This is a genomic window from Streptomyces sp. MZ04 (assembly GCF_004684775.1).
Taxonomy (GTDB): Bacteria; Actinomycetota; Actinomycetes; order Streptomycetales; family Streptomycetaceae; genus Streptomyces.
In genome coordinates this window covers 1-49,667 of the sequence record NZ_SRIC01000030.1, presented here as the reverse complement: position 1 = coordinate 49,667, position 49,667 = coordinate 1, and the positions used below count along the sequence as shown (strand labels likewise).

Below are 49,667 nucleotides of genomic sequence, written 5' to 3'. Positions count from 1 at the left end.
GAGGCGGGGGCGGTGTCCAGACGACGGCCAAGGCGTCGAGTCCCGTTCTGGAGGACATGGCCAACGCCGACGCCGCCGGTGGCGCGCTGGGCGCCGGCGTGGGTGCGGTCGTGGGTGGCGTAGGCGCCGTCCCCGGCGGTATCGCGGGCGCCGCAGGTGCGTCGACGGGAGCTGCGATCGGGCACCTCATCGACTGGCTGTTCTGAGTGCGGTGCGCTGCGACGAACTGGTCCACAGTCGGCAGCGAAGCCGTCCGTGGGTGATGGCGGCCTGAACACCCTCCGCCGCGGCCCGCCGTAGCCACATCGAGACGCTTCCGCAACATCCCGGAGCGATCCCGCCGCGCCGCCCGCCCCCGGCGTCACAGTCACGAGTGCTGATGACGCTAGGGGGATCACCATGCGGACCTGGAAGATATGGCGGGCGCTGCTCGCCGCCACCGTGGCCGGGGGGCTGCTGCTCGCCGGGTGCAGCGGGGGTGCCGGGGGCGAACGTGCCTCCGACAGCGCGGACAAGAGCCGCAGGGGCGGCGGGTCCGCCACGGGGCCGATGCCCGCGCCCGCCGTGCCCTCCGCGCCGGACGGCGACAAGCGGCAGGAGGACGGTGAGGGGCGGGACTTCGCGCCGCCACCTGACTATCTCTCCACCTTCGCCCTCGACGTGGATACCGCTTCGTACGGCTTCGCCCGCCGCACCCTCGCGGAGGGCAGGCTCCCGGATCCGTCGACCGTGCGGCCGGAAGAGTTCGTGAACAGCTTCCGGCAGGACTATCCCCGGCCCGAGGGCGACGGGTTCTCCGTGAATGTCGACGGGGCCCGTACCGACGCGGACGGCTGGTCCATGATGCGGGTCGGGCTCGCGACCGGCGCCGCGGACTCGCAGGGCGAACGCCCGCCCGCCGCCCTCACCTTCGTGATCGACGTGTCGGGATCCATGGCCGAGCCCGGCCGCCTCGACCTGGTCAAGGAGTCCCTCGGCATCATGACCGACCGGCTCCGCGACGACGACTCCGTCTCGCTCGTCACCTTCAGCGACAGCGCGGAGACCGTTCTGCCGATGACCCGTCTTGGGGGCCATCGCGGCAAGGTGCACTCGGCAGTCGATCAGTTGGAGCCCACTCAGTCCACGAACCTCGAGGCAGGCATCACCACCGGTTACGACACGGCGGTCAAGAGCCGCCGCGAAGGCGCCACCAACCGCGTCGTGCTCCTCTCCGACGCCCTCGCCAACACCGGTGAGACCAGCGCCGACGGCATCCTGGAGCGGATCGCGGAAGCCCGCCGCGAGCACGGCATCACCCTCTTCGGGGTGGGTGTCGGCAGTGACTATGGGGACGCCCTGATGGAGCGCCTCGCCGACAAGGGCGACGGGCACACCACCTACGTCTCGGACAGCGAGGAGGCCGAGAAGGTCTTCTGCGAGCAGCTGCCCGCCAACATCGAACTGCGCGCCCGCGACGCCAAGGCGCAGGTCGCCTTCGACCCGCAGACCGTCAAGCGGTTCCGGCTCATCGGGTACGAGAACCGCGACGTCGCCGACGACGACTTCCGCGACGACAGCGTGGACGGCGGCGAGGTCGGGCCCGGACACACCGTGACCGCGCTGTATGCCGTACAGATGAAACCCGGCGCGAGCGGGCACGTGGCGACTGCCGACGTCCGCTGGCTCGACCCCGACAGCCGTGCCCCGCACGAGGAGTCGAACCAGATCGAGTCCGGGGACTTGGAGGGTGAGTTGTGGGCCGCGGACGGTGGGCTGCGGACCGCCGCGGTCGCCGCCTACTTCGCGGACGCCCTGCGACGCGGGACGTCGGGGGTCACCGAGCCCGGCGACCCCGCCGTAAGGCCTGACACCAGCGCGACAACCGCTGCCCCCGAGCCCAGGTACACCACCGACGACTCCGGGACCTGGCAGCCCCTGCCCGGCGCGCCCGGCCTGTCCGAACTGGCCGGACGCGCCGATGAGTTGTCGTCGGGCGACGACGACAGCGCCCTGCGCGACCTCGCCACCGCCGTCCGGCAGGCGGACCGCCTCACGGGCGGCGTGAGCGGAAGCGAGCGCGAAGGCGAAGGCGAAGGCGAGATGCGGGAGTGAGCGGCGTGCGTCAGGACCGGGCCCGCGCCCGCAACCGGTACGCGTACGTGTAGGTGCGGCCCGAGTGCAGCAGGTACTCCTCCAGCGGCGGCGCGCCCCAGGAGTCGTTGCCGCCGACCCCCATCTGCCGGTGGTTGACCCCGAGGACCGTCTCGTCGCGCCGCTTCACCTCGTGCGGATGCTTCGGCCCGTCCAGGTCGGCGGGTGAGTGGTGCAGAGCGCTGGTCTCGAGCAGCGGTTCGCCTTCGGCCGGGTCGGCGAGCACGGTGAGGCCGTCGCCCGACCGGTCGGCGAGCGTCAGGCGTCGTACGTCCGTCATGTTGCCCGTCTGCTGCGGCCGGACGTACGGCGCGACCTGCTCGTCGACAGTGGAGCGGTAACGGCCCACGAACGCCGCCGACCTGCGGTCCTGGTAGTTCTCGTGCGGACCGCGCCCGTACCAGTCGAGCCGCTCGAACCCGGCGGGGACGGTCAGCAGTGCGCCCACCATGGGCAGATCGGGCAGCCCGGCCGCCGCCTTCAGGGTGTGCCTGACCCGCACCTCGCCGTCGCCGCGCACGGTGAACACGGTGTGCCAGGAGGACGGCAGCGGGGCGGTCGGCAGCGTGGCGGCCACCTCGATGGTGACCTCGCCCGGCGACGGCTGCGCGGCCTTGACCTCCGTGACCTTCGCCTTGGCGCCCGCATCGCGCCAAGTGGCCGCCTGCTCGGGGTACTTGCGGCCGATGTCGTTGTCGGTGGGCCCGCGCCAGAAGTTGGGCACGGGGCCGCCCGCGAGCAGCAGCTTTCCCTTGATCTTGTAGGAGGCAAGGGTGCCGGTCGACTTTGAAAGGACCACCTCGACCTCGCGCCCCGTGACCTTCACCTCGCCTCCGCTCTCGGTCAGTTCGAGGGCAGGCAGCGTGCCGGGTGCCGGGTCGGCGGGTGCGGGGGCGTGCCAGTCCAGGGGGAGCTGCTCGGCGGCGACGGTGTGTCCGGCCGGGGCCCAGCGGGTCTCGTCGCGCAGGGCGAAGGTCACGTCGAGCCAGTACTCGGCGCCGGGTTCGAGGTCACCCGGCTTCTTGTACGGGATGCGTACGGTGCCGGAGGTGCCCGGCGCCACATCGGGCGCGCGGAGGGTGCCGTGCTGGACCTCCTCGCCGTCCCGCGTCACGCTCCAGCGCAGCTCATAGGCGTCCAGGCCGCTGAAGAGGTGCTTGTTGCGGAGCTTGACGGTGCCCGCCGCGAGATCGTCGGCCGTGACGGACAGCGGCTGGTAGACCTTCTTGATCTCCATGAGGCCCGGGTGCGGCGAACGGGTCGACGCGACCAGGCCGTTGCAGCTGAAGTTGCCGTCCGTCGGATAGCCGGGCTTCCAGTCTCCGCCGTACGAGAGATAGCTGTGCCTCGCATCGCCAGGTATGGGGCGGCGGATGTTCTGGTCGACCCAGTCCCAGACGAAGCCGCCGTGCAGGTTCGGGTACTTCTCGAAGATCGCCCAGTATTCGGGGAGGTTGCCGTTGCTGTTGCCCATGGCGTGGGTGTACTCGCAGAGCATGTACGGCTTGGGGTTGCCGGACTTGCCGTACGCCTCGACGTCGGCGGGCTTCGTGTACATCTCGCTGTGCACGTCGGCGACGGAGTTCATGCCCTCGTAGTGCACGGGACGGGAGTCGTCGCGGGCGTGCACCCAGTCCGCCATCGCTTTGAAGTTGCCGCCCTCGCCGGCCTCGTTGCCCAGTGACCAGGCCACCACGCAGGCGTGGTTCTTGTCGCGTTCGACCATCGAGCGGAGCCGGTCCACGCAGGCGTCGGTCCACTCGGGCAGCGAGCCGGGCAGCCGGTCGCGCACCCCGTGCGTCTCCAGGTTCGTCTCGGCGATCGCGTACAGGCCGTATTCGTCGCACAGTTCGAGCCAGCGAGGGTGGTTGGGGTAGTGCGAGGTGCGGACGGCGTTGATGTTGTGCCGCTTCATCAGCAGGACGTCCTCGACCATGACCGACTCCGGTACGGCCTGTCCGTGCTCGGGGGTCGACTCGTGCCGGTTGGTGCCGTGGAACATGACGTGCTTGCCGTTGACCGTCCACTTGCCAGGGCCGAAGTCGACCTTGCGGAAGCCGATCCGGGTGCGCTGGATGTCGGTCGCTCGGCCCTTGCTGTCGGTGAGCGTGACGACGAGCGTGTAGAGGTTCGGGTCCTCGGCGGACCAGAGGGCGGGCGCCTTGACGTCGGTCTTCAGGGTGAGCGGCTCGTCGAAGACGGGCTCGCCGGTCAGCCGTACGCCCGGCACGGGGTGGCCGTCGGAGTCGTAGAGGCGGGCCTCGACGCGGTGTTCGCCCTTGGGCGCCTTGCCGGTCCTGTCGCGTACGACGGTGGTGACGGACAGCGTCGCGTCGCGGAACGCCGAGTCGAGACCGGTCCGTACGAAGACGTCGTGCACATGCACGAGGGGGATCGCGTACAGATACACGTCCCGGAAGATCCCGGACAGGTCGATCATGTCCTGGTCCTCCAGCCAGCTGCCGTCGGACCAGCGGTAGACCTCCACCGACAGGGAGTTGGCGCCGGGGCGGAGGAAGGGGCTGATGTCGAACTCGGCCGGGGTGTAGCTGTCCTCGCTGTAGCCGACCTTCTTGCCGTTGACCCAGACGAAGAAGGCCGACTTCACCCCCTGGAAGGAGATCAGGGTGCGGCGCCCGGACCAGTCGTCGGGGACGGTGAAGGTGCGGCGGTAGGAGCCGACGGGGTTGAAGTCCTTGGGTACGTCGGGGAAGTCGGGCTTCTCGTAGCCCTCCCACGGATATTTGATGTTGAGGTAGATCGGCTCCGGATAGCCCTCGATCTCCCAGTTGGAGGGCACGGCGATGTGGTCCCAGCCGCTCACGTCGTAGTCGTCGGCCTCGAAGCCCGTCGGCCGCTGCTCAGGGTTCTTCGACCAGCGGAAGCGCCAACTGCCGTTCAGGGACCGGTAGTACGGCGATTTGGTGAGCTCGCCGCGCAGGGCGTCGGCCGTGGAGGCGTACGGGACGAGTCTGGTTCTTGCCGGTTCTCTGTTGACCTGGAAGACGCGCGGGTCGGCATTCCACTCAGGGGTCTTCGGCCCTTTCGCCTCCGCCGCGAAGGCCTGCTTCTGCGCGGCGAAGGCGGCCCAGCCCGCGAGTGCGGTACCGGTGGCGAGGAAGGACCGGCGGCTCGGCAGGTGTGCGTCGCTCATGCTGCAACTCCGAACGTAAGGCAACAAGAAACGCCAGCATTGGACGTGATCGCTCAATATTCAAGACCCGTGCGACAAACGGCAGTTGGTGTTCGGCGGGCCGCACGGGACCGGCGCGATCCAGCCGCAGGGCGGGCTGCTCGCCCCCTCAGGGGCGCGGGGAACTGCGCGACCAGCCCCCACCGGCCCGCAGATCCATCTCCACACTTCCAGCGGAGCTCTCAGCCCTCGCAGAGTTCCCGCTCTGCCTTGACCGGGTCATTGGGAAAGCGAAACGAAGTGCGTTCCCAGGAACCGGTGATGTTGCGCCAGAACCTGTCGGGCGTCATCGGGTCCCGTGTCGCCGCCCGCAGCTCGGCGAGCTGCCCGCAGCCCAGTGCCCGGCGGGCGGCGGCGACGCCCGCCGGGTCGAGGCCGTCGGGCAGTGCGCCGTCGCCCCGGTCGGCGAAGATCCACGCTTCGGGCAGCCGCTTGTCGTGGCCCACCCGGCCGTTGATCCGCTCCGAGTGGGCCGCCAGGGGATAGGCGAGCCCGATCGGGTCGAGCGCGGCCCCGTCCAGCGGGACGACCGTGCCGCTGAAGCCGAGGGTGCTGTAGACGCCGGTGACGGCGGGGGAGTTGGCCGTCACGGGGGTCCTGGCGAGGAACAGCGTGGGCGTGCCGGCGCGGGCGGCGTCGCGGACGAGACGGGCGTAGTCGGCGTTGGCGCCGTAGCCCGCGAAGTCGTGGTGGAGGGGGTGCGGGGCCGCGTTCTGGCGTACGTACACACCGCGCTCGTCCGCCACTCCGCCGGGCCCGATCAGACCCACGTACGGAATGCGCAGCCAGCTCGCGCAGACCACGGCCCACAGCGCGACCCCGAACGTCGCGATCGCCCACGCGCGCGTGACCGGCACCAGGAAGACGGGCAGGAGCATGAGCAGCAGGCCCGGCAGGAACATCCGCCCGTGCATGAAGTCGCCGCCCACCTTGATGACGTAGACCCAGCAGAGCGCCCCGGCGACGACGGGCGCGAGCGCGGGGACCAGCGGCGGCATGACGGTCCGCCCGCGGCCCGACGGCAGCACCGCCACGACGATCAGCAGGGCGGGCATCCACAGGAGATAGGGCCCGACGAAGTCCGCGAGGTAGGCGATCCCGCGCGTCCACAGGCTCTGCGAGGCCTCCTTGGTCACGCCCGGCAGCGGCATCAACTGCCCGTAGTAGCCGACCCGGAAGATCTCGTACGCGACCGGCAGCGCGAGCGCCGCCCCGAGCCCGCCGAGCGCCGCCCACCGCGAGGGGCGCACCATCAGCCACTGCGCGCCGAGGAACACGGCGGAGACAAGACCCAGGTCCGGCCGCACGAGCGGGCCGAGGCCGATGACCGCGCTGGTGAGGATCGACCAGGGCCGCGCGACGAGCAGCAGCCAGGCCCCCGCGAGCCAGCAGGTGGCGAGGCCGGTCTCCAGGCCCGAGGTGGCGAAGTCCCAGACGGGCGGCAGGGCGAGGAGCACGAGGCAGCCGAGGGGGAGGACCGTCCGGTCCGTCGAGTACAGCCGCAGCGCGCCGAGCGAGGCGAACGCGAACCCGGCGGCGGTCAGCAGTAGCCCGCCGTACATCGCCGCCGTCGCGATGTCGATGCCGGGCAGGCCCGCGAGCGCGAGCAGCCACTGCCAGAGGGTGCCGGTGGAGGACTCGGCGCGTTCGCCCGCGTTGAAGACGGGTCCGTTGCCCGCCAGGATCTGGCGGACCGTGCGGACGTAGATGTGCCCGTCGTCGGACATCCAGCGCCGCCGGAACCCGGCGACCGCGATGAGCAGGGCGGGGAGCAGACAGAGGGCCACGCGTACGTAGGGTCGCGGGGAGGTCAGGGGGCCGCCGCGGTTGCTGTTGAGCAGCCCGAGGGCGGCGTCCGGCTCACGTGCGGAGGAGTGCGTCGGCGTCATGGTCTTACCGTCGAACACCGGCTTCGCCGAGTTCGTCCGCAAACGCCGGACGGGCTGGAATTAGTCCGGTTCAGCGAATCTGCCGCCCCGAGATGGCCCTGGCGATCACGAGCCGCTGGATCTCACTCGTCCCCTCGAAGATCGTGTAGATCTTCGCGTCGCGGTACATCCGCTCCACCGGATGCTCCCTGCTGTAGCCCGCACCCCCGAGCACCTGCACGGCCTTCTCGGTCGCCGAAACGGCCAGTTCGCCCGCGCGCAGTTTGGACATCGAGCCCTGGCCCGCGTCGAACTGCTTGTCATTGCGTGCCATCCACGCCGCCTGCCAGATCAGCAGCCGTACCGCCTCGATCTCGGTCCGCAGATCGGCGAGGGCGAAGGCGATGGACTGGTTCTCGATGATGGGGCGGCCGAAGGCGACCCGCGTGCCCGCGTAGTCGAGCGCGTACTCGTACGCGGCTCGCGCGATGCCGAGTGCCTGCGCGCCCACGGTCGGCCTGCTCACCTCGAACGTCGCCATGGCCGCCTGGCCCTTGCCGCCGCCACCCCCACGGACGCGGGCGAGCCGCGCGTCGAGGCGCTCCTTGCCGCCGAGCAGGCAGTGCCCCGGCACGCGTACGTCGTCCAGGAACACATCGGCCGTGTGCGAGGCCCGCAGCCCCAGCTTCTTGATCTTCCGGGCGCCTTCGAGCCCCCGCGTGCCCGGCGGCACGATGAACGCCGCCTGCCCGCGCGACCCGAGGGCGGGGTCGACGGACGCGACCACGACGTGCACGTTCGCTATGCCGCCGTTGGTGATCCAGGCCTTCTGGCCGCTCAGGGTCCACTCGTCGCGCGCCTCGTCGTACGTCGCGCGCGTCCGCATCGCCGAGACGTCCGAGCCCGCTTCGGGCTCGGAGACGCAGAACGCCGCGACCTTGGGGTCGTCCTCGTCGCCGAAGCACTGCGGAACCCACTCGGCGAGCTGGTCGGGTGTGCCCGCCGAGAAGATCCCGGCCACCGCGAGGGACGTACCGAAGAGGGCCATGCCGATCCCGGCGTCGCCCCAGAAGAGCTCCTCGTTGGCGATCTGGAGGGAGAGGCCCGAGGGGTCGCCGAAGAGGTCGGCCAGGGACTCGAATCCGTAGAGGCCGATCTTCGCGGCCTCCTGGATGACGGGCCAGGGCGTCTCCTCGCGCTCGTCCCACTCGGCGGCCGCCGGGCGCACGACCCCGGCGGCGAAGCCGTGCACCCAGTCGCGCAAGTCCCGTTGCTCTTCGGTCAGTTCGAAGGAGAAGGGCATCGCGGGGTCACCTCACGCCTTGGGGATGTCGAAGTAGCGGGTGAGGCCGGAGGCGAGCGCCACATCACCGGCGATCTTGACCTTGCGCATCATGAACATCGTCACGGGGCTCGCGTTGCCGGAGACCAGCTTGAGGAACTCGGCGTCGGACATGATGAGCGTGACGCGCGGCTCGGCGTCCGAGCGGCCTTCGCGGACGGTGCAGGTGCCCTCCGCGATCTCCGTCTCGTACACGACCTCCTCGACGCCCGTGATCTTCCAGCGGATCAGCGCCTTGAGCGAGCCCGCCACGTCCGGCTTGAACTGCCGTTCCATGCGCGCGAAGACCTCCGCGAGGATGCGGGCGCGCAGCTCGCCGTCCTGGGCGATCTCGGTGATCTCCTTGCCGGACAGGCCCTTCACGATCTTCGCGAACTCCTCGGGGGTGACGCTCGCGAAGTCCAGACCGGCGATGCCCTCCGCGCCGCTTGCGCCGCCGATACCGCCGGTGCCGCTGTCCGCCATGGCAATCTCCTTACTCTTTAGTAAACTTACTGTTGGGTAAGATAGGCCCGACCTGAGAGGCTGGCAAGGGTGACGGTGAAGAGGAGTTCCGAGGGGCGTCGGCGGCGCGTTCCGCGCAAGGAGCGCGAGCAGCAGATCATCGATGTGGCGGTGCGGGTCTTCGCCAAGCGTGGCTATCACGCCGCGTCCGTGGACGAGATCGCCGAACTTGCCGGAATCTCCAAGCCGATGGTGTATCTCTACCTCGACTCCAAGGAAGGGCTCTTCCTCGCCTGCCTGCGCCGTGAGGCCGACCGCCTCGTCGCCGCCTTCCAGGGGGCCGCGCGGGCCGGGGGCGCGGCGCCCGAACTGCGGCTGCACGCGGGCCTTTCGGCGTTCTTCGGCTTCGTCGCCGAGCACCGCGACAGCTGGGTCGTGCTGCACCGTCAGGCATCGGAGCTGAGCGAGGCGATCGCGGCCGCCGTCGCCGACGCCCGCAGGGCGGTGATGACGCAGGTCGCGGGCCTGGTCTGGGACGGCATCACGGAGAGCGGCGGCGGCGCGCCGGGGGCCCAGCTCTCCGACGAGGACGCGGACTTCGTCGCCCACGCGCTGGTCGGTGCGGCGGACTCGCTGACCGACTGGATGGGCAGCCACCCGGACCAGTCCCCGGAGGGGGTCACGCTGCGGCTGATGAACATGGTGTGGGTGCCGGCGGGGGAATGAGCCCCCGGCGGACGCACCTCGCCGATTTCTTTCGCTGTCCGTACCAGTTCTTCGCTGTCCGCACCATTGAACTTTCCCTACGCTTGAGTAAGTTGACCTCCCGGTAAGTACGCATGCACCGCATCACCTCTGCACGTCAGCTGGTAGCCGGAGCCGGGAGCCGTCATGGGCGTACGCAAGGATCTGAAACGGGCACAACGCCACAGTGAGCTGGCGGAGCGCATCACCGTCGACATCGTCCGGGACGAGCACGGAACCGTGCGCGAGGCGAGCGTCGCCCCGCTAGCGGCCGGGGCCACCGCGGGCAGCACCGCCGACATCCCCTTCACCAACGCCGCCGAGGCGCCCGACGCCGTCGTCCTGCGCCGCAAGCAGGGCGACCAGTGGCGGCCGGTCACCGCGGCGGCCTTCGCGCGTGAAGTCACCGCCGTCGCCAAGGGGTTGATCGCCGCGGGGCTCGAGCCGGGCGGGCGGGTCGCGCTGATGTCACGTACCCGGTACGAGTGGGCCGTCCTCGACTTCGCGATCTGGGCGGCGGGCGGCCAGAGCGTGCCCGTGTACGCGACATCGGCGGCCGAGCAGATCGAGTGGATCGTACGGGACTCGGGCGCGCGGTTCCTGATCGCGGAGACCCCGGAGAACGTGGCGACGGCCGAGGCGGCGGTCGCGGACCTCGCCGACCTCGACAACCTCGCCGACCCTGCCGACCTCGACAACCTCGCCGACCCTGCCGACCTCGGCGACCTTGTCGAACCGCCGCGCGTCCTGTGCATCGACGACGGAGCGGTGCTCCAACTCGCGCAGGACGGCCGTGAGTTGTCCGACGAGGAGGTGACCAAGCGGCGGTCCGCCCTCACCCCGGACTCCATCGCCACCATCTGCTACACCTCGGGCACCACGGGCAAGCCCAAGGGCTGCGTCCTCACCCACGGCAATCTGCACGCCGAGGCCGCGAACACCGTCGACCTCCTGCACCCCGTCTTCAAGGCGATCACCGGCCAGGTCGCCTCGACGCTCCTCTTCCTGCCGCTCGCCCACATCCTGGGCCGCACCATCCAGATCGCCTGCATGCTCGCCCGCATCGAACTCGGCCACTGCCCGAGCATCAAGCCGGACGAACTCCGCCCCGAACTCCGGTCCTTCAGGCCCACGTTCATCGTCGGCGTCCCGTATCTCTTCGAGAAGATCCACGACACGGGGCGCGCGACCGCCGAGAAGATCGGGCGCGCCGCGTCCTTCGACCGGGCCGAGGGAATCGCGGTGCGGTTCGGCGAGGCGTATCTGAACAAGTTCCTCGACAAGGGCAGGTTCCTCGACAAGGGCAGGTTCCTCGACAAGGGCAGGTTCCTCGACAAGAAGGGGCCTCCCGGTCCTTCCGCCGGGCTCTACCTGGGCTGGGCGCTGTACGAGTTGCTCGTCTACCGGCGCATCCGCAAGGAGGTCGGCGGCAGGCTGCGCTACGCGATCAGCGGCGGCTCCCCGCTCGACCGCCGCCTCAACCTCTTCTTCTACGCCGCCGGGATCGTCATCTACGAGGGGTACGGCCTGACGGAGACCACCGCCGCCGCGACCATCACGCCGCCGCTGAAGCCCCGCCCCGGCACGGTGGGTCTGCCGGTGCCCGGCACCGCGATACGCATCGCGGACGACGGGGAGGTGCTCATCAAGGGCGGCATCGTCTTCGGCTCGTACTGGAACAACCCGGCCGCCACGGACGCCGTGCTGCGGGACGAGTGGTTCGCGACCGGTGACCTCGGGGCGCTCGACGGCGACGGCTACCTCACGATCACGGGGCGCAAGAAGGACCTCATCGTCACCTCCGGCGGCAAGAACGTCTCCCCGGCGATCCTGGAGGACCGGTTGCGCAGCCGGGCGCCGGTCGGCCAGTGCATCGTCGTCGGCGACAACCGTTCGTACGTCGCCGCGGTCATCACGCTGGACCCGGAGGCCGTCGAGCACTGGCTCGCCGTCCGCAAACGCCCCAAGGACACCCCGCTCGCCGAACTGTGCCGCGACCCGAAGATGATCGCGGAGGTCCAGAAGGCCGTGGACTACGCCAACTCGGCGGTCTCACGGGCCGAGTCCGTCCGGAAGTTCGTCATCGTCGAGGGCGAGTTCACCGAGGACAACGGGCTGCTGACACCCTCCCTGAAGATCAAACGGCACGCGGTGGCGAGGGCGTACGCGGGCGAGATCGAGGCGCTTTACGGTGCGTGAGGCGGCAGGGGATTCTCGGGCAGGGGATTCTCAGGAGGCGTACGACTTCGATGTGCTGGTGGTGGGGTCGGGGTTCGGCGGATCGGTCGCCGCACTGCGGCTGACCGAGAAGGGCTACCGGGTCGGTGTCCTGGAGGCGGGGCGCCGCTTCGCCCGCGCATCACTGCCCCGGAACTCCTGGGACCTGCGGAACTACCTGTGGGCGCCGGCCCTCGGTCTCTACGGCATCCAGCGCATCCATCTCCTCCGTAACGTCATGGTCCTCGCGGGCGCGGGTGTGGGCGGCGGTTCGCTGAACTACGCGAACACGCTCTACGTGCCGCCGCCCGCCTTCTTCGAGGACAAGCAGTGGGCGGGCATCACGGACTGGCGGGCGGAACTCGCCCCGCACTACGACCAGGCCCGGCGCATGCTCGGCGTACGCCAGAACCCGACCACGACCGAGGCGGACGAGCATCTGCGGGCGGCGGCGGAGCGGATGGGTGTGGCGGACACCTTCCGGCTGACGCCTGTGGGGGTGTTCTTCGGTGATGGGGCGGACGCGGGCGGCGACGACCGCGACATCGGGGGTGCTGATGGCGGCAGCGGGGGTGCTGGCGGCGGCTATGGCGATGGCGGTGCCGGTGGCGCCACCGGCACCAGTCGTTCAACGGGCGGACCGGGTGCGGAAGTTCCCGATCCGTACTTCGGTGGCGCGGGGCCCGCGCGGACGCCCTGCACGGAGTGCGGCTCGTGCATGACCGGCTGCAGGGTGGGCGCGAAGAACACCCTGACCGAGAACTATCTCCACCTGGCCGAGCGGGCGGGCGCGGAGGTCCGCGCGATGACGACGGTGGTCTCCGTACGCGAGACCGCCGGGGGCCACGAGGTGGCGACCGTCCCCACCGACCGGCGGCGCAGAGGCCCCCGCACCGTCCTGCGCGCCCGCCACATCGTCCTCGCCGCGGGGACGTACGGCACCCAGACCCTGCTGCACCGCATGAAGGACGAGGGCACGCTGCCCCGCCTCTCCCCACGGCTCGGCGGCCTGACCCGCACCAACTCCGAGGCCCTGGTGGGCGCGGTGACGTTCCCGCGCCGCTACCGCAAGAAGCACGGCGCGGGCCGCCCCCTGGACTTCACCCGGGGCGTCGCGATCACGTCCTCCATCCACCCGAGCCCCACCACGCACATCGAGAACGTCCGTTACGGCAAAGGCTCCAACCTGATGGCGCTGATCTGCGTCCCGCAGTACCGCCAGAACCTCCCCAAACCGCTGGCCGCCGTCCTCGCCTTCCTCTCCCACCCGGTGCTCGTGGCCCGCGTCGCCTCCACACACCGCTGGTCGGAGCGGACCATCATCGGCCTGGTCATGCAGACCCACGACAACTCCCTGACCACCCGCCTGGGACGCCGCCGCCTCCTCACGGCCGAGCAGGGCCACGGGGCGCCCAACCCGGTGCACATCCCGGAGGGCTGGGAGGCGGCGGGCCTGGTCGCCGAGCGCATCAACGGCTTTGCCGGGACCAACCTCGGCGAACTGCTCAACAAGCCCCTGACCGCGCACTTCCTGGGCGGCTGCCCGATCGGCGACTCGGCGGAAACGGGCGTCATCGACCCCTACCACCGCCTCTACGGCCACCCCGGCATCTCCGTCGTCGACGGCGCCGCGGTCTCCGCGAACCTCGGCGTGAACCCGTCCCTCACGATCACGGCGCAGGCCGAGCGCGCGATGTCCCTCTGGCCCAACAAGGGCGAGGCGGACGGGCGTCCGGCGCAGGGCGCGGGGTACGCGCGCGTGCCGGCGATCCCGCCCGACGCGCCCGCCGTCCCGGCGGGGGCGTACGGAGAACTGCGGCTACCGGAGTGAGGGCCTGCTGGGTAGTGGCCGGGTGGGCGGATCAGCGCAGTCCGGCGAAGAGATCGTTCTCGGGTGCGGCCGCGCCGGTGGCGTCCTTGACGCGTACGAAGGTCTCCACGCCCATCAACGCGCCGAACCTCTCCTTGCCCATCTTGAGGAAGAAGATGTTCTCGCCCTGACTGGCGTGCGCGGCCAGCGCGTCGAACTTCTGGCCACTGAACGCGGTGGTGTCCACCCACGTGGTGATCTCGTCGTCGGGGAGGCCGATCTCGGCCATCGCGGCGGCCTCGGCCGGATCCGGCTCCGGCATGTCCGGATGAAACTCGCGCATGAGCTCCCCGAACCGTTGCATCCCCGAGCGGGGCATCGTCGTCCAGTACACCTTCGGTGTCAGGTCGGTCATCTCCAGCGCCGCCATCGTGATGCGGTGGGCCTGGATGTGGTCGGGGTGGCCGTAGAAGCCGTTCTCGTCGTAGGTGACGACCACATCGGGCCGGTAGTGCCGCATGAGTTCCGCGAGCCGGGCGGCGCCTTCCTCCACGGGGGTCTGCCAGAAGGACCCGGGGGCGTCGTTGCTCGGCCAGCCCATCATCCCGGAGTCGGCATAGTCCAGCAGCTCCAGATCGCTGACCTGCAAGACGTCACAGCTCTCCTGGAGTTCTTGACGGCGCATCAAGGCGACGGCCGCCGGATCGTGCCCGGGATCGCCCGGCTTGACACCCTCCGGTCCGTCACCGCAACCGCCGTCGGTACACGTCACGAGAACCGTACGGATGCCTTCCGCCGCGTACCGCGCGAGGATCCCTCCGGTTCCGGTGGCCTCGTCGTCGGGGTGGGCGTGTACGGCCATGAGCGTCAAGGGCCGGTCAGTCATGAATCATTCCTCCTGCAGAAATATGTCTTGGTCTGTGCAACCGTGCCGACCGGACCGGCTGTTCCCGGCACGACCGCTTGCCCGTTCTTGGCGCACACGCGCTCAGTGGATACCACGTTGGAGTGCACCCACGGGTGAGGTCTGTGGTGACGGGAAGGATCTTGCCGTTCAGGCGGAGTTGCACAGCTTCAAGGCCGTGAATCCCGCGTTGCTCGCCGCGCGTTCCTACCCCACCGCAAGGGCGGAGGGACTCCAACTCGGCGCCGACACGGCCGCTTGGCTCTTCCTCTTCGACGACCAGGGCGATGAGGGCCCCTATGGGCGTGATCCTGAACTGTGGCTGGCACGAGCCGCGCACGTGGAGGCGTTGATCGAGGGCAAGCTGCCTCCTGAGGCAGTGGTGAGCCCCGCTGCACGGGCCCTCGACGATCTTCTGAGGCGTGCCTGCGTGGGCATGTCGGATGCCTGGAGCGCCCGGTTCCGGCACAACTTCCTTCAGTACGCGCGTACTTCGGTGAGTGAGGCATCGCGGCGGGCGGCCGCCGTCCCCCTCGACGTGCTCGGCTTCATCGCGCACCGGCGCGAGTCGGGTGCCATGAACATCGTCTTCGACCTCGCCGAGCCCATCGAAGGCACCGAAATCCCTTCCGAGTGGTACCGGCTGCGCGAGTTCCAGCATCCGCGGCTCGCGGCGAACGATGTCGTCTGCTGGCACAACGACATCGTCTCGCTGCGCAAGGAGCTCGCCCATGCCGACGTACACAACCTTCCCCTGGTCCTGCAACGCGCCATCGGATGCGATCTGCAGGAAGCGGTCGACCGTGCCGCGGTCATGACGCAGGCACGCATCGGCGACTTCATCACGGGTCGCGACCTGATGCTCCAGCTGTTGGACGCAACGGACCTGGACGCCGGCACACGCCTCGGAATCAGGCGCTGCCTGGAGGTCTACGGCGCCTGGATGAACGCCAATGCGGTGTGGTCGTTCGAGACCCGCCGCTACACAGACGTCTCCTCCGGCCGTCCGGGTGTCACCGTCCCTGCCTATATCGAACCGCTGCTGCGACCCGACTGACACGGCAGAGCTCAGGGCTCAGGGCTCAGGGCTCAGGGCTCAGGGCTCACGAGCCGCGGCTGTCGTGTGCCACAGGCGGTGTGATGGGCGCCCGGGATGTGCCAGGCAATCGCGCTTCTCTACGGAAGGAACCACCAACCCCATGCGACCAGGGAAGGCTGCAACGAGCCTCCAGCATTCAACTCCCGTAGCGCCGGGTGGACTTCCCCTGCTGGGGCATGTCGTGCCGCTGCTGCGCGATCCGTTCCGCTTTCTCACCTCGCTACCGGCGCACGGAGACGTCGTACGCATCCGGATCGGTCCCTTCCCCGCCTACGTGCTGTGCGAGCCGGAACTGACCCGGCAGGTGCTCGTCGACGACCGCACCTTCGACAAGGGCGGCATGCTCTTCGACCGTGTGCGTGATCTGCTGTTGGGCCATGGCATGGCCACGTGTCCCCACAGCGCGCACCGGCCGCTGCGACGACTGGCCCAGCCCGCCTTCCACTCGAACCGCCTACCCGGCTATGCGCAGGCGATGGCCGAGGAGATCGCTACGACCACCGGGCGCTGGCACGACGGCAAGGCCATCGACGTGCTGGCCGAGATGCACGAGCTCGCTGCCCGCGTCGTCGTCAGGACGATGTTCGCCGGACTTCCTCTGAGAGTCCCGGTCACCGCGGTCCTCAGCGACCTCATGGCCGTCTTCCCGGGCATCTACCAACGGATGATGGTGCCCCCGGCGCTGGAGAAGCTTCCCCTGCCCGGCAGCCGTGGATGGAACCGTGCGCGGCAACGGCTGCGCGGGGCCTTCGCCCAGCTCATCGACGACCACCGCACCCGTGGCACCGTCGAGGACGATCTGCTGTCCATGCTCCTGTCCGGAGCGAACAGTCCCGACACCGCGCATGACGTCCCGCACCTGTCCGGCGACGAGGTCGTCGACCAGATGCTGACCTTCTTCATCGGCGCGGTGGAGACGACCGCCGCCACGCTGGCGTGGGCGCTGCATCTGCTCGCAGGACACCCTGATATCGAGGAAGAACTGCATGCGGAGGTCGACGCGGTCCTGTGCGGAAGGGCTGCCGCTTTCGAGGACCTGGACAGGCTGTCGCTGACCGGGCGTGTCATCACCGAGACGCTGCGGCTGTATCCCCCGGGCTGGTTCTTCACCCGTACCGCCACCGCGGAGAGCACGGTCGGCGGCCACGTGATTCCCGTGGGGGCCACGGTCGTCTACAGCCCTTACGTCATCCACCACCTGCCCCATCTGTATCCCGAGCCGGACAGCTTCCTCCCCGGCAGGTGGGACGGTCAGAGCGACGCGGCCCACCCCAACCCGGCCCTCATCCCCTTCGGGGGCGGCGCCCGCAAATGGGCCAGCGACGACCCTTCCACCCCGGGCAACGTGCTCTTCGGACCGCTGCCTCGATGAGCGACACGCTACTGGTCGTACGGCGATGGGCGGATCGGCGCGTCACTGCTCATCGAGGGACGCCTGCCGGGCAAGGAACTCCTCGAACGCCGCCTTCTGCTTCGGATCCATGAAGCCTTGGCGGACATTGCGGGCCTTCTCCTCGAGCCAGTGCGCCTCGTCGGGGTCCAGTAGCTCGGCGACGACCACGCCCTTGCGGGCAACCGCCGTGCGCCCTCCTGCGCGACGACGAAAGAGCGTGAACGTGCCGAATTCCGCTGGGTGGGCCAGTTCCGGCTCCTCCGCCACAGCCCGGTTCTCGTCCCCAGCGCCGCTCATCGGGTAGGCGGTGGGGGCCCAATGCTCCCAGAGCGCCAGCGTGGCCGCGGGCACCAGCACCGCGCGTTCCGCCTCTTCACGCCCCTCCCACAGGAACGTGACAGTGACGGGCTCGCCGACCGCCTCGGCCAGCCCGAGCACCCTCTCCACCTCATCGTTGACCGGGTAACCCACCACGACATCTATCTGAATCCCCATGCGCCCGAGGCTACTGTCCGCCTCCGACATGCCGGCCCAAAGGTCCCGTACCTATGTTGTCCTGGCGGATCAGCAGAGTCCGAATGACAGCTGGGTCATCCCGCAGATTGTGATCTACAACGGGTCTAACCAGCCGGTCCGGAACATGCGCTGGTGGAGTGAGCCGTTTCGCCGAACACGATGCGGTAGATGTTCCAGCCGCCGCTGATCAGACTTCCGCCCCCTGGCCGGCGGTCCATCGCGCGATGCCGTCCGTTCATCCGTCGTGGCGGTATCAGCGCAGTTCGCCGTCCGGTGTGATGGCGTAGATGGCGCCCGTAATGTCGTCCGCCATGACTCCTCCCGCTTCTTGTGTCGAGCGGCCATCCGCTGCACGCCACGCACGGCAGAGCGCTTGCGCGAAATCTCTCTGCCTACTCTTCTTCGAGTTCGGGCCCGCCGAAGGAGGCCAGGGCCTCTTCCGCTTCTGGCGCGTCACTACTGAGCGCATAGGTGCCCGTCTTGGCTTGGCCTTGGAGAGGCGTAGCGGTCGTCAGGACTACTTTGTACATACCTGGACTTAGGTTGGACCAGATATGGTCATGCGATGCTCCGTCCGCTGGCAGGCTTACGGGGCCACCTACGGTGCCGCCCAGGCGGTGCAGCTGCGCTGTGATGTCACCTCCCGGATCATGGGGCGACATCAGTGTGATCTGCAGGTTCAACGCCGGAAGGCCTCGAATTTCCACACCTCTCGTCGAGCCTTCCCTCGTGAACCGAAACTTGATGTGCCCCACGATGATCCTGAACCCGCTCATTTCGCCTCCTTAGTTGATGGCGCATCAAAAGCCTCCGAAATGGCTGGAATGGGAGGCGGTCAATGGGAGCCCTGCAGTGCAGTCCATGGGCAGCTCAGCTAAGAGTGCGCTAGTCACCGGAAGAGGGGATGTCATTCAACGGCTGGTGGACTGTCGGAAATACCTTCAACTACACGGTAGCTCTGATGTGGAGGGCCCGCGAGATGAATTGATCATCACCGGGGACGCCACTGCCTCACGGACGGAGGTTCCGCTGACCCTTGCGAGGCTGGGCGGGCGCGTCTACGGGTCGGCTGAAGCCCCTATCGCGGGGCGTCCTGCGGTTCGGGTCGGAACCACCGACCTTGACGCGCAGACGACCAAGATCTCGTGGCAGGTCACGGACGTACAGAACTCGGACCAAGCTCAGTTCGAAGCGCGGCCCATGCACTTCCCGGGGCCCCGCGGCCTCCTCCCGTCGCCGATCCCCAAGCCTTCAGTTGATGAGCCACCTTCATCGGCGAATGGTGAGAGGTCGTACGACTCCCGTGCAGGAGGGCCGAACAAGGATGGACTGTGCGCCCCCGGCAGGACTCGAACCTGCGGCCAAGCGCTTAGAAGAAGCCCGATCCATCACCGGTCGACGGGTCCTGACCTGCGCGCTTCTTGGATGCTGACGGGTCGTCATGAGTTTTGTGGGATGTATGTGGGATGACCTTGGTGCCGCAACTGTGGCACCTTGCCCCGCATGGTGAACGCGGCGCGAGTCAGGCCCAAGCGTCAAGCAGCTCTTCCGGGGTGAGGGTGTGGATGCCGTCGGCGGTGCAGCCGCTGCGGGTGACGGCGATGAGAGGGGTGTCGTCGTCGGCGCCGGGGAGTTGGCTGCGGTGGGTGATGAGGCGGGCCAGGTCTCGGTGGTCGAAGGGTTTGCTCTCCAGCCACTTGATGGACCCGGCGAAGGTGATCTTCTTGGCGATGGGGGACCGGTCCGCGCCGATGAGGTCGATTTCAGGGTCGTTGGTGCGGGTCCAGTAGCCGCCGATGGTGTGGGTGCCTTCGGGGAGGTGGTCGTCGGCCAGACGCCAGAGGGCTTCTCGGATGACGGGTTCGATGGCGCGGCCGCGCCAGGATGTCCAGCTGGTACGGATGGCATCCAGGACGCGGTCGCCGCGGCCGCGTTCGACGGTGGGGATGCCAGGGCCGATGAAGGAGAGCCAGAAGCGCAGGTAGGGGTCGTCGATGCGGTAGCGGGTCTCTCGGCTGGGCCGGGTGGACAGGGGAAGGTCGGCGGCGACCATGCGGCGGTTGGTGAGGAGTTCGAGGGAGCGTTTGACGGAGCCGGGGTTGAGGTCGCCGGCGGCGCGTCCGATGAGGGTGAAGGTGCGTTCGCCGTGGCCGATGGAGCCCAGGACGGTACGGGCTTGGGCCTCGGTGGGGAACTCGGCGGCCAGGCTTCGCTCACCGCTGACGAGCAGGGCTGAGGTGGGTCGGCTCAGGGACTGCCGCAGGTAGTCCCAGAGGTCGGCACCGTGGGGCCATTCCTCCAGGAGGAGGGGCAGCCCGCCCGTGACGAGGTAGGCGTCGAAGGCGTCGGCGGGCGACAGGTCGAGCATGGTGGCGACGTCGTACGGGGTAAGTGGGGGGACGACCATCTCGGTGCCGCGTTGGTAGAAGGGGCGTCCGTAGGTGTTGAGCTTTTCCATCATGGCGATGTCGGAGCCGATGAGGATCAGCAGTACGGGGAGCTTGGACAGGGTCCGGTCGAAGGCTTTCTGGAGGGCGCCTTCGAAGGTGGGGTCCTCGCGTACGAGGTAGGGCATCTCGTCCAGGACTACGACGCTGGGTGTACCCGTGGGCAGGGCGGAGGCAAGCAGGCTCAGGGCCGCGTCCCAGGTCTTGGGGGCGGTGAAGTCTGCGAAGCGGGACACGTCAGGCAGGCTGGAGGCGGCTACCTCGGTGGTGAAGCCCGCCAGATCTTCCTCTCTCGAGCCGCCGACGGCGGTGAAGAAGACGTGGGGGAGTTCGGCTTGTTCCAGGAACTCCTCCACCAGGCGGGACTTGCCGACCCGGCGACGCCCGCGGATCAGTACCGCTCGCCCCGGTCGTCCGCCGCGCCCGCCCGTGGCGACCGGCTGTAGAAGGTCTTCCAGGAGTCCGAGCTCGGTGCGGCGTCCGATGAATCCGTTCATGGGGGTGTTGCCTTCCGTGTCCGACCCAGCGATGAGCCAGAAGCTTGCCTCAATGATACTTTCTCTGATGCAAGTATCATTGCTGTAGGTGTTTGATGCAAGACCATCGGCGGTGGATCATGGACCTAGGGAGGTCGCCGATGGAGTCCGTCGGTGCCCAGGTCCGGTGGTGGATCTCGGCAGCGAGGGACGCTGGATCGAGATATCGGTCATGGACACCACGTTTGGCGTCCGTATCTGGCAGATCGAGACGTCCTCTGGGCGGCGGCGCGCGTCGTATCGGGTGTGCTGGTCGGTCGCCGGCCGGAAATTCCACAAGAGCTTCCAGGCTTTCGGGCTCGCCGACGGCTTCCGTGCGGAGCTGCTCACCGCGACGCATCACGGGACACCCTTCGGTAAGTCCACCGGTCTTCCCGAACGACATGAACCCACCGGGGAGACGGTGTCCTGGTACGACTTCGCCTGCGAGTTCGTCGACGCACGATGGCCGAACGCCGCGGGCAATCAGCGCAAGAACGTGGCCAAGACCTTCATGGCCACCACCGTCGCGCTCCTCCCACGCTGGTCTGCGGGCGCTAGGCCGGTCGAGGTGCGGACCGCGCTGCGGGAGTGGGCGTTCAACACCGAGCGGAGCCCCCGCGCCCCGGCGGACGTTGTGGTCGTTCTGGACTGGGTGGCCCTCCATGCGCCCGCCATGAGCATCTGGGAGGGTCCGGCCGCCGTGGACAAGGTGCTGAACGCACTGGCCACGCTTCTCGACGGCCGTACTGCTGCAGTGATCGCGAGCGGTACTCGAGTGACGCTCCCGACGGGCAGTGGGGTCTGGTCGGTGCGGCCTGAAAGGTCCTGGCCGCCAGTGAGCTCGAAAGGAGGAATCGAGTTCCCCGCCAAGTGGTCAATATGGCCGGTCCCTTAGCGGGCGTGCAGGACTTTCAACGGGTCTGTGTGAAGCCCCGCGACAAGAAGCCCCAAGGCGGACCGAGGGCGAAGAGGGGCAACGGTAGCCATCGTTGCGGTTATGTGGGTGAATGTGTCATTCGGTGGCATGAGGGTGAAGACTGGTGTGTCCGCTTCGGTCAAGTCGGTGCTGGGAAACCCGAGGGCAAGGTAGCCGTCGCCCGAAACGGTCTGGGGATCTGGATACTCAACCTTTCCCAAGATTTCGGCGTCCGCGGGGTTCAGTGAGTTGCACTTCACAGTCGAGCTGTCTGTCGCAGCCAGAGTGCATAGGGCAGTCGGACTCAGCGAGTCGTATGCGAGGAGTTTCACGCCCACCTCTTCGGCTGTCAGTAGTCGCCCCGTATAGCTGTTGGGGAGCATCTTCGCCCACAGTTGCTTGCCCGTATCCATGTTCACGGCCACCACGCCGGTGGCCAGTTTTGAGTCCATGGGCACCATAAAGTACAGGGTGTTTTTAAACATGCGAATTTCGCTGTTCAAGCTGTCGGCTGTGAGCATGTTCGAAGTGCCGGTCGATATGACTGGGACGAGCTTGGCCGAGTCGGCGCGCAAGGTGTAGAGGGTGTCGCCATTAAGATCCGCACTGCAGCCGATCAGCAAGTGGTTGGCGCCCGTGACCAGGAAGTCCATGGTCTGCGCGGTTGAACTGACGTTGACAGGACTCGGTTCATCACCCGTCGGGTCGCAGCCCGAGAGGTTCGCCACCGTAGAAGCCGAAGAAGGGGATCTTCCCTTGAATGCGAGCAGTTTGATACGGGTGTAGTCATCGCACAGTCCGAGCGTGTAAACAGTGCCGCGAAATTCTTGTACTTTTCCGGCGAGGAGGACGCACTCGTTGGGCATGGGGTCGCCGTCATAGTCTGTCGACCAGTTGACGGTACCGGTGTGGAGCGCAACATTGATGAGATCGGTTCCGCTGTCGAATGTGGATGCTAGCGATGCGGTTACGGTGCCGTTGCCGATGGAGAGGGAAGTGTTGGTTGTCCCGCCGAAGGTGCCAGTTTCCCCGCTGATAACACCTGTGACAGCCTTGGCCCAATTCAGGGTGCCGGAGGAGAGTGAGATCGTTTGCAGATGGTCGCATTCCGGGCCGTAGTCCGGGTCGTCTGTGCCGTAGGTCAAGGCGCCTATACCTTCGGAACTGTGACGGCTCATCGCGCACAGTGCGCTGCCTCTGGGGGGCAGCCAGGACCAGACCTTCGCCCGGGTGGCAGGGTCGTACGCCGTCAGTCCGGTCGTGGTCCCGAGCACCACGCTCGAGGGTGTGGTCCACAGACCTACGTAGTCACCTGCCGCGCCCTTCGTCAACGACCAGAAGGCTCCCGGCGACGATGAGGCGCCCGGTTGGTTTCTTCGCGTGCCGGAGTCTGCCGGCTCGTGGGCAATGCCGATGCAGATCGCTGCCAACAGGGCGAGCGCGCCGACCCCGCGGTGGACGGCCGAGGCAGGTCGGCGGAGGCGGAGGCGGAGACGGGGCCATGGGCGAATCCAGGTAGGTGGCCCTCCGAGGTCAGGGTCGGGGTCGGGGTCGGGTCCGGGGGCTTTGGGCGGTCGGGCCAAGGTCTCGTGCAGACGCACCAACAGGCTCTCGGCGGTGGGCCGTCGCGCTGGATCCGTCGCCAGGCACGCGGAGATCGAATCCCGTAGGAGGTCGTCGTCGAGCCGGCTCAGGTCGGGTTCGGGGTGCGCCGTGGGGCGGTCCAGTGCGCTCGCCCCGCCCCGGCCGCGCGGAGCCCTGCCCGTCGCCATGAAGTAGAGGACCGCGCCGAGTGCGTAGATGTCCGATGCCTCGGACGGGGCCGCGCCCAGCAGCCGTTCCGGTGCGGTGTACGGGGGTTCGGCCGTCAGCCGGACCGTGTCCGGGGCCAGTGCGCGCGGCACCGCGAAGTCGATCAACCGCGGGCCGTCCTTGCGGACCAGGATGGTGGACGGTCTGAGGTCGCCGTGGAGCACCCCGGCGCGGTGCAAGGCGCCGAGCGCCTCGGCCAGTGCTGCCGCGAGCCGCTGCGCAGAGTCGGCCGACGGTGGTCCCTCCGCGGCGATCAACTCTTTCAATGAGCGCCCGGCGAGGTGGCCGGCCGCCACCCAAGGGGTTGTCGCGTCGGTGTCCGCGCCGACGACGGGTACGGCGAAACCCCCGCTCACCAGCTGAGCAGCCGCGACCTCACGCCGGAGCCTGGCGCGGAATGCGGGATCGCGCGCCACCTCGGCATCAACCACCTTGACGGCGACTCGGCGGCCGCCCGGAGACTGTGCCAGGTACAACCGGCCTGCCGCGTCCGCTCCGAGCCTGTTGAGCAGGAGATAAGGCCCTACCCGTACCGGATCGCCCTCGGCAAGCGGCTCTTCTTCGCCGAACCCGCTCTCGCTCATCGCCCCGCCTCAATATCCCGCCCGTCGGCCCGATGAGTCGTTGCCGCTGTGCGATGATGATTCAACTGTGGCTGATCACACGGTAGTTGATAGGGAGAGGGGCGATGTGCGGGAGCTCGTCTACTTGTCGGAGCAGAAGCTTCAGCGCATGTTCGTGGCTTCGGGCCGGGGCGTTGGGGCGCCGAGCGCTGAGGCGGCCGTTGGCCTACCTGGACTCTCCGTCACACTGACCACCGCGTCGTCGACGCCGGCGCCGGACGGCCTGGCGGATGCGACCCGCAAGCTTGACAAGGTGATTCGGTTCCTCAAGCGGAACCACCGTCCTGTCGACTTCGCCGCACAGGGAGTCCGGACGGGCCACTGGGTTTCGTTCGACTTGCCGATGGGGTGGGGCATGGGTCCGGAAGCCGCCGAAGCTTCGGACGGCATCGCGTTGTTCGTCGGGACGGCGTCGGCCGTTGCCGAGAGGCCGGGCAGCGCCACGGGACTTCTGCTGTGCGGTTCCGCCGGCCACTTCCGCCACCGCACCGTGACCGCCTCGCGTCCCGGGTCCGACCGGGACGCCATGTATCAGTACCTGGCCGACCTTGAGGCCGCCGGGGACGACGAGGCCGGACCTGAGGCCGCGTCCCGGGCCGATCGGGCACCGGACAGGACCGACCTGGACGTGCGTGTCGTGTGCAGTGCCTTCGACGCCCTGTCCGGACACTGGCCACCCCCGGAACGCGGCCGAATGCGAGGCCACGCACGGGTGTTGCTCACTGCCGATCATCCGGGCCGTTCGACACGCCTCGTCGTCGCGACGCCTCTGTATGTCGAGAATCCGCCTCCGCGCCTTCCGTCCCGATGGTCCCGTCTTTGGCGTCGCGGCCAGGCCCGTACGGGTTCGTGAGGCGGGCGCGCTGTGATTCCCCTGTCGCGTGACGATCCGACGGTGATCGGGCCCTACCAACTCCTGCAGGTGCTGGGCGAGGGCGGCATGGGCAGGGTGTACCTGGCCAGATCGCCCGGCTTCCGGCTGGTCGCCCTGAAGGTCATTCACCGGGAATACGCGAAGGACCCCGGCTTCCGAGAGAGATTCCGGCGAGAGGTCACGGCTGCCGAGAGCGTCAGCGAGTTCTGCACCACGCCAGTGATCGATGCCGATTTCGGAGCCGAGCAGCCATGGCTGGCCACCGGCTATTTTCCCGCTCCTTCCTTGGAAGAATTCGTCGACCGGTCCGGCCGCATGACGGAACCCGAGCTGCGAGCACTGGGCGCCGGCCTCGCCGAGGCGCTCGCGGCGATTCACCAGGCCGGACTCATCCACCGCGATCTGCACCCTGCCAACGTGCTACTGACACGAGAGGGACCGCAGATCATCGACTTCGGGATCAGCAAGGCGCAGGACACGACGCGCGTTACCCGCACGGGCGCGATGATCGGCACGCCGGGCTACATGTCGCCCGAGCAGATCGTCCGGGAGCCTTCACCCGCGCCGGTCGCTGCCACCCGGGAATCCCGGGTCGGGCAGCCCAGCGATCTGTTCGCGCTGGGCTGTGTACTCGCTTTCGCTGCTACGGGATCGGACCCGTTCGGCCCCGGAAATGCCAGGGCTCGCTTGCGTCGTACGGTGCACGAGGAGCCGAGTCTGGAATGCCTGCCGGGCTCACTCCGTCCGGTCGTCGCAGCTTGTCTCGACAAAGAGCCCGCGCGCCGTCCGGGTGTGGCCGCCCTCCTCGAGAAGCTCTCGCCCATCGATCCGCAGGCCCTTCAGACCCCCCGGCTGCGGGGCGAACTCGACGAGCGTGAACGACGCGCGGACTTGATCAGCAGAGGCCCTGTCCACCAGCTGCCGGAGGAGAACCAAGAAGACCAAGGGGAGAGTCCTGCCGGAAAGGGCGCCGCGGGCAACGGCGTTCGTCCGCCGGATTCCGCGTCGAGGCCCCGCGGGCGCACCCGCCTGGCCTGGATCCTGGCGGGAGCGGTATCCCTGCTGACCGTCGGCGGCATTCTTCTTGCCTATGCGTTGTCCGGCTCGGGGTCCGGTTCGGGCACGTCGGACACCCCCAGCGCCAAGCCGAACTCCCCTTGGTCTCTGACCGTGCGCCAGGCCGACGCGCTCACGAGCATGTGGAGCACCTCCTCGCGCGTGGTATTCGGGTCCCCTTCCGGTCTGACGGCGTACAACCCGGATACCGGAGCGAAGTTGTGGTCCTGGAAGCCGCCCGGGAACAACGGAATTCTGTGCAACATGAGCCACACGACGTCCGACGGGATCGGCGCCATCACCTTTGGAACGTTCAACAACACCGTCGGCATGGAGGAGTGCGACCGGCTGCAGACGATCTCCGCGTCCTCGGGGGAGCTCAACTGGACCAAAGAGATCAGTCTGAAAGGCCACGGCTCGACGGAACTCCCGAACCTGGCCGGCGGCGAATCCCTTTCCATCGGCGATGGAGTGGTGAGCGCGCCCTTCGCCGGCGGCACTGATCTGATCAGCGTGGCCGTCGACACCGGCAAGGTGCGTTGGTCCACGGGGCCCGCGGAACCCGGAATCAACGCAACGGTCGACGGATGCTCATTGAGCGGCCTGGCGCAGGTGCTCAAGGGCGTCGTCTACGCTCTCGGCCAGTGCGTAGACGGTCAAGGGGAACTCCTCGCATTCCGTGAGGGTTCGACGCCCTCGGTCACGCGAGTCGCGGCACTGGACGGCTGTACGGGCGTGTCCAGTGCCACAATCTCGGGGTTCCTGACGGCGAATGAGGATTACCTCTTGATCGGCTGCGGCGGCGGCTCTCCAGCGTCCAGCGTCTACACCTTGGCTGCTGGGTCGGGAACCCCGAGCGCAGTGGATCTGTCCGGTGTTGCCGTCAGCAGCATCGGAGCTCTCTACAAAGGCGGTCTGCCGCCGGTGAACGTCCTTATGGCCGACAGCACGTTGTACTTGCTGAAAGGCCAGAACACTCCCCTCGGAGGGAAGCGGGACGGCGTCGTCGCGGTCGACATGGCAACGGGCAAACAACGGTGGGCGAGGACCGTGGCCGGAGCCTCCTCGGTGCGCCTGCTGGCGGCGGCCGGATCGGCTGTCTCGATCCTGGCACGGGGGGCGGGGTCGCCCGCGCTGTACAGCCTGGCTGCGGCGAACGGCGATGCTGCCAAGAAATACGAACTGAACACGTCGCAGGCCGACACCTTCAACAGCCCTTACGCGTCGCAGACGCCGTATGCCGTGGCCACGCGCTCGCATCTGGCCATCGGCATTCCCTGGGCGCTCAAACCGGATCAGACGGTCCTCGTCGTCCTGCCGGCGGCACCGTCGGTCGATGTCCTGTGATGCGCGTCTGCCCGGCCGTGTCCGCGGGTCCCGCAAGAGCCGTGCGTGCCCGTCACGCCGGTCACGCTGGTCAACGCAGGGATGTGAGTACGTCGCGGGCGAGTGCCGACAAAGCGGCTTCCGCCTCCCGCCGGGAGACCGGCGCTCCTGTGCCTTCGCGAGTTGCGGAGTAGCTGACCGTGAACTCGGCGGTGCCGGAGAGGACGACGACTTCGGCCTCCGCGCTTTCCGGAACGGTCGAGATGCCGTAGTAGAAGTGGGCTTCGTCCCCAATTTCCGCGAGCGGGTGCGAAGCTTTGAGGGTGATGTGATCGCCGTCGAATTTACTCGCGATGGCGTCCTTTTCCGTTCTGTAGCTGTCCCGCACGAGCGCAAAGGTGTGCGCGGCACTGTCCTTTTCTGAGCTGTACGTGTCCAGTACGCCGGAACCGATGCGGAGATTGAGATCGATACTCACCTCTCTGCTCGTCCCGGTGCTCCAGGAGGGCATCCGGATGGTCAGTCCAGGTGTGATCGGCCTGTCGAACGGTGACGGGGTGCAGGTGGCCCCGGGTGCGTATGCGTCGATGGTCGTCGGCTTTATCAGCGAGCATCCATCGGGAGCGTCGGTGAAGAACCGCCCGGAGTTCGCCTGAGGCTTCTTGGCCGATTCGCTCCCGCCTGAGCCGTTGAGGGCGAGGACAACGACAATCCCGCACGTCACTGTCGCCGCACCGCCGCCGATCAGCCACAGCAGCTTCTTGCGGCGGGCCGAGACGAGCCTGCCGGGCGGCCGCACCCCCGGCCGGCTTTCGCCCTGCGACGGTTGCGACAGCCCCGGCCACCACAAGGGTGAGCCTGGCGAGGAGCCCGCGGACCGCGACGACAACTCGGGAGTCGTCGGCCGCTCTGCCTCATCCTGCGGGACCCTTGGCGATGTGTCGTCCATCGCGAACTCTTCCTGTGTAGGCGGGATGCCCACAATACTGAGGCTTTGCCAACTCCCTGGTCGCGATTGCCGAGTGGGCCTGCCGCTGTGATCAGGCGGTACTGGCCCGGCTGGGGTGTCCCTTCAATCCGTTCGTCGGCCGCTTCCGGGTGCCGGGAGAGCGGACCTTGCGGGACGTCTTCGCCCGGGTCGACCCCGGCGCCCGGGTTCGCCCGGCTCACCGCGCTGACACCGCCCATGGCCGGGCCGCTGGGCCCGGACGGCATTGCGGAGCGCGAGCAGCGCCGCGCCCACCGGGCCGCCACACGCGGGCAGGGCCAGCGCCGTCGTCGCCACGCGGTCGCGGTGGACGGCAAGTGCCTGCGCGGAGCCGTCCGCGCCGACGGCAGCCGGGTGTTCGTACGCACCGCCGTCCGTCACGATGACGCGCTGACCGCGACCCTGCGTGAGATCGGCGCGAAGGCGAACGAGATCCCCGAGTTCGCCCCGCTGCTGCAGGTGCCGCTTTGGCGCCTACTCTGTCTGTACCTGACGAACCGCCAGAATGGCTCTGACCAGGCGTGACGCCCACACGGACGGCGCCCGTCTGTGGGATGGCTCCGCAGATGTGGGACGTATGTGGGATTTAGACTCGAGAAGCAGGGTGTAAAGCGGGGCAAAATGTGCGCTGAGGCAAAGAAGAGGCCCTCCGCAAGTGATCTCGCGAAGGGCTCAAAACTGCCTCTGACCTGCATAAATGCGCGCCCCCGGCAGGACTCGAACCTGCGGCCAAGCGCTTAGAAGGCGCCTGCTCTATCCACTGAGCTACGGGGGCCGGGTGGTGGCCGGTGGCCTGGAGCCCGGGTGGGGCGAGCTGCGACCTTGCCGGGGACAAGGATAGGGCTCCGGGGTCCTTGTCCCTGGTGCTTCGCCTCCGCGGCACTATGTGGAGGTTCGGTGAAGCGGTCCTGATAATCGCAGGCAGGTACGAATCCTGCATCGCTTTTGGCGTCTCGCGCCCCGGGTGTTGTGCACTCGTTATGCCTGCGCCCCAGTCGCCCCTTCCGTCCCGTGTGTCCGATCGGCGCGCAGGGACCCTCATATGCTTCAGAAAGCCGCCAAAATTGGGCATTCTTCGCATGTGGTGACCTTGGACGTACCGCCTCAACTGCTCGACGCACTCTCCGCCCTGCGCGAGCGTGTCGCCGCCGCACGCTTTCCGCTCCCCCTCGCGGGGGCGCCACGCGCGCGTGCCAACCGCGACGAGCTACTCGCACAGCTCGACGACTACTTGGTGCCCCGGTTGCGGGCCCCCGAAGCACCGCTGCTCGCGGTGATCGGTGGGTCCACCGGGGCGGGGAAATCGACCCTCCTGAACTCTCTGGTCGGGCGCCGGGTCAGTGAGGCGGGGGTGCTGCGGCCGACCACCCGCACGCCCGTCCTCGTATGCCATCCGGAGGACCACCACTGGTTCGCCGGGATGCGCGTACTGCCCGACCTCACGCGCGTGTGGGTGCCCCGGCCGGAAGCCGCCGACGGAGAGGAGGAGGCGGACGGTGACGCCGACGATCTCCTCGCGCCGCTCGGAGAGGACGGCGAGCGCGCGCTGCGCATCGAGACCGTGGAGACCCTGCCCAAGGGGCTCGCGCTCCTCGACGCGCCCGACATCGACTCGCTCATCTCCGAGAACCGGATCCTGGCCGCCGAGCTGATCTCCGCGGCCGATGTGTGGGTCATGGTGACGACCGCGTCCCGGTACGCCGACGCAGTGCCCTGGCATCTGCTGCGTACCGCCAAGGAGCACGACGCCACCCTCGTCACCGTCCTCGACCGGGTGCCTCACCAGTTGGTGACCGAGGTGTCGCGGCAGTACGCGGCGCTGCTCACCAAAGCCGGCCTGGGCGACGTGCCGCGGTTCACCGTGCCCGAGCTGCCCGAGTCCGCGGGCGGCGGCGGGCTGCTCCCCGTCACCGCAGTCGCGTCCCTGCGGGCCTGGCTCACCCACCGGGCGCAGGAGCCCACGGCCCGTACGCAGGCGATCGCACGGACCGCGCGCGGCGTCATCCAGTCCCTCGACGTACGGCTGCCGGAGCTCGCCGCAGCCGTCGCCGCGCAGTACGCGGCCGCCCTGCGGCTCACCTCCGCCGTCGACGAGGCGTACGAGAGCGAGCACGCGCGCGTGCGGGGGCGGTTGCAGGACGGCGCCGTGCTCGCCGGGGGCGCCCTGAAGCGGTGGCGCAGCTACCCCCTGGACTGCGGTGCCGGCGAGCTCCTCGACTCCGTCGGCGAGAGCCTGGAGGCGCTGCTGCTGTGCGCGGTGACCGCCGCCGACGAGCGGATCGACGACGCGTGGCGGCGCGAGCCGGCCGCCGCGGCCCCCGGGCTCATGGACCGCGACCGGGACGCCGAGAGCGCCGAGCACCGCATCGGCATGGCGGTGCGGCGCTGGCGGCGCGTCCTGGAGGAGTACGCCGAGGACGAGGTCCGCGGGCTCGACAGGCTCGAGAGGAACCTCGTCCCCGACCCCGAGTCGGTCGCCGCCCTGCTCGCCACGGCCCTGCTCGGCGGGCGCCGCGCGCGGTCGGCGGGCGAGACGCTCGCCGAGCGGATCGGCGCCCATGGCGCGCTCCGGCTGCGGGACCGGGGCGGGCGCCTGCTCACCGGCTACCTCGACACCGTCCTCGGCGCGGAACGGGAGCGACGCCTCGCCCCCCTCGACGCCCTGGACGTGAACCCCGAACCCCAGGCCGACCTGATCGCCGCGCTGTCCGTACTGCAGAAGGAGAGGTGACCGCGGTGACCGCCGTCACGGATCACACCGAACACGATGAGCGTTCCGAAGAAGGGCCGGAGGATTCGGGGACTTCGGGGACTTCGGGGACTTCGGAGGGTTCGGGGGCTTCGGGGGACGCGGGTCGCGGCTCCGAAGGTGTGTGGGATGACGGGCTCATCGCCCGTCGTGGCCCCGGCCCGGGGGCGGACAGTGCCGCCGAGGGGTACGTCCCGGCTGACACGGCTTCCGGAACTAGCTCCTCCGCGGCTCAGGCCTCCGTGACCTCGACCGCGTACGAAGGACCCCTGCGCGCCCGTCTCGACGCCCTGCGGGAACTCGTCGGGCTCTCCCGCACCCGCCTCGACAGCGCCACCCTCGCCGAGGCGGGCAGGGTGCTCGACGAGGCGGCGGCCCGGCGCAGGCTCTCCGACCGGCACACCGTCGTCGCCATCGCGGGTGCCACCGGCAGCGGCAAGTCGACGCTGTTCAACGCCCTTGCCGGGGTGACGATCTCGGAGGCCGGGGTGCGCAGGCCGACCACCGCGGCGCCCATCGGCTGCAGCTGGACCGACGGAGCCGCGGCGCTCCTCGACCGGCTCGGCATCCCGGGGCGGCTGCGCAGGCGCCCGCTCCAGGGGCCCGACACGAAGACGCTGCAGGGGCTCGTGCTGATCGACCTGCCGGACCACGACTCGGCGGTCGCCGAGCACCGCGAGCACGTGGACCGGATCCTCGGGCTCGTCGACGCGGTCATCTGGGTCGTCGACCCCGAGAAGTACGCCGACGCGATGCTGCACGAGCGCTATCTGCGGCCCATGGCGGGCCACGCGGAGGTCACCTTCGTCGTGCTCAACCAGGTGGACCGGCTGCCGGGCGAGGCCGCCGACCAGGTGCTCGACGATCTGCGGCGGCTGCTCGACGAGGACGGCATCGCACTCGGCGAGCACGGCGAACCCGGCGCCACCGTGCTCGCGCTGTCCGCCCTGACCGGCGACGGGATCGGCGAACTACGCGAGTCCCTCGGCCAGTTCACCCAGGAGCGCAGGGCCGCGGCCCGGCGGATCGAGGCCGACCTGGACGCCGCGGCCGACCGGCTGTGGCCGGTGTACGCGGGCGGTCCTTCCGGCGGGCGGGGCGCACAGCGCATCGGGCTCAGCGAGGAGGCGCGCGACGAGTTCGCCGACCGGCTCGCGGACGCGGTGGGCGCGGCGGCGGCCGGGCAGGCGGCGGAACGGGCCTGGCGGCGCAACGCGGGCAAGGCGTGCGGCACGCCGTGGCTGCGCCTTTGGCGTTGGTACGAGGCCCAGCGCTCGCCGCAGTACGTCGGCTGGCCGGTGCCTGACCCCCCGGCGGACGAGCAGGCCACGGCTCGCCAGCGCGTCGAGCACGCCGTGCGCACGGTGGCCGACGAGGCGGCGTCGGGGCTGCCCACGCCCTGGGGGCAGGCCGTGCGGGAGGCGGCCGTGCGCGGGGCGGAGGGGCTGCCGGAGGCGCTTGACGAGCTGACGGCGAAGGCCGGGGTGCCGAGGGGGCGGCCGCCGCGGCCCGGGTGGTGGCCGGTCGCGGTGTTCGCGCAGGCGGCGATGACGATGCTCCAAGTCCTGGGCGGGCTCTGGCTGGTGGCGCAGATCATCGGGGTCGCCTCGCCGAACCTGGGGGTGCCGGTGCTGCTGATGCTGGTCGGCATCGTGGGCGGCCCGTGCGTGGAGTGGGCGAGCCGGATGGCGGCGCGGGGACCGGCGCGGCGCTACGGCCTGGACGCGGAACGAAGACTGCGGGAGGCGGCCGCCGGGTGCGGGCGGGCGCGGGTGCTCGATCCGGTGGCGGCGGAGCTGTTGCGGTACCTGGAGGTGCGGGAGCAGTACGTGCGGGTGATGGGGGCGTCGGTGGGGTGAACGGAGGGCGGCTGGGCCCTGGTCTGGGTTGTGGTCCTGGTCCTGGTCCGGGTCCTGGTCCGGGTCCTGGTCCGGGCCCTGGTCCGGGCCCTGGTCGGGACCCTGGTGGGGCCTCGATCGGGTGAGGGAGTTTTCCACAACCGGCGGGTAGACCACAGGGCTCAGCGGGCCGTTGCCGACGCGTGCACTCTGAGATCAAAGCCGTGCAGGCGGAGTGGACGAGGGAGGGGTTCGGATCATGAACGAGACCTTGGTGACGGTGGTCACACTAGGATTCCTGCTACAAACCCACAAGGGGTGCGGCAAGGGGGAATCCGATGCAGAGCAACCCCAAGATCGACATATACGCCCGGATCTCGAAGGCGCCTGACGGCAGCCTTGAGAAGACTGATCGACAGATAGCGGACTGTCGAGCGGAGTTGGAGCGCCGCGGGCTGACCCTGGGTGAGGTCTTCCAGGACCCGAACCTGAGCGCATGGAAGCGAGGCGTACGGCGCCCCGGCTGGGACGCCCTCCTGAAGCGCATCGGCGGCGACGAGCCGCCCGTAGGGGTCATGGTCTGGCGACTCGACCGGTTCATGCGGCACTTGAACGATCTCGTGACGTTGCGGAATCTTGCCGGGGAAGGGTTCACGATCGCCACGTGCTTCGGTGAGCAGTACGACTTCGAACACAACTGGGGTTGGACGGTCATGCGCGTGACCATGGCCGAAGAGGAATCGAAGTCGAACTCTGTACGGACCAAACGGGGGATCAGGGCAGTACGGGCCAAGGGCAAGCCGAGTACGGGTCTGCGCGCCTTCGGCTGGGCAGCCGCACCCAAGGAGGGGCAGGAGCCGACCAGCCCCGATCTGGTCGCAATGGAGCGGGAGGCCATCGCGGAGGCTGCGCGTCGCTACCTCCAGAACGACGAGTTGAACGTCATCGCCCGCGACTGGAACGAGCGCGGGGTGCGCACCTCCATGGGAGGCACCTGGACGGGTGTCACCTTGCGGCAGATGCTCGGTCGTCCCAGGAACGCCGGGCTGGTCGAGCACAACGGGCAGATCATCGGCACTTTCGAGGATGAGCCCCCCATCGGTCGTCGGACCTATGACCGCGTGATGGCGAAAATGGCGGGGGCAAAGCGGGGGCGCCCGGTGTCGGCCAAGCGACTGCTGACGGGGATCGCGCAATGCGGGAACTGTGATCGCCCCATCAATAGCCGTAACCGGAGCGGCAAATACTATGCCGACGGCTTCGAGCGGATCATGTACTACTGCCCCTCTGCGCGCGGGTGCGGAAAGGTCTCTATCGCGCAGCCTGACGCGGATCTCGCAATCAAGGCATTTGTGATTCGCCGTCTAGCGGACCCGCGCCACGCAGGGCAGCTTGCCGCTCAGGCGGAAGAGGTCCGTAAGGTCGACGAGGAGATCGCCCAAGTCGAAAGCATTCAGCGCGTCCTCAATCGGAAGTTCTTCGACCTCCGACAGATCACCGAAGCCGAGTACAACGAGCACGACGCAAAGCTGATGGGGGACCTCAAGGCGCTTCAGGCCCGCGTCCAGACGGCCGCGGCGCCCGACCCGAACCTGACGGCGCCGGGCGCTCAAGCGGCCGTACGGGAGCGCTGGTTGCGCGCCGAGACCCCGGAGCGCCGGACGCTGCTCAAGGCCGCGTTGGGTACGCAGAAGCTGTACATCGACCCGGTGGCAACGCACTGGCGCCAGATCAAGATCACGGATCGCCTGCGTATCGAGTGACCTGCAACTGTTTCACCGGAATCGGACGACCCCCGGCTTTCGGTCGGGGGCTCTTTCTTGTCACGGGAGATAACATCAGCAACAGGATTCAAAGCTAGTTGACCTTGTCTGTCGACATCGCCTTTACCAAATCTCCACAAATGGAGCTTGCTTCTGCCGTGAGGGTGCTTGACGATACAAGCACTGGTGTGGCGAGGTCATCGGGCTGCACCCCCGGGAAAGCAACGGTCGGATAGACCTTGTTGGCTCCACCTGCGAAACCTGCGCAGGGCACGCGGACGCTTTTCGGGCAATGGTGACCACAGCTACCGAAGATAGCTATATCTTCGGTTGTTCGCCGGAGCCCTTTTATGGCAAAGAATGCCATTTCCAAGACTGTTGCTAACAGTCGTGCCCGCCTCGCCGCTGAAAAGCGATGGAATCCCAATTCCGACACCACGGGTATTAGGCGCGAGCTTAAGGCCGCGCTCGTAGCCGACCGCCTCTATAAGGTCGTCGAAGACCTCGCGGAGGAGAACCCTTACGAGGAGTGGGCGGACGCTGTATGCGCCTCTCTGCCCACCATGAGCGCTCAGCAGATAGCCGCTGCGGCTCACGTGTTCTCTTGCATCGACAACCGCTCTGAAGCGGGGGCGTGATGTCGAGCAACGACGCGGCCCCCAAGTCGAGGACCTGGGGACCGGTAATCAGCGGCCGGGGCACGGCGCCGACGTATGCCACGGTACCCGCGACCGCCGACACCGGCCATGACTGGCTGGTGCTCGCCTCCGTCTGTTCTTGTGACGGCGTCGCCGTCACCGTCATGGGCAGGTGGGAGTCCGGCACCGAGGAGCCGGGAGGCGAGGACGAGGTCACTGCGGTAGGCCCCGACTGGAAGCCCCTCGCCGCCCTGGTCGCAAGGGAGCTGCACGACTACACCGGTCTGCCCGTCTTCGCCCGCTGCACGGTGGCGTACGCCCGCTGCCGCGAGGGGGATGCGGCGCTCACCACCGAAGCGGTCGAGTTCATGTACGCCCTCGCCGACGAGATCGGCGGTGCCCAGTGAGCCGCCGCCGAGCGAACGGAAAGCACCGCGCCAAAAGGCCCGCTACGGCCGCCGAGCGGCTCGCCAAGGCGTACGTCTGCGGCGACTGCGGGGCGACCAGCGACCGCGTCACGGTCGATGAATACGGCCTCAATCACGTGCACGTCATCCACGCCGACAGCTGCCCGGTATTGAGCGGCGCCGTCGCGGATATCGGAGACGTTTTCCGCGCGGCGACTCGCGCCGGTGTCGCGATGCTGGCCGTAAAGGTCGCGGACGGGGGTGCGTCCGATGAGTGAAGCGGAATCCATCGGCATGACGAGGGCGCGGCTTTACTGCGCGCTGCCCAAGATGATGCCGGGTGAGCCCAACCTTCGCGACGATTTCCTTAGACTCCTGGGTTACCCTCAGCCGGCCGGATTCTGGGATTGCGTGAAGGAGGTCGATGCGGAGGAGTCTGACACCGGACGCGTCGTCTCTACAGTCTCGCTATCAGACATCAAGCCCCGTCGGGTCAAGTGGCTTTGGGAGGGTCGAATCCCCATGGGCGAGGCGACACTCATCGTCGGCAGGGGAGGCACCGGAAAGTCCACCCTGCTTGCCAACATGGCCGGACAGATCACCATGGGCGTGATGCCGGGTGAGTTCCTGGGAACGCCGCGCGATCTCCTTTACGTTGCCAATGAGGACAGCTACGAATACACAATCGTGCCGCGCCTCATGGCAGCCGGGGCCGACAGATCCCGCATCCACCCCATTGCCGTAAAGACTGCCGGGCGATCGGGCAGCGTCATACTGCCGCTCGACTGCGAGCGGCTGGCAGCGATAGCAGCCGAACACGACGCGGTGGCCATCATGCTGGACCCTCTGTCATCCAACCTGGACGTACGGAAGAACAACGGCGACGAGATGCGTCCAGCGATGGAGCGGATTCGCCGGACGGCGGAAGCTGCGGGCCTCTCCTTCATCGGGCTCGGGCACACGCGTAAGGCCATCTCGATGAACCTGATGGACGCCATCCTGGGCAGCTCGGAACTCGGCAACGTCGTGCGATCGGCGATCGGCGTCATGGCCGACCCGGATGAGAAGGGCGCCTACGTGCTGTCGCAGGAGAAGAACAACCTTGGCCGACTGGACGTGACGTCGCTGATGTACCGCATCACGGGTCACATGTTCCAGAGCGACGGAGAGCTGATCCAGACGTCCAGGATCGAGTGGACGGGCGAAACCGATAAGACCGTCTCGGACATGCTCGCTGACGCCCAGACGGGCAACGGTGGCGCCCTCAAGGAAGCCATGGAGTTCGTCCGCAGCTACCTGGAATCCCGCGGAGGCGAGGCGCCCAGGAAGGACGTCCAGGCGGCGGCGCGCGGCGAAGGCATCTCTGCGTCCAGCATCGGCCGGGCACGCGACAAGCTGAACCTGACCGTGCTGCGACAGGGGTTCGGCTCGGGTTCCGTCTGGCAACTTCCCGCTGTTCCGCCCAGCGGTTGAGTCGTGAGTCGGATGGAGCTGAATGGAGTCGAACGAGGGCTGCTCTGTCCATTCAGTTCCATCTGACTCCATCCAACTCAGAGTTCAGTCTCAGGGCTGCTGAGTCGGATGCGCAGCCGCTGGACGGATAGCAACTCCGCTGCGCCGCCCTGCTGGTCGACCAGAGAAGCAGCCCCGCCCTCGCTGGACGGCTCCTCACGCGTCGCCCGCCCCCGCCCCGGCACCGGGGCGGCGCCGCCCACGCCGCAGCGCCGCACAGAGGCGCCTGGCCAACATCACCAGGAAGGGACAGACCATGACCGACACTCACGACGACCCGTTCGGCACCGCGCTCGCGACCTTGACCGCCGAGGAGCGGCAGCACTTCCGCGAGATCGCCGATGCCCTCGTTGAGGCTGCCGACGCTGCGGCCGTGGCGCCCGGCTGGACGCTGCGCGCCCCGGCTGACTCGTGGCGGATGCTGGCCGTGCACTTCCGCGAGCGGCGTGACCCGGTGTGGTGCGCCCTGTCGGCCGCCGCCGCGCGCGCCGACGAGATCGGGGGGCGGTGACATGGACGAGATCAACCCGCTGATCCGGGACGCCGTCGAACGCATCACCATAGGCATGGCCGAAGCCTTCGACATCATCTGGTCACGCCCTGACGCCGCGCAGATCATCGAGAACTTCCTTGACGGCTCGGGCGCCTTTCTCGTTGAGCGCGACGGCATCACGGTGATGAGCACGGACGAATCCGAATGACGCCCCGTCAGTGCCGTATCGTGGAATGTGCTAGCTCGGCATCGCAGGGACGCCGGACCTCACAGGGTGAGGCACTCCGGACACCTGGTCACCATGCAGCGGATTCCCTCCGCACGCCTTCGCATAGGTGGACCCCTTGAGCAGCACTCTCTATCGTCAAACTTCCTTCCGAGCCGATGGCACGGGCCGCACCATTTACGGCGTCGCCATGCCGTACGGCCAGACCGTTGACATCGAAGAGTTCGGCCGCAGCTACAAAGAGCGGTTCGCGCCCGGCGCTTTCGCCCGGTCGATCCGTGAGCGCAGCGACAAGATCCGGCTGTTCGTCGGGCACGAGTCGCGCAAGCTGCCGATCGGCAAGGCGACCGAACTCCGTGAGGCGGCAGACGGCTTGCACGCGGCCTTTCACGTGTCCGCGACCCGTGACGGTGACGAAGCGCTGCAACTCGTGCGAGACGGCGTTGTGACTGCTTTCAGCGTGGGTTTCCGGCCCGTTCGGGACCGACAGGAAAGCGGCGTCACGGTTCGCACTGAGTGCGCGCTGTATGAGGTGTCGCTCGTCGGCATTCCCGCCTATGAGGGAGCGGCGGTTGCGGGAGTCCGCACCGCGCGTCCGGCTATTTCCGTCGACATCGCCCGAAGGCGACTCGACCTCATCCTGAAGACCTGGTGACCCCGATGCCCCTTTCATTCCCTGCCCTTGAAGCGGTCCACGCCGAGCGCGACCAGCTGGCCACCGAAGCGCGGACGCTGCTCACCCGTTCGTCCGAGACCCTTTCCGATGAAGACACGGCGCGTTTCACCGAAATCGAGACGCGGCTCACCGAATTGAAGACCCAGGAAGACAAGCTGCTTCCGCTCGCCCGGCTCATCGAATCCGGGAACTACGCCACCGAGAACGGCACTCCCCGTTCGGATGGCGGCGACCGCGGCGGCAGCTTGAAGGACTCCGTCATGCGAGCCATGGACGCCGACATCAAGCGCCGGATTCTCCCGGAGTACGCGGCCGAACGCGTCGAGAAGCTGATGACCATCGGCACCGAGCAGAGCCAGACGCTTTCCCAGCGCTGGGCGGCTGCGGCCGGTGACCCTGAATACCTCAATGCCTTCGCCAAGCAGATGGCCGACCCCGTCAGGGGACACCTGCTCTGGACGGAGCGCGAGGCGCACGCTTACCGGAACGTCGCCGAAGTGCGGACGGCGCTCGGTCTCGGCTCGGGGGGCGGGGCAACAATGGTCCCCCTCACGCTGGACCCGGCAATCATGCTCACCAACGACGGCTCGATCAATCCGCTGCGCCGTATCTCGCGCGTCGTCCAGACGGCGAGTAATACATGGCAGGGGGTGACCTCCGCAGGCGCCACGGCCGAATGGAAAGCCGAGCACGCGCAGGCTGCGGACGGTACTCCCGCTCTCGCCGGCCCGGAAATCCCGGTGCACCTGGGGGACGTGGATGTCATCTACTCCTACGAAGTGGGGATGGATGCCCTGAATTTCGCCCAGGAAATGCAGGGGGTCATGATGGATGCGGCGGACAATCTCGCCGTGGCGGCCTATACGACGGGCACCGGTTCCGGTCAGCCGAAGGGTATTGTCACCGCCCTTGCCGGTACGGCCAGTGAGCTGAACAGTGGCGGCAGTGAGGCCCTGATAGCGGCTGACGCATTCACCGTGCAGAACGCCCTGCCTGCCCGGTTCTCAGCAAACGCTCAATGGTGCGCACACATTGCCACTATCAACGCGCTGCGACAGTTCGAGACAACCAATGGCGCACTCAAGTTCCCTGAGCTGGCAGGCAATCCGCCCTACCTGCTGACCAAGGCCATGAATGAGCTGAGCAATATGGATGGCTCGGTCAATGCAGCAGCAACAGCTAACAACTACCTGTTGCTCTATGGTGACTTCAATCAATTCGTTATCGTCGATCGCATCGGTGCGACCGTCGAGATCTTGCCCGGTTACGGCGCCAATCAGCGTCCGACTGCCCAGCGCCACGCGTTCCTGACCTTCCGAACTGGATCAGACGTGGTGGTGCCGCAGGGCTTCCGACTCCTGGACGTGCCGACGACCGCATGATCCCCGGCGCCGCTGCTCCACGGCGCCGGACCGCCGCGCCCACGGTCTCGGGGATGACCATGGGCGCGGCACTTTGCCCAAGTGAATGATCCCCTCGACTGCTAACGGTCGCGCCGTGATCCACGGTTGGTGCGGCGGCTCGCGAACGTCACGGTCGGGGGCGCATCGATCAAGCGCTGACCTGCATCGAGTGCAAACATGGGGGGTGGGGGTCGACCGTGATCAACGATCAAGGTGACCCCCAATGCCCTTGTGTCCGGCAGAACCCTCTACTGGGGCTTGGTGCAAACGACTACAAATCCGCAGGTCAGAGGCGTGATCGGCGCCCTGAAGGGGTCGTTGCCGCCCCTTGATCGCATCGCCGCAGAGTGGTGATCGCCCAGGCGGGGCGGCGTGTGAATGATCGAGTTGTGATGTGCAAACGCTGGGTGCCGCCACTTCGTGGTCAAACCGATCTCGCCGTGGCGAGATTCAGGGCGATCAATCGCTGATCGGGGCGCCTCGGCTCCACAGCTCTTCGGCGTGATCCCGGAAGCGGTCGAACATGCCACCGTCGCCGCGACGGCGAAGGTGCAGGAGTGGGGAGTCGTGCCCGACAAGACGGGCCAGGTGGGGCGTCACAAGCGCGTCGTCGTCGAACCGGAACACCGACAGGGCGACATGGTTCGGAGCATCCTCGGGGGCGCTGTAGCGGGCCTCCAAGCCGTCCAGGGGGCCGAGTTGACCGAGGGCTTCGAGGGTCATCCGTACGCGCGTGGACACCGTCAGGGCCACGTCCTCGATGATCTCGCGCTGCCGGGTCACCTCGCCCTCGGGGTCGCCGATGAGGAACCTGACGCGGCACCCCGCCCCGGTCTTGCGGCGCAGCGTGTCGGAGAAGGCGGGGAGCTGCGTCCACAGGAAGTAGTTCGTGTACCCGGCAAAGAAGATGTCCTTCGAGGCGCCGCCCACCAGGTCGGCCCACACGGTCGACGGACACGCGGACCGGTAGGGGTAAGACCGGACGATCTCCAGATCCCCGCCTGTCTTGACGCGGTCGGTCAAGGCCTTGGGCCACAACATCTGTTCGTCAACTCCCAGCGCCTCGGCAGCGTCTTCCCGGTTCCTGGCGTGCGGGATCAGATCCTCGTCCGCCAGCCATCTCTCAATGGTCTTGCTGGTCACCCCTACGTGCGCAGCCAGCCGCCGGGGCGACTGTCCGGCCGAATCCATAGCTGATCGTAGGTTCCTGTTCAAGGTATCCCCCGAGACGTTTGGGCCTTTTCCAGGCTAGCGCCGAGGCGCTCCAAGTGTCCCTGCCTATGGGGGAGATACGTCCTCCAGGTGGGCCGACGATCTGTCGTACGACAGACCCCGGCGGACGCGGTGAGGCGCCCCCGGGGCATGGCCGACTACGAAGGAGCCGACGCCATGGACCCTAGCCACACGGAAGCCACTGACGGAACGGCGCACGGCGTCACCGAGGGGCTTCCCGTCGGCGCCCTGGTCGTCGACGTCGCGAGGATGAAGCTCGGTCGTCTGATGGGGCACGAAGGCCCGCGTCTTCGGCTTCGCCCCCCGGCGGGTGGCCGCGAGTGGGAGGCCGACCCCGACCGCGTCCGGCTGGCCCACGGAGACGAGATCCTTCGCGCGAGCGTCGCCGAGGTGAGCCACGCGGCACCGGGGCGGACGCCATGAAGGTAGGCGTCGCCCGTCCTGCTGTACTTCCCGATCCGAAGACACTGAGCGGACTCCAGCTGTCCGAACAGGCCTGCGCCCTGTGCGGCGCGAGGCTCTACCGGGACCGCCTGCTCGGCACGGTGACGTACCGGGACCACTACGGCCGCAAGGCCGCAGCTGAGCTGTGGGCGTGCGCGCCGGTGTGCGAGGTGCCCCGCCGATGACCAAGACCTGTCGCGAGTGCGGCGAAGACACGGACGAGCCGATCGCGGTCGCCCTGGAACACGTGGCGAGCACCGGCGGGCGCGTCGTCTATCTGTGCCAGCTGTGCCGCTTCGTGCTCGGCATCGTCCCGCTGGACCAGCACCCTGCGGGCAGTGACGGGCGGGTCCGGTACGAGGAGGAGATGCCCGCCTGAGATCCCCCGGTCCGGCGCCGGGACATGAACCCAGGCCAGAAGGCCCTGGTCGCGCTCGCGCTGGAACCGATGTTCAAGGCGGCCACCTCAAAGGGTCGACCAATCGGAGGCTCTCCGACTACTGGGAGTGAAAATACTACTCCGGATCCGGAGTCACCCCCGCAGAACAGAAACGATCGGACCTCTACAGCCAGGGCTGCCAGAGCTGTCGGGGCCTCCCGCAAGGCGGTCAGGGAGAAGGACCGCCGGGGGCACGCGCGGAAGCCGGGGGTCAAGGGTTTGGAACCCATGGGTTCCAAGATCAGCGAACGCCTCTGAACGTGTCGGCGCCCCCGCTCCCTCGTACGGCCGAGGTGGGGGCGCCGTGCTGGCGAGGGAGCTGGGTACCACGGTACCCAAGATCAAACGTCTACAAATGTAGACAGTCGATCTTCGATACAAATGTATGGAAGATCAATGAGCGCCGGGCCGTGAAGCGCCCCGCCCGATGCATCCGGGACGGGGGCGCTGTGCTGCTCGGGGTCAGCTCTCGCGTGCGTACACGACCAGCGAGACGACGGCGATGGCCGCGAGCACGATCACGAACCAGTGCGCCCACATGAGTCGGATGATCTCGAAGAGGGTCATGCCGCGTCACCTGCCACCGGGTCACGCTTCAGGCTCCACGGCATCCACGGGAACGTGCTGCGGTAGACGCCGATCTTCAGCACGTCGTCGTACGGGATGGGCGGGAGGCCCCGCACCATGTCGCGGGCCCACGTGTCGGCTTCGGCGCGCCCTGCGCTGAGGTCTGGCTCGTGGCCGCTGTCCTTACTACGGTCTTCCATGGGTCTGCGCTCCCTTGATCTGTAAGGGGTGTGGATCAAGGCGCTGCCTGGTGTGTCCGCACCGGGTGGCGCCGCTGGCGTTTCGCGTCTCCTCCTGTGGGAGGCGGGCTAGCGCTGTAGCACCAATTGCGTCCTGACGGTGGTGGGGAATGTCGCGACGACGCCCGTGTTCCGGGAGCTGGCCTCCGGGCCGGTGTCGCGGTTCCGGCTCGCGGTGACCACGCGGTACTACGACGGGGTCCAGAAGGTCTGGGTCGACGGGCACACCAACTTCTTCACGGTGTGGGCGAATCGAGCGCTCGGGGCGAATGTGCAGGCGTCCCTGGCGATCGGTGAACCGGTCATCGTGCAGGGGAGGTTGAAGGTGCGCGACGAGGAGCGGGGCGGTCAGCACTGGACGTCGGCGGACATCGACGCGATGACCGTCGGCCACGATCTCTCGCGCGGCACGGCGGCGTTCCGGCGCGTGCTCAAGGCGAACGCCGCGCTCACGGATCCGGTGTCGGCGCGCGAGGCGGAGCCCGAACCGGTGGGGTGATGGTCCGTCAGCGCGGGGGCGACCGATGTGCGGCTTATCGGCGAATGGGTGCCGTTGATTTGTCGATAAGCCCAGCCCAGAAGGGGTGTTGGCGATAACGATTCCGATTCGGATCGGTTATCGAATGGCAGTACTGGGGATCGTGGTCTGCCGCGTCTCTAGGATGCCGGACGTAGCTCACGGGGCAGTTGGCAGTGGATGCCACGCAGGTGGCAGGTGATTCTGCCCCTTTCAATCTGCTGGCGGGACCGCCCCCCTCGATGTGAACGGGTCCCGTCCGGAGGGGAATTCTGTGTCTTTTGCACGTTCTGTTTTCTCTGCGGGCTCCGCGTGCACCGAGCCGTCCGCGCGCAGACGGGGTACGTCCCGTGTCGCCGCGCTGGCCTTGGCGACCGGGCTCCTCGCGGCGGGCGCGATAGCCGGCGCGGGTGCGGCCGCGGCGGAGGAGGCCCCGCAGCACCAGGGCGGCGCCACCGCGACGCTGGGCGGGCTCCAGACGTACGACCAGGCCGTGATCCGTGACGGCGGGACGAGCCAGCAGGTCCCCGCCGGACTCTTCGAGATGTCGGTGGACGGCGGCGGCACCCTGCAGAGCTACTGCATCGACATCCACAACCCGACGCAGAAGGACGCCAAGTACCAGGAGACCCCCTGGAGCGGCACCTCGCTGAACGGCAACAAGGACGCGGGCAAGATCCGCTGGATCCTGCAGAACTCCTACCCGCAGGTGAACGACCTCGCCGCGCTCGCGCAGAAGGCGGGCGCGCGGACGCTCACCGAGCAGGCGGCGGCGGCCGGCACCCAGGTGGCGATCTGGCGCTACTCGGACGGCGCCGACGTGGACGCGGTCGACCCGCAGGCCGAGAAGCTCGCGGACTACCTCTACAAGAGCGCCCGCGCCACGGCGGAGCCCAAGGCCTCCCTGACGCTCGACCCGCCGGCGGTCTCCGGACGCGCGGGGGAGCGGCTCGGCCCGGTCACCGTGCGGACGGACGCGGACGCCGTGTCCGTGACGCCGCCCGCCGACTCCGCGGTCAGCGGCGTCAAGATCGTCGGCAAGAACGGCAAGCCCGTCACGTCCGCGGCCAACGGCAGTCAGCTGTTCTTCGACGTCCCCAAGGACACCCCGGACGGCTTGGCGGCGCTCACCGTCCAGGCGTCGACGACGGTGCCGGTCGGCCGGGCCTTCGCCTCCGAGACCCGGAGCCAGACGCAGATCCTCGCGGGCTCCAGCGAATCCACCGTCTCCGCGACGGCGAGCGCCTCCTGGGCGAAGAAGGGCGCGATACCCGCCCTGTCGGCGGAGAAGAACTGCGCCGAGAGCGGCGTGGACATCACGGCGAGCAACAAGGGCGACCAGCCGTTCACCTTCCGGCTGATGGGCTTCAAGCACACCATCGAGGCCGGTACGTCGCGGACCGTGACGATCCCCTTGCAGGAGGACCAGCCCTACGACTTCACGATCCAGGGGCCGAACGGCTTCGAGAAGCGCTTCAAGGGCGTACTCGACTGCCGCACCAAGGGCAGCGCGATCGACAACAAGACCCAGCCCCTGCCCGACCCGAGCCCCGCGTCGGCGGGCGGCGGCACCGGCGGCGACGACCTCGCGGCGACAGGCGGCTCCAGCGCGACGCCGATGATCGCGGGCATAGCGGTGATCATGGTCGTGCTCGGCGGCGCGGCGATGTTCCTCCTGCGCAAGAAGAAGGACCCGGCGCAGGCGCCGACCGAGGAGGCGTAAGCGCGCGGGGGTGGTGGCTGACAGCGGTCGACGACCGCTGTCAGCGCCCTGTGGGCGGGATGTCAGGACCCCCCAGCAGAGTCGTGCTCATCAACAACGGCAAGCACCCGCCGGGAACCCCGGCAGGGCCCGTTCACTTGAAGGAGCACACAACCATGTCCCTCAACCTCACCGCCCAGGACAAGCTCACCCTCCGGACCGCCGCGTACGGCGCCGTCTCGCTGCTGGCCGCCGCCGACGCCGCCGGCTCGCCCCACAAGATCGCCACCCAGGGCTCCATCGCCCTGGCCTCCGCGACCGGCCTGGTCGGATACGTACTCGCCGAGAACTCCAAGGTCGCTGACCTGGGCGGCAAGTCCGTGGCCGAACTCGCCGACACGGTGCTGCCGGCCCTGACGGCCGCCATGACCCTCCTCAAGAAGCAGGACCCGGCAGAGGCCGACAAGTTCCGCGCCGTCGTCGGCGTCGCCATGGAAACGGCGGCCCAGACCCGCCAGGGCGGCCCCAGCCTCACCATGACCGACATGACCCGCAAGATCACCGAAGCCCTCGACGCCGCGTGACGGGACCGGACGGACCGGAACCGGACGGCCGATGACGACGGACAGCGACAGATCGCTTACCGCCGCGTGCCGGAACGTCCAGGTCACGGCCCCCGCCCAGTACTGGTTTCCTCCGGGAGGTAGCCGTCAGGCAAGATGGGGTGTATCTGCCCACTCACTGATTGCCGGACGGTTTCTCTTGGCTGAGTACATCTACACCATGCGCAAGACGCGCAAGGCGCACGGCGACAAGGTGATCCTCGATGACGTCACCTTGAGCTTCCTTCCTGGCGCGAAGATCGGTGTCGTGGGCCCCAACGGCGCCGGTAAGTCCACGGTGCTGAAGATCATGGCCGGCCTCGAGCAGCCGTCCAACGGTGACGCGTTCCTCTCGCCCGGGTTCAGCGTCGGCATCCTCATGCAGGAGCCGCACCTGGATGAGTCGAAGACCGTTCTGGAGAACGTCCAGGACGGCGCCGCCGAGATCATGGGCAAGCTCAAGCGCTTCAACGAGGTCGCCGAGCTCATGGCGACCGACTACTCCGACGCGCTCATGGAAGAGATGGGCAAGCTTCAGGAGGATCTCGATCACGCCAATGCGTGGGATCTTGATGCCCAGCTCGAGCAGGCCATGGACGCGCTCGGCTGCCCGCCCGGCGACTGGCCCGTCACCAACCTCTCCGGTGGCGAGAAGCGCCGCGTCGCGCTCTGCAAGCTCCTCATCGAGGCGCCCGACCTGCTGCTCCTCGACGAGCCCACCAACCACCTCGACGCCGAGTCGGTGAACTGGCTGGAGCAGCACCTCGCGAAGTACGCGGGCTGCGTCATCGCCGTCACCCACGACCGGTACTTCCTTGACAACGTCGCCCAGTGGATCCTGGAGCTCGACCGCGGCCGCGCCATCGCCTACGAGGGCAACTACTCCACGTACCTGGAGAAGAAGCAGTCCCGTCTCAAGGTCGAGGGGCAGAAGGACGCCAAGCGCGCCAAGCGGCTCAAGGAAGAGCTCGAGTGGGTGCGGTCCAACGCCAAGGGGCGTCAGGCCAAGTCCAAGGCGCGTCTGGCGCGCTACGAGGAGATGGCCGCCGAGGCGGACAAGATGCGGAAGCTGGACTTTGAAGAGATCCAGATTCCGCCGGGCCCGCGGCTCGGCTCGATCGTCGTCGAGGTCGAGAACCTGTCGAAGGCCTTCGGCGACAAGGTGCTCGTCGATGACCTGAGCTTCTCGCTGCCGCGCAACGGCATCGTCGGCATCATCGGTCCGAACGGCGCGGGCAAGACCACGCTGTTCAAGATGATCCAGGGCCTGGAGGAGCCGGACTCCGGCAGCATCAAGGTCGGCGACACGGTCAAGGTGTCGTACGTCGACCAGGGCCGCGCCAACATCGACCCGAAGAAGACGCTCTGGGCCGTCGTGAGCGATGAGCTCGACTACATCAACGTCGGGCAGGTCGAGATGCCCTCGCGGGCGTATGTGAGTGCGTTCGGCTTCAAGGGGCCGGATCAGCAGAAGCCTGCCGGGGTGCTCTCCGGTGGTGAGCGCAACCGCCTCAACCTGGCGCTGACCCTCAAGGAGGGCGGCAACCTGCTCCTCCTCGACGAGCCGACGAACGACCTGGACGTCGAGACCCTGTCCTCGCTTGAGAACGCGCTTCTGGAGTTCCCCGGTGCCGCGGTCGTGATCTCCCACGACCGGTGGTTCCTCGACCGAGTGGCCACGCACATCCTGGCGTACGAGGGCGACTCCAAGTGGTACTGGTTCGAGGGCAACTTCGAGTCGTACGAGAAGAACAAGATCGACCGCCTGGGTGCGGACGCCACCCGCCCGCACCGTGCCACGTACAAGAAGCTCACCCGGGGCTGAGACTGACATGAGTCGGCATATCTACAGCTGCCCCCTCCGGTGGTCGGACATGGATGCCTTCGGGCACGTCAACAACGCTGTCTTCCTGCGGTACTTGGAAGAGGCGCGGATCGACTTCATGTTCCGGCTGGCTCCGGGGGACGGCAGTCCGTCGTTCTCGGGCGGGTCCGTCGTGGCCCGTCATGAGATCGACTACGTACGGCCGTTGGTCCACCGGCACAGCCCGGTGACCATCGAGTCGTGGGTGACGAAGATAGGCGCTGCCTCGCTCACCATCGCGTACGAGGTCAAGGACCCCGAGCAGGTGTATGTGCGGGCGTCGACGGTGGTCGTCCCGTTCAACCTGGAGGCGCAGCGGCCGCGGCGGATCACCGCCGAGGAGCGTGCGGTGCTCGAGGGGTACATGGACGACAGCGCCGGTGGCGCGGAGGCGCTCGTCGCATGACGGCGCAGCTGCACTTCGCCGATGCCGGGGAGGCGGCGGACCTCGCCGCCTTCCTGGCGCGGCTCATCCACTACGACAAGGCCGCGGCGGTGCGGCTGCAGGCGGCGGGGGAGACCCTCGCCGTGTTCGGGCGGCCGCCGTCGTTCGAGGTGCTCGCGATTCGTACGGCGCGGCTCGCGAAGCCGTACGAGTACGGGCTCGACACCTCGCTCGACGTCACCGTCTCGGCGGGCGAGCTCCTGGAGTCCGTGGACCCCGCGGGTTCGGCGTCCGTGCCGCAGGCCGTCACGGGGCCGCCGTGGGCCGGGGTGCTTCCGCCGCGGGGCGGCTGGCAGCCGGAGGCGGGGCTTCCGGGGATGGATGCCGTGCGCGGACTGGTGGCGGCTGCCGTCGCGGAGTTCAAGGCTCGGGTGGCGGAGTTGCCGGCGGAGCGGCGGGTCCGGGCCGAGCTGGATCAGTTGGGGCGGGAGATCTGGTCCCGGTCCATCGGGGACACGGGGCTTCCCGTTCGCGCGGCGCATGCGGCGCAGGCGCTCGGGTTTCTGCGGGGGGATTCGCTGGACCTGCTGTCCAGCGGGGCGTGGCTTCGGCTGCGTACGCCTTATGGGTCTGTCGCTGTGCGGCGGGCTGGTGTCGGAGGGCTTTCCGTCTCGCCGGTTTAGGCGGTGCTCGGCGGTTTAGGCGGTGCTCGGCGGCTTAGGCGGTGCTCAGCGGTTTAGGCGGTGCTCGCCGGTTTGGCCGGTGCTCGGCGGTGGCGCGTCAGCTCTGGTTGTCGTCCGGCCACACCCCGATGTGGTCGCGTTCCAGTTCAAGGGCCACCCTGTCCCGCATTCCCAAGGACTCCGTGTAGTCCGCGGGGAGTTGTAGGCGGCCCGCGCGGTCCAGCATGGCGTATTCGCGGGACGTCACTGATTCCTTGCCCGTGGTCTCGTCGACCTCTGTGCGGCGCAGGACCTCCGTCGATGTGCGGCCGTCGCGGATGGCCACCGTGCGGCGGACCTCGGAGGCCACCGCCTGGTCATGGGTGACGATGACGATCGTGGTGCCCAGGATTTCGTTCGCCGTGCGGAAGGCGGCGAAGATCTGCTCGGCGGTGTGCGAGTCCAGTTCGCCCGTGGGTTCGTCGGCCAGGAGCACCGAGGGGTTGTTGGCGAGGGCCACCGCGATCGCCACGCGTTGCTGCTGGCCGCCGGAGAGTTCGCGCGGGCGTCGGTCGCCGCAGTCCGCGACCCCCAGCAACTCCAGTAGTTCCGCAGCTCGTTGAGACTTCTGGGTCCGACCAAAGCGGCGGCCGCCCCTCAACTGCATCGGGAGGGACACGTTCTGAGCCGCCGTCAGGTACGGCAGCAAGTTGCGTCCCGTCTGTTGCCATACGAAGCCGACCACATCCCTGCGGTAGCCGAGGCGTTCCTTCGCGCCCATCGTGAGGAGGTCGCGGCCCGCGACCCGCGCCGCGCCCGCCGTCGGCTCGTCGAGTCCGGCGAGGATGTTCATCAGCGTCGACTTGCCGCTGCCCGACGCGCCCACCAGCGCCATCAACTCGCCCTCGCGGACCAGCAGATCGAGCCCTTGCAGCGCCTGCACCTCGATGCCGTCCGTGGAGAAGACGCGGACCAGGCGGTCGCAGGTGATCAGCGCGTCATGGCCGTACGCGGGCCGGTCGCGGTGGGCCGTGGCCCGCGCCTCCAGGTCCGCGAGCGACGCAGGGGATGCGGGGGATGTGGGG

44 protein-coding genes and 1 tRNA gene are annotated in these 49,667 nt (G+C 68.4%); 31 read left to right on the top strand and 14 right to left on the bottom strand.

Annotated features, from left to right (window positions below):
* Both E2651_RS09940 and E2651_RS09935 read left to right on the top strand, forming a co-directional pair.
* Positions 1 to 206, top strand: a 206-nt coding sequence (locus E2651_RS09940) for a hypothetical protein (protein ID WP_209446108.1), incomplete at its 5' end; no start/stop codon positions are given.
* A 193-nt stretch (positions 207 to 399) separates the two neighbouring features.
* The gene (locus E2651_RS09935) at positions 400 to 2,094 is read left to right on the top strand and encodes a von Willebrand factor type A domain-containing protein (protein ID WP_135330684.1); all 1,695 of its coding nucleotides are present in this window, start codon (positions 400 to 402) and stop codon (positions 2,092 to 2,094) included.
* A 10-nt stretch (positions 2,095 to 2,104) separates the two neighbouring features.
* Here the strand turns inward: E2651_RS09935 and E2651_RS09930 are convergent, their stop codons facing one another.
* The 4 genes from E2651_RS09930 to E2651_RS09915 all read right to left on the bottom strand — a co-directional run bounded on the left by E2651_RS09930 (position 2,105) and on the right by E2651_RS09915 (position 9,001).
* The gene (locus tag E2651_RS09930; RefSeq protein WP_135330683.1) at positions 2,105 to 5,287 is read right to left on the bottom strand and encodes a glycoside hydrolase family 2 TIM barrel-domain containing protein; all 3,183 of its coding nucleotides are present in this window, start codon (positions 5,285 to 5,287) and stop codon (positions 2,105 to 2,107) included.
* 221 nt (positions 5,288 to 5,508) lie between these two features.
* Positions 5,509 to 7,215 (bottom strand): hypothetical protein, encoded by a 1,707-nt coding sequence (locus E2651_RS09925; RefSeq protein WP_135330682.1) that lies wholly within the window; start codon positions 7,213 to 7,215, stop codon positions 5,509 to 5,511.
* Positions 7,216 to 7,285: 70 nt separating this feature from the next.
* Positions 7,286 to 8,497, bottom strand: a complete 1,212-nt coding sequence (locus E2651_RS09920; protein ID WP_135330681.1) for an acyl-CoA dehydrogenase family protein — start codon at positions 8,495 to 8,497, stop codon at positions 7,286 to 7,288.
* 12 nt (positions 8,498 to 8,509) lie between these two features.
* On the bottom strand, positions 8,510 to 9,001 hold the full coding sequence (locus tag E2651_RS09915; RefSeq protein ID WP_135330680.1) for an SCP2 sterol-binding domain-containing protein: 492 nt from the start codon (positions 8,999 to 9,001) through the stop codon (positions 8,510 to 8,512).
* A gap of 69 nt (positions 9,002 to 9,070) precedes the next feature.
* Here E2651_RS09915 and E2651_RS09910 point away from each other — a divergent pair, with 69 nt between their 5' ends.
* From E2651_RS09910 to E2651_RS09900, 3 genes are all read left to right on the top strand, one after another.
* On the top strand, positions 9,071 to 9,706 hold the full coding sequence (locus tag E2651_RS09910; RefSeq protein WP_245238713.1) for a TetR/AcrR family transcriptional regulator: 636 nt from the start codon (positions 9,071 to 9,073) through the stop codon (positions 9,704 to 9,706).
* Positions 9,707 to 9,871: 165 nt separating this feature from the next.
* Positions 9,872 to 11,923, top strand: coding sequence for an AMP-dependent synthetase/ligase (locus E2651_RS09905; protein ID WP_135330678.1), 2,052 nt, complete (start codon positions 9,872 to 9,874; stop codon positions 11,921 to 11,923).
* Positions 11,916 to 13,772, top strand: a complete 1,857-nt coding sequence (locus tag E2651_RS09900) for a GMC family oxidoreductase (RefSeq protein ID WP_135330677.1) — start codon at positions 11,916 to 11,918, stop codon at positions 13,770 to 13,772. The genes E2651_RS09905 and E2651_RS09900 overlap by 8 nt, the downstream gene beginning before the upstream one ends.
* A gap of 31 nt (positions 13,773 to 13,803) precedes the next feature.
* Here the strand turns inward: E2651_RS09900 and E2651_RS09895 are convergent, their stop codons facing one another.
* A complete protein-coding gene (locus E2651_RS09895) occupies positions 13,804 to 14,637 on the bottom strand; it encodes a PIG-L family deacetylase (RefSeq protein WP_135330676.1) in 834 nt (277 codons plus the stop codon).
* Between the two features lie 196 nt (positions 14,638 to 14,833).
* On the opposite strand from E2651_RS09895, the gene E2651_RS09890 reads away from it, so the two are divergent.
* Both E2651_RS09890 and E2651_RS09885 read left to right on the top strand, forming a co-directional pair.
* A complete protein-coding gene (locus tag E2651_RS09890) occupies positions 14,834 to 15,712 on the top strand; it encodes a hypothetical protein (protein ID WP_135330675.1) in 879 nt (292 codons plus the stop codon).
* A 142-nt stretch (positions 15,713 to 15,854) separates the two neighbouring features.
* On the top strand, positions 15,855 to 17,126 hold the full coding sequence (locus E2651_RS09885) for a cytochrome P450 (RefSeq protein WP_167828752.1): 1,272 nt from the start codon (positions 15,855 to 15,857) through the stop codon (positions 17,124 to 17,126).
* A gap of 42 nt (positions 17,127 to 17,168) precedes the next feature.
* Here E2651_RS09885 and E2651_RS09880 read toward each other — a convergent pair whose 3' ends face one another.
* The 3 genes from E2651_RS09880 to E2651_RS09870 all read right to left on the bottom strand — a co-directional run bounded on the left by E2651_RS09880 (position 17,169) and on the right by E2651_RS09870 (position 20,607).
* Positions 17,169 to 17,642 carry a hypothetical protein gene (locus E2651_RS09880; RefSeq protein WP_135330673.1) on the bottom strand — a complete coding sequence of 158 codons (474 nt, stop codon included), beginning with the start codon at positions 17,640 to 17,642 and terminating at the stop codon, positions 17,169 to 17,171.
* A gap of 413 nt (positions 17,643 to 18,055) precedes the next feature.
* Positions 18,056 to 18,439, bottom strand: coding sequence for a hypothetical protein (locus tag E2651_RS09875; RefSeq protein WP_135330672.1), 384 nt, complete (start codon positions 18,437 to 18,439; stop codon positions 18,056 to 18,058).
* Positions 18,440 to 19,185: 746 nt separating this feature from the next.
* The gene (locus E2651_RS09870) at positions 19,186 to 20,607 is read right to left on the bottom strand and encodes a DUF234 domain-containing protein (RefSeq protein ID WP_135330671.1); all 1,422 of its coding nucleotides are present in this window, start codon (positions 20,605 to 20,607) and stop codon (positions 19,186 to 19,188) included.
* A 169-nt stretch (positions 20,608 to 20,776) separates the two neighbouring features.
* Between E2651_RS09870 and E2651_RS09865 the strand changes: the two genes are divergently transcribed.
* On the top strand, positions 20,777 to 21,523 hold the full coding sequence (locus E2651_RS09865; RefSeq protein WP_135330670.1) for a hypothetical protein: 747 nt from the start codon (positions 20,777 to 20,779) through the stop codon (positions 21,521 to 21,523).
* On the opposite strand, the gene E2651_RS09860 is transcribed toward E2651_RS09865, so the two are convergent.
* Positions 21,520 to 23,940 carry a serine/threonine-protein kinase gene (locus E2651_RS09860; protein WP_135330669.1) on the bottom strand — a complete coding sequence of 807 codons (2,421 nt, stop codon included), beginning with the start codon at positions 23,938 to 23,940 and terminating at the stop codon, positions 21,520 to 21,522. The genes E2651_RS09865 and E2651_RS09860 overlap by 4 nt on opposite strands.
* 106 nt (positions 23,941 to 24,046) lie before the next feature.
* On the opposite strand from E2651_RS09860, the gene E2651_RS43875 reads away from it, so the two are divergent.
* Together E2651_RS43875 and E2651_RS09855 are read left to right on the top strand one after the other, a co-directional pair.
* Complete coding sequence (locus E2651_RS43875) at positions 24,047 to 24,832, top strand: SAVMC3_10250 family protein (RefSeq protein ID WP_167828751.1); 786 nt, start codon at positions 24,047 to 24,049, stop codon at positions 24,830 to 24,832.
* A 12-nt stretch (positions 24,833 to 24,844) separates the two neighbouring features.
* Positions 24,845 to 27,256: a protein kinase gene (locus E2651_RS09855; protein ID WP_135330668.1), complete on the top strand. Its 2,412-nt coding sequence runs from the start codon at positions 24,845 to 24,847 to the stop codon at positions 27,254 to 27,256.
* 70 nt (positions 27,257 to 27,326) lie between these two features.
* Here E2651_RS09855 and E2651_RS09850 read toward each other — a convergent pair whose 3' ends face one another.
* Positions 27,327 to 28,184, bottom strand: coding sequence for a hypothetical protein (locus tag E2651_RS09850; RefSeq protein WP_135330667.1), 858 nt, complete (start codon positions 28,182 to 28,184; stop codon positions 27,327 to 27,329).
* Between the two features lie 237 nt (positions 28,185 to 28,421).
* Between E2651_RS09850 and E2651_RS44615 the strand changes: the two genes are divergently transcribed.
* Positions 28,422 to 28,748: a hypothetical protein gene (locus tag E2651_RS44615; RefSeq protein ID WP_209446107.1), complete on the top strand. Its 327-nt coding sequence runs from the start codon at positions 28,422 to 28,424 to the stop codon at positions 28,746 to 28,748.
* A 177-nt stretch (positions 28,749 to 28,925) separates the two neighbouring features.
* On the opposite strand, the gene E2651_RS09840 is transcribed toward E2651_RS44615, so the two are convergent.
* Positions 28,926 to 28,998 (bottom strand) — tRNA-Arg (locus E2651_RS09840).
* A 306-nt stretch (positions 28,999 to 29,304) separates the two neighbouring features.
* Between E2651_RS09840 and E2651_RS09835 the strand changes: the two genes are divergently transcribed.
* The 11 genes from E2651_RS09835 to E2651_RS09785 all read left to right on the top strand — a co-directional run bounded on the left by E2651_RS09835 (position 29,305) and on the right by E2651_RS09785 (position 39,907).
* Positions 29,305 to 30,954: a dynamin family protein gene (locus E2651_RS09835; protein ID WP_135330687.1), complete on the top strand. Its 1,650-nt coding sequence runs from the start codon at positions 29,305 to 29,307 to the stop codon at positions 30,952 to 30,954.
* A gap of 260 nt (positions 30,955 to 31,214) precedes the next feature.
* Entirely contained in the window at positions 31,215 to 32,831 is a 1,617-nt protein-coding gene (locus tag E2651_RS09830) for a YfjP family GTPase (protein WP_348541619.1), read from the top strand.
* Between the two features lie 317 nt (positions 32,832 to 33,148).
* Positions 33,149 to 34,573 carry a recombinase family protein gene (locus E2651_RS09825; RefSeq protein ID WP_135330665.1) on the top strand — a complete coding sequence of 475 codons (1,425 nt, stop codon included), beginning with the start codon at positions 33,149 to 33,151 and terminating at the stop codon, positions 34,571 to 34,573.
* Between the two features lie 350 nt (positions 34,574 to 34,923).
* Entirely contained in the window at positions 34,924 to 35,211 is a 288-nt protein-coding gene (locus tag E2651_RS09820; protein WP_135330664.1) for a hypothetical protein, read from the top strand.
* Complete coding sequence (locus E2651_RS09815) at positions 35,211 to 35,618, top strand: hypothetical protein (protein ID WP_135330663.1); 408 nt, start codon at positions 35,211 to 35,213, stop codon at positions 35,616 to 35,618. Before E2651_RS09820 ends, E2651_RS09815 begins: the two co-directional genes overlap by 1 nt.
* Positions 35,615 to 35,896: a hypothetical protein gene (locus E2651_RS09810; protein WP_135330662.1), complete on the top strand. Its 282-nt coding sequence runs from the start codon at positions 35,615 to 35,617 to the stop codon at positions 35,894 to 35,896. The genes E2651_RS09815 and E2651_RS09810 overlap by 4 nt, the downstream gene beginning before the upstream one ends.
* A complete protein-coding gene (locus E2651_RS09805; protein ID WP_135330661.1) occupies positions 35,889 to 37,091 on the top strand; it encodes an AAA family ATPase in 1,203 nt (400 codons plus the stop codon). The genes E2651_RS09810 and E2651_RS09805 overlap by 8 nt, the downstream gene beginning before the upstream one ends.
* 295 nt (positions 37,092 to 37,386) lie before the next feature.
* Positions 37,387 to 37,641: a hypothetical protein gene (locus E2651_RS09800; RefSeq protein ID WP_135330660.1), complete on the top strand. Its 255-nt coding sequence runs from the start codon at positions 37,387 to 37,389 to the stop codon at positions 37,639 to 37,641.
* A gap of 1 nt (position 37,642) precedes the next feature.
* On the top strand, positions 37,643 to 37,831 hold the full coding sequence (locus tag E2651_RS09795) for a hypothetical protein (RefSeq protein ID WP_135330659.1): 189 nt from the start codon (positions 37,643 to 37,645) through the stop codon (positions 37,829 to 37,831).
* Between the two features lie 136 nt (positions 37,832 to 37,967).
* Positions 37,968 to 38,504, top strand: a complete 537-nt coding sequence (locus E2651_RS09790; RefSeq protein ID WP_135330658.1) for an HK97 family phage prohead protease — start codon at positions 37,968 to 37,970, stop codon at positions 38,502 to 38,504.
* A gap of 5 nt (positions 38,505 to 38,509) precedes the next feature.
* A complete protein-coding gene (locus E2651_RS09785) occupies positions 38,510 to 39,907 on the top strand; it encodes a phage major capsid protein (RefSeq protein ID WP_135330657.1) in 1,398 nt (465 codons plus the stop codon).
* A 480-nt stretch (positions 39,908 to 40,387) separates the two neighbouring features.
* On the opposite strand, the gene E2651_RS09780 is transcribed toward E2651_RS09785, so the two are convergent.
* Positions 40,388 to 40,969, bottom strand: coding sequence for an XRE family transcriptional regulator (locus E2651_RS09780; protein WP_135330686.1), 582 nt, complete (start codon positions 40,967 to 40,969; stop codon positions 40,388 to 40,390).
* A gap of 348 nt (positions 40,970 to 41,317) precedes the next feature.
* On the opposite strand from E2651_RS09780, the gene E2651_RS09775 reads away from it, so the two are divergent.
* The 3 genes from E2651_RS09775 to E2651_RS09765 are packed head-to-tail and all read left to right on the top strand — an operon-like array spanning position 41,318 to position 41,984.
* Positions 41,318 to 41,584, top strand: a complete 267-nt coding sequence (locus E2651_RS09775) for a hypothetical protein (protein ID WP_135330656.1) — start codon at positions 41,318 to 41,320, stop codon at positions 41,582 to 41,584.
* Positions 41,581 to 41,790 carry a hypothetical protein gene (locus E2651_RS09770; RefSeq protein ID WP_135330655.1) on the top strand — a complete coding sequence of 70 codons (210 nt, stop codon included), beginning with the start codon at positions 41,581 to 41,583 and terminating at the stop codon, positions 41,788 to 41,790. The genes E2651_RS09775 and E2651_RS09770 overlap by 4 nt, the downstream gene beginning before the upstream one ends.
* Positions 41,787 to 41,984: a hypothetical protein gene (locus E2651_RS09765; protein ID WP_135330654.1), complete on the top strand. Its 198-nt coding sequence runs from the start codon at positions 41,787 to 41,789 to the stop codon at positions 41,982 to 41,984. Before E2651_RS09770 ends, E2651_RS09765 begins: the two co-directional genes overlap by 4 nt.
* A gap of 623 nt (positions 41,985 to 42,607) precedes the next feature.
* On the opposite strand, the gene E2651_RS09760 is transcribed toward E2651_RS09765, so the two are convergent.
* Positions 42,608 to 42,811: a hypothetical protein gene (locus E2651_RS09760; protein WP_135330653.1), complete on the bottom strand. Its 204-nt coding sequence runs from the start codon at positions 42,809 to 42,811 to the stop codon at positions 42,608 to 42,610.
* Between the two features lie 133 nt (positions 42,812 to 42,944).
* Between E2651_RS09760 and E2651_RS09755 the strand changes: the two genes are divergently transcribed.
* From E2651_RS09755 to E2651_RS09730, 6 genes are all read left to right on the top strand, one after another.
* Positions 42,945 to 43,349, top strand: coding sequence for a single-stranded DNA-binding protein (locus tag E2651_RS09755; protein ID WP_135330652.1), 405 nt, complete (start codon positions 42,945 to 42,947; stop codon positions 43,347 to 43,349).
* A gap of 379 nt (positions 43,350 to 43,728) precedes the next feature.
* The gene (locus tag E2651_RS09750; protein ID WP_167828753.1) at positions 43,729 to 45,090 is read left to right on the top strand and encodes a Cys-Gln thioester bond-forming surface protein; all 1,362 of its coding nucleotides are present in this window, start codon (positions 43,729 to 43,731) and stop codon (positions 45,088 to 45,090) included.
* A 155-nt stretch (positions 45,091 to 45,245) separates the two neighbouring features.
* On the top strand, positions 45,246 to 45,653 hold the full coding sequence (locus tag E2651_RS09745; protein ID WP_135330650.1) for a hypothetical protein: 408 nt from the start codon (positions 45,246 to 45,248) through the stop codon (positions 45,651 to 45,653).
* A 178-nt stretch (positions 45,654 to 45,831) separates the two neighbouring features.
* Entirely contained in the window at positions 45,832 to 47,496 is a 1,665-nt protein-coding gene (gene ettA, locus E2651_RS09740; protein WP_135330649.1) for an energy-dependent translational throttle protein EttA, read from the top strand.
* Between the two features lie 7 nt (positions 47,497 to 47,503).
* Entirely contained in the window at positions 47,504 to 47,941 is a 438-nt protein-coding gene (locus tag E2651_RS09735) for a thioesterase family protein (protein ID WP_135330648.1), read from the top strand.
* On the top strand, positions 47,938 to 48,603 hold the full coding sequence (locus E2651_RS09730; protein WP_135330647.1) for a hypothetical protein: 666 nt from the start codon (positions 47,938 to 47,940) through the stop codon (positions 48,601 to 48,603). Before E2651_RS09735 ends, E2651_RS09730 begins: the two co-directional genes overlap by 4 nt.
* Positions 48,604 to 48,700: 97 nt before the next feature.
* Here the strand turns inward: E2651_RS09730 and E2651_RS09725 are convergent, their stop codons facing one another.
* Entirely contained in the window at positions 48,701 to 49,630 is a 930-nt protein-coding gene (locus E2651_RS09725) for an ABC transporter ATP-binding protein (protein ID WP_135330685.1), read from the bottom strand.
* Positions 49,631 to 49,667: the final 37 nt, after the last annotated feature.

Bases quoted from the DNA above. Each gene is read 5' to 3' on its own strand.
- E2651_RS09935 (WP_135330684.1), top strand. From the start codon at position 400: ATGCGGACCTGGAAGATATGGCGGGCGCTGCTCGCCGCCACCGTGGCC.
- E2651_RS09930 (WP_135330683.1), bottom strand. From the start codon at position 5,287: ATGAGCGACGCACACCTGCCGAGCCGCCGGTCCTTCCTCGCCACCGGT.
- E2651_RS09925 (WP_135330682.1), bottom strand. From the start codon at position 7,215: ATGACGCCGACGCACTCCTCCGCACGTGAGCCGGACGCCGCCCTCGGG.
- E2651_RS09920 (WP_135330681.1), bottom strand. From the start codon at position 8,497: ATGCCCTTCTCCTTCGAACTGACCGAAGAGCAACGGGACTTGCGCGAC.
- E2651_RS09915 (WP_135330680.1), bottom strand. From the start codon at position 9,001: ATGGCGGACAGCGGCACCGGCGGTATCGGCGGCGCAAGCGGCGCGGAG.
- E2651_RS09905 (WP_135330678.1), top strand. From the start codon at position 9,872: ATGGGCGTACGCAAGGATCTGAAACGGGCACAACGCCACAGTGAGCTG.
- E2651_RS09895 (WP_135330676.1), bottom strand. From the start codon at position 14,637: ATGACTGACCGGCCCTTGACGCTCATGGCCGTACACGCCCACCCCGAC.
- E2651_RS09885 (WP_167828752.1), top strand. From the start codon at position 15,855: ATGCGACCAGGGAAGGCTGCAACGAGCCTCCAGCATTCAACTCCCGTA.
- E2651_RS09880 (WP_135330673.1), bottom strand. From the start codon at position 17,642: ATGGGGATTCAGATAGATGTCGTGGTGGGTTACCCGGTCAACGATGAG.
- E2651_RS09875 (WP_135330672.1), bottom strand. From the start codon at position 18,439: ATGAGCGGGTTCAGGATCATCGTGGGGCACATCAAGTTTCGGTTCACG.
- E2651_RS09870 (WP_135330671.1), bottom strand. From the start codon at position 20,607: ATGAACGGATTCATCGGACGCCGCACCGAGCTCGGACTCCTGGAAGAC.
- E2651_RS09860 (WP_135330669.1), bottom strand. From the start codon at position 23,940: ATGAGCGAGAGCGGGTTCGGCGAAGAAGAGCCGCTTGCCGAGGGCGAT.
- E2651_RS09850 (WP_135330667.1), bottom strand. From the start codon at position 28,184: ATGGACGACACATCGCCAAGGGTCCCGCAGGATGAGGCAGAGCGGCCG.
- E2651_RS44615 (WP_209446107.1), top strand. From the start codon at position 28,422: ATGGCCGGGCCGCTGGGCCCGGACGGCATTGCGGAGCGCGAGCAGCGC.
- E2651_RS09825 (WP_135330665.1), top strand. From the start codon at position 33,149: ATGCAGAGCAACCCCAAGATCGACATATACGCCCGGATCTCGAAGGCG.
- E2651_RS09820 (WP_135330664.1), top strand. From the start codon at position 34,924: ATGGCAAAGAATGCCATTTCCAAGACTGTTGCTAACAGTCGTGCCCGC.
- E2651_RS09815 (WP_135330663.1), top strand. From the start codon at position 35,211: ATGTCGAGCAACGACGCGGCCCCCAAGTCGAGGACCTGGGGACCGGTA.
- E2651_RS09805 (WP_135330661.1), top strand. From the start codon at position 35,889: ATGAGTGAAGCGGAATCCATCGGCATGACGAGGGCGCGGCTTTACTGC.
- E2651_RS09800 (WP_135330660.1), top strand. From the start codon at position 37,387: ATGACCGACACTCACGACGACCCGTTCGGCACCGCGCTCGCGACCTTG.
- E2651_RS09795 (WP_135330659.1), top strand. From the start codon at position 37,643: ATGGACGAGATCAACCCGCTGATCCGGGACGCCGTCGAACGCATCACC.
- E2651_RS09785 (WP_135330657.1), top strand. From the start codon at position 38,510: ATGCCCCTTTCATTCCCTGCCCTTGAAGCGGTCCACGCCGAGCGCGAC.
- E2651_RS09780 (WP_135330686.1), bottom strand. From the start codon at position 40,969: ATGTTGTGGCCCAAGGCCTTGACCGACCGCGTCAAGACAGGCGGGGAT.
- E2651_RS09775 (WP_135330656.1), top strand. From the start codon at position 41,318: ATGGACCCTAGCCACACGGAAGCCACTGACGGAACGGCGCACGGCGTC.
- E2651_RS09770 (WP_135330655.1), top strand. From the start codon at position 41,581: ATGAAGGTAGGCGTCGCCCGTCCTGCTGTACTTCCCGATCCGAAGACA.
- E2651_RS09765 (WP_135330654.1), top strand. From the start codon at position 41,787: ATGACCAAGACCTGTCGCGAGTGCGGCGAAGACACGGACGAGCCGATC.
- E2651_RS09760 (WP_135330653.1), bottom strand. From the start codon at position 42,811: ATGGAAGACCGTAGTAAGGACAGCGGCCACGAGCCAGACCTCAGCGCA.
- E2651_RS09745 (WP_135330650.1), top strand. From the start codon at position 45,246: ATGTCCCTCAACCTCACCGCCCAGGACAAGCTCACCCTCCGGACCGCC.
- E2651_RS09735 (WP_135330648.1), top strand. From the start codon at position 47,504: ATGAGTCGGCATATCTACAGCTGCCCCCTCCGGTGGTCGGACATGGAT.
- E2651_RS09730 (WP_135330647.1), top strand. From the start codon at position 47,938: ATGACGGCGCAGCTGCACTTCGCCGATGCCGGGGAGGCGGCGGACCTC.